At 72.8% G+C, this 48409-nt stretch carries 41 protein-coding genes and 1 pseudogene; 18 read left to right on the top strand and 24 right to left on the bottom strand.

All coding sequences use genetic code 11. The features are described from left to right. Window positions 1–673 (top strand): annotated as a pseudogene (locus QJS33_RS20900) (hypothetical protein); the annotation flags it as partial. Window positions 674–773: 100 nt separating this feature from the next. On the opposite strand, the gene QJS33_RS20895 reads toward QJS33_RS20900, so the two are convergent. Both QJS33_RS20895 and QJS33_RS20890 read right to left on the bottom strand, forming a co-directional pair. Beyond that, a complete protein-coding gene (locus QJS33_RS20895) occupies window positions 774–2252 on the bottom strand; it encodes a PQQ-binding-like beta-propeller repeat protein (protein WP_306369727.1) in 1479 nt (492 codons plus the stop codon). Between the two features lie 112 nt (window positions 2253–2364). Beyond that, the gene (locus tag QJS33_RS20890) at window positions 2365–2985 is read right to left on the bottom strand and encodes a YigZ family protein (RefSeq protein ID WP_306369726.1); all 621 of its coding nucleotides are present in this window, start codon (window positions 2983–2985) and stop codon (window positions 2365–2367) included. 172 nt (window positions 2986–3157) lie between these two features. Here QJS33_RS20890 and QJS33_RS20885 point away from each other — a divergent pair, with 172 nt between their 5' ends. The 3 genes from QJS33_RS20885 (at window position 3158) to QJS33_RS20875 (ending at window position 5020) form a co-directional block, all read left to right on the top strand. Continuing rightward, a complete protein-coding gene (locus QJS33_RS20885) occupies window positions 3158–3823 on the top strand; it encodes a metalloregulator ArsR/SmtB family transcription factor (protein WP_306369725.1) in 666 nt (221 codons plus the stop codon). A 33-nt stretch (window positions 3824–3856) separates the two neighbouring features. Further along, entirely contained in the window at window positions 3857–4324 is a 468-nt protein-coding gene (locus QJS33_RS20880; protein ID WP_306369724.1) for a DUF3291 domain-containing protein, read from the top strand. 78 nt (window positions 4325–4402) lie between these two features. Further along, on the top strand, window positions 4403–5020 hold the full coding sequence (locus QJS33_RS20875; RefSeq protein ID WP_306369723.1) for a superoxide dismutase family protein: 618 nt from the start codon (window positions 4403–4405) through the stop codon (window positions 5018–5020). Between the two features lie 229 nt (window positions 5021–5249). Here QJS33_RS20875 and QJS33_RS20870 read toward each other — a convergent pair whose 3' ends face one another. Both QJS33_RS20870 and QJS33_RS20865 read right to left on the bottom strand, forming a co-directional pair. Continuing rightward, window positions 5250–5969, bottom strand: a complete 720-nt coding sequence (locus QJS33_RS20870; RefSeq protein WP_306369722.1) for a YidC/Oxa1 family membrane protein insertase — start codon at window positions 5967–5969, stop codon at window positions 5250–5252. Window positions 5970–6089: 120 nt separating this feature from the next. Then, window positions 6090–6392: a DUF6412 domain-containing protein gene (locus tag QJS33_RS20865; protein ID WP_372339692.1), complete on the bottom strand. Its 303-nt coding sequence runs from the start codon at window positions 6390–6392 to the stop codon at window positions 6090–6092. A 207-nt stretch (window positions 6393–6599) separates the two neighbouring features. Here QJS33_RS20865 and QJS33_RS20860 point away from each other — a divergent pair, with 207 nt between their 5' ends. Then, the gene (locus QJS33_RS20860; RefSeq protein ID WP_306369721.1) at window positions 6600–6917 is read left to right on the top strand and encodes a hypothetical protein; all 318 of its coding nucleotides are present in this window, start codon (window positions 6600–6602) and stop codon (window positions 6915–6917) included. Here QJS33_RS20860 and QJS33_RS20855 read toward each other — a convergent pair. Continuing rightward, window positions 6907–7851 (bottom strand): sugar kinase, encoded by a 945-nt coding sequence (locus tag QJS33_RS20855; protein ID WP_306369720.1) that lies wholly within the window; start codon window positions 7849–7851, stop codon window positions 6907–6909. The two genes, QJS33_RS20860 and QJS33_RS20855, sit on opposite strands and share 11 nt — an antisense overlap. After that, on the bottom strand, window positions 7848–9470 hold the full coding sequence (locus QJS33_RS20850; RefSeq protein WP_306369719.1) for an amidohydrolase family protein: 1623 nt from the start codon (window positions 9468–9470) through the stop codon (window positions 7848–7850). The genes QJS33_RS20855 and QJS33_RS20850 overlap by 4 nt, the downstream gene beginning before the upstream one ends. Before the next feature lie 281 nt (window positions 9471–9751). Here QJS33_RS20850 and QJS33_RS20845 point away from each other — a divergent pair, with 281 nt between their 5' ends. Next, a complete protein-coding gene (locus QJS33_RS20845) occupies window positions 9752–10132 on the top strand; it encodes a RidA family protein (RefSeq protein ID WP_306369718.1) in 381 nt (126 codons plus the stop codon). A gap of 236 nt (window positions 10133–10368) precedes the next feature. Here the strand turns inward: QJS33_RS20845 and QJS33_RS20840 are convergent, their stop codons facing one another. Together QJS33_RS20840 and QJS33_RS20835 are read right to left on the bottom strand one after the other, a co-directional pair. Then, a complete protein-coding gene (locus tag QJS33_RS20840) occupies window positions 10369–11028 on the bottom strand; it encodes a bifunctional 2-polyprenyl-6-hydroxyphenol methylase/3-demethylubiquinol 3-O-methyltransferase UbiG (RefSeq protein WP_306369717.1) in 660 nt (219 codons plus the stop codon). 355 nt (window positions 11029–11383) lie between these two features. Next, on the bottom strand, window positions 11384–11980 hold the full coding sequence (locus tag QJS33_RS20835) for a TetR/AcrR family transcriptional regulator (protein ID WP_306369716.1): 597 nt from the start codon (window positions 11978–11980) through the stop codon (window positions 11384–11386). Window positions 11981–12188: 208 nt separating this feature from the next. On the opposite strand from QJS33_RS20835, the gene QJS33_RS20830 reads away from it, so the two are divergent. After that, window positions 12189–13814 (top strand): MDR family MFS transporter, encoded by a 1626-nt coding sequence (locus tag QJS33_RS20830; RefSeq protein ID WP_372339691.1) that lies wholly within the window; start codon window positions 12189–12191, stop codon window positions 13812–13814. A gap of 332 nt (window positions 13815–14146) precedes the next feature. Here the strand turns inward: QJS33_RS20830 and QJS33_RS20825 are convergent, their stop codons facing one another. After that, window positions 14147–14596 carry a GNAT family N-acetyltransferase gene (locus tag QJS33_RS20825; RefSeq protein ID WP_306369715.1) on the bottom strand — a complete coding sequence of 150 codons (450 nt, stop codon included), beginning with the start codon at window positions 14594–14596 and terminating at the stop codon, window positions 14147–14149. A 123-nt stretch (window positions 14597–14719) separates the two neighbouring features. Then, window positions 14720–15979: an ATP synthase F0 subunit B gene (locus QJS33_RS20820; protein WP_306369728.1), complete on the bottom strand. Its 1260-nt coding sequence runs from the start codon at window positions 15977–15979 to the stop codon at window positions 14720–14722. A gap of 392 nt (window positions 15980–16371) precedes the next feature. On the opposite strand from QJS33_RS20820, the gene QJS33_RS20815 reads away from it, so the two are divergent. After that, on the top strand, window positions 16372–16929 hold the full coding sequence (locus QJS33_RS20815) for a gamma carbonic anhydrase family protein (protein WP_306369714.1): 558 nt from the start codon (window positions 16372–16374) through the stop codon (window positions 16927–16929). 242 nt (window positions 16930–17171) lie between these two features. Next, window positions 17172–17351 (top strand): hypothetical protein, encoded by a 180-nt coding sequence (locus tag QJS33_RS20810; protein ID WP_306369713.1) that lies wholly within the window; start codon window positions 17172–17174, stop codon window positions 17349–17351. A 322-nt stretch (window positions 17352–17673) separates the two neighbouring features. Here QJS33_RS20810 and QJS33_RS20805 read toward each other — a convergent pair whose 3' ends face one another. From QJS33_RS20805 to QJS33_RS20790, 4 genes are all read right to left on the bottom strand, one after another. Then, complete coding sequence (locus tag QJS33_RS20805; protein ID WP_306369712.1) at window positions 17674–18864, bottom strand: sensor histidine kinase; 1191 nt, start codon at window positions 18862–18864, stop codon at window positions 17674–17676. A gap of 23 nt (window positions 18865–18887) precedes the next feature. After that, window positions 18888–20075: a sensor histidine kinase gene (locus QJS33_RS20800; protein ID WP_306369711.1), complete on the bottom strand. Its 1188-nt coding sequence runs from the start codon at window positions 20073–20075 to the stop codon at window positions 18888–18890. A gap of 186 nt (window positions 20076–20261) precedes the next feature. Beyond that, the gene (locus tag QJS33_RS20795) at window positions 20262–21059 is read right to left on the bottom strand and encodes an ABC transporter permease (protein ID WP_306369710.1); all 798 of its coding nucleotides are present in this window, start codon (window positions 21057–21059) and stop codon (window positions 20262–20264) included. 92 nt (window positions 21060–21151) lie between these two features. Further along, window positions 21152–22159 (bottom strand): ABC transporter ATP-binding protein, encoded by a 1008-nt coding sequence (locus QJS33_RS20790; RefSeq protein WP_306369709.1) that lies wholly within the window; start codon window positions 22157–22159, stop codon window positions 21152–21154. Between the two features lie 576 nt (window positions 22160–22735). On the opposite strand from QJS33_RS20790, the gene QJS33_RS20785 reads away from it, so the two are divergent. Beyond that, window positions 22736–23410 carry a DUF998 domain-containing protein gene (locus tag QJS33_RS20785; RefSeq protein ID WP_306369708.1) on the top strand — a complete coding sequence of 225 codons (675 nt, stop codon included), beginning with the start codon at window positions 22736–22738 and terminating at the stop codon, window positions 23408–23410. A 140-nt stretch (window positions 23411–23550) separates the two neighbouring features. On the opposite strand, the gene QJS33_RS20780 is transcribed toward QJS33_RS20785, so the two are convergent. Then, window positions 23551–25752 carry a (Fe-S)-binding protein gene (locus QJS33_RS20780; protein WP_306369707.1) on the bottom strand — a complete coding sequence of 734 codons (2202 nt, stop codon included), beginning with the start codon at window positions 25750–25752 and terminating at the stop codon, window positions 23551–23553. Window positions 25753–27987: 2235 nt separating this feature from the next. On the opposite strand from QJS33_RS20780, the gene dnaK reads away from it, so the two are divergent. From dnaK to clpB, 5 genes are all read left to right on the top strand, one after another. Then, a complete protein-coding gene (gene dnaK, locus QJS33_RS20775; RefSeq protein ID WP_306369706.1) occupies window positions 27988–29826 on the top strand; it encodes a molecular chaperone DnaK in 1839 nt (612 codons plus the stop codon). A 36-nt stretch (window positions 29827–29862) separates the two neighbouring features. Continuing rightward, window positions 29863–30561, top strand: coding sequence for a nucleotide exchange factor GrpE (grpE, locus tag QJS33_RS20770; RefSeq protein WP_306369705.1), 699 nt, complete (start codon window positions 29863–29865; stop codon window positions 30559–30561). A gap of 126 nt (window positions 30562–30687) precedes the next feature. Beyond that, window positions 30688–31854 (top strand): molecular chaperone DnaJ, encoded by a 1167-nt coding sequence (gene dnaJ / locus QJS33_RS20765; protein WP_306369704.1) that lies wholly within the window; start codon window positions 30688–30690, stop codon window positions 31852–31854. Between the two features lie 5 nt (window positions 31855–31859). Next, on the top strand, window positions 31860–32348 hold the full coding sequence (locus QJS33_RS20760; protein ID WP_306369703.1) for a heat shock protein transcriptional repressor HspR: 489 nt from the start codon (window positions 31860–31862) through the stop codon (window positions 32346–32348). Between the two features lie 88 nt (window positions 32349–32436). Beyond that, window positions 32437–35049, top strand: a complete 2613-nt coding sequence (gene clpB / locus QJS33_RS20755; protein WP_306369702.1) for an ATP-dependent chaperone ClpB — start codon at window positions 32437–32439, stop codon at window positions 35047–35049. 238 nt (window positions 35050–35287) lie between these two features. On the opposite strand, the gene QJS33_RS20750 is transcribed toward clpB, so the two are convergent. Continuing rightward, entirely contained in the window at window positions 35288–36277 is a 990-nt protein-coding gene (locus QJS33_RS20750) for an NAD-dependent epimerase/dehydratase family protein (RefSeq protein ID WP_306369701.1), read from the bottom strand. A 131-nt stretch (window positions 36278–36408) separates the two neighbouring features. On the opposite strand from QJS33_RS20750, the gene QJS33_RS20745 reads away from it, so the two are divergent. Both QJS33_RS20745 and QJS33_RS20740 read left to right on the top strand, forming a co-directional pair. Next, window positions 36409–36609 carry a type II toxin-antitoxin system VapB family antitoxin gene (locus QJS33_RS20745; protein ID WP_306369700.1) on the top strand — a complete coding sequence of 67 codons (201 nt, stop codon included), beginning with the start codon at window positions 36409–36411 and terminating at the stop codon, window positions 36607–36609. Next, a complete protein-coding gene (locus tag QJS33_RS20740; protein WP_306369699.1) occupies window positions 36600–37019 on the top strand; it encodes a PIN domain nuclease in 420 nt (139 codons plus the stop codon). Before QJS33_RS20745 ends, QJS33_RS20740 begins: the two co-directional genes overlap by 10 nt. Window positions 37020–37041: 22 nt before the next feature. On the opposite strand, the gene QJS33_RS20735 is transcribed toward QJS33_RS20740, so the two are convergent. Next, the gene (locus QJS33_RS20735; protein ID WP_306369698.1) at window positions 37042–38382 is read right to left on the bottom strand and encodes an RNA polymerase sigma factor; all 1341 of its coding nucleotides are present in this window, start codon (window positions 38380–38382) and stop codon (window positions 37042–37044) included. Window positions 38383–38553: 171 nt separating this feature from the next. Continuing rightward, entirely contained in the window at window positions 38554–39000 is a 447-nt protein-coding gene (locus QJS33_RS20730) for a YciI family protein (protein ID WP_306369697.1), read from the bottom strand. Window positions 39001–39193: 193 nt separating this feature from the next. Here QJS33_RS20730 and QJS33_RS20725 point away from each other — a divergent pair, with 193 nt between their 5' ends. Continuing rightward, window positions 39194–39580, top strand: a complete 387-nt coding sequence (locus QJS33_RS20725) for a nuclear transport factor 2 family protein (protein WP_306369696.1) — start codon at window positions 39194–39196, stop codon at window positions 39578–39580. 60 nt (window positions 39581–39640) lie between these two features. On the opposite strand, the gene QJS33_RS20720 is transcribed toward QJS33_RS20725, so the two are convergent. The 6 genes from QJS33_RS20720 to QJS33_RS20695 form a co-directional block, all read right to left on the bottom strand. Next, window positions 39641–40909: an MFS transporter gene (locus QJS33_RS20720; RefSeq protein WP_306369695.1), complete on the bottom strand. Its 1269-nt coding sequence runs from the start codon at window positions 40907–40909 to the stop codon at window positions 39641–39643. After that, window positions 40906–41394 (bottom strand): ribonuclease E activity regulator RraA, encoded by a 489-nt coding sequence (rraA, locus tag QJS33_RS20715; RefSeq protein ID WP_306369694.1) that lies wholly within the window; start codon window positions 41392–41394, stop codon window positions 40906–40908. Before rraA ends, QJS33_RS20720 begins: the two co-directional genes overlap by 4 nt. Before the next feature lie 49 nt (window positions 41395–41443). Next, a complete protein-coding gene (locus tag QJS33_RS20710; protein ID WP_306369693.1) occupies window positions 41444–42517 on the bottom strand; it encodes a PLP-dependent cysteine synthase family protein in 1074 nt (357 codons plus the stop codon). Window positions 42518–42529: 12 nt separating this feature from the next. Further along, window positions 42530–43486 (bottom strand): GHMP kinase, encoded by a 957-nt coding sequence (locus QJS33_RS20705; protein ID WP_306369692.1) that lies wholly within the window; start codon window positions 43484–43486, stop codon window positions 42530–42532. Between the two features lie 666 nt (window positions 43487–44152). Continuing rightward, window positions 44153–44353 (bottom strand): MbtH family protein, encoded by a 201-nt coding sequence (locus QJS33_RS20700; protein ID WP_306369691.1) that lies wholly within the window; start codon window positions 44351–44353, stop codon window positions 44153–44155. Then, the coding region (locus QJS33_RS20695; protein WP_306369690.1) for an amino acid adenylation domain-containing protein at window positions 44350–48409 on the bottom strand (4060 nt) is incomplete at its 5' end. The genes QJS33_RS20700 and QJS33_RS20695, both read right to left, overlap by 4 nt.

Here is a 48409-nt window from a genome sequence, read left to right as displayed (position 1 = left end):
CCCCGCGGACGTCCCGGCCCGGCCGGTGGCGCTGCTGACCTCGAACGCGGGGGTGAGCGCCGTGGTCCCGGCCGGGGCTACCCCGCCGATGTCGTCGTGGCGGGTGGTGGACACCACCACGTGGCGGTACGGGAGCGGGCGCTCGGCGGCGCCCGTCCACTTCGCGACGGCCGCGATGACGGTGGTGCGCGAACCGGTGCGCGGCGTTCTGGTGTGCCTGGGGACGCAGGACGGCGGGGACGCGCTGGTCCACCTGGACCTGACCCGGATGCGCGGGCTACTGGCGGTGGGCGGCGACACCGGTGTGGCCGCGGACGTGGTGCGGCTGATCGGCGACGGCCTGCGCGACGCCGGGGTGCGGGTGCGGGTGCTGCGCCCGGACCGGCCGCTGCACTCGCTGATCGCGGACACGATCCCGGTGGTGTCCGCCCCGGACCCGATCCAGGGGACGGTACCCGAACCCGGTGGGTTCGAGGCGGTCGTGGTGCCCCGGCCGCTGAGCGCCGCCGACGAGCACGTCCTGCTGGACCTGGCGCCGGACCTGCTGGTCGTGGCGATGGGCGAGTCCCGGGCGGCGCGGCGCCAGTGGCGGGCGCGCGACGACGGGACGGTGGACACCGGCGCGCTGGGCCTGGAGATCGTGGTGCGCCACCCGGACCGGCGGGAGTCCTAACGGCCGCAGCGGGCCCGGCGGTCGTGGGGACCCCCGGCGCTCTCGGTGGCCCCGGTGGTTCAGGGCGGTACGGCGGCTTCAGCGGTCCCGGCGATGCGGGTCAGCTGGCGTCGTCGTCAGGGGACTCCGAGGGGCTCTCGGACGGCTCCCCCGTCTCCTCCGGCTCCTCCTGCGGGGGCGGACCGTAGACGAAGCGCTGGCGGCCCTGGACGAGGATGGCGTGCCCGCCGTCGGTGACCGCCTCGACGTGGGCGTCCAGGTCGTCGGCGACCACGTCCATGTCGAGGGCGTCCAGCACCACCTGGGAGTCGGACTCCCCGCCGCGGTCGGTGCCGTAGACGAACCCGGCGTGGGTGAAGGCCGGGGAGAACGCGCCGTCCTCCTCCTCCAGGCCCCACCGCACCTCTCCGGCGGCCAGGTCGACGGCGACGGCGGTGGCCGTGCCGCTGGCCTGGGGCAGCAGGAAGGTTCCGGTGGTGGCGTCGTAGAGGCCGCCCGCGGGCCCGGCCGGGTCGTAGGCGCCGCCGACGGGGTTGGGGCCGGGCTCCTCCAGGGTCCACAGCACGTCGCCGTCGGCGGGGTCGTGGGCGGAGAGCACGGAGGGGGACTCGGCGCTGCTCCAGCGGACCAGCAGGACGTCGTCGCCGGGGTCGGCGGACTCCCGCGTGTCCTCGTCCGCGGCCTTGCCGTCCTCGGCGGCGGGCAGCGGGAACAGGCCCAGCACATGCGGGACGGGCAGCGGGGCGAGGTCGGTCAGGCCCAGGTCCCCGTCGGTGCCGACGTCCAGGGTCCACAGCTCCCCGCCGGGTTCCTCGGAGTCCAGGGAGCGGGCGTGCAGGGCGCCGTCACCGGAGGCGAGCAGGACCGCCCCGTCCCAGGCGGTGACGGGGACGCCGAGGCGCTGCGGCTCGTCCGCGGCCTCCTCCGCCTCCTCGGGTTCCTCGGCCTCCTCGTCCTCGGGGTCGGCGGGCTCTTCGGACGGTTCCCCGGGCGGGGCGGCGAACTCGTACCCCCACAGCTCCTCGCCGTCGGCGGCCAGGACCGTGTACTCGCCGTACGGCTCCTGTGCCGACCACTCGTCCGGGCGGCGCACCCCGACCCCGTCCAGGTAGCGGTCGCCCTCCTCGGCGGGCTCCCACAGGACGGCGCCCGCGGGGTCCAGGACGAAGGGCCGGTCCCCGTCGGACATCAGCAGCACGGGGGCCCCGGTCAGGTCGGTGCCGAAACCGCGGAAGCGCACCTCGCCCTCCCACAGGTCGGCGCCGGTGGCGGCGTCCTGGAGCAGGTGGCGGTCCTCTCCCCCGGAGCTGATCAGGAAGGCGTCGCCGACGGGGCTGATCCGCACCCCCAGCGGGTCGGCGAATATGTCGTGGGCGTCGACGTCGTCACCGTGCAGGACCCGCAGCACCTCGCCCTCGATCCCGGGCGGGGCCTGGCCCTCGAACTCGGTGGGGACCGGCGCGGGTTCGGCCTCCGGCTCGACCGGGGCGGGGGCGGGAGCGGGGTCGCCGCTGCACGCTGCGACCAGCAGCGCCGCGATGCCGCAGGTGAGGGCCTGGGGCACCCGTGAGCTGCGCATGAACGGTTTCTCCCCACGAACGATGACGTTTACGGCAAATCCTAAGCCGGGTGTCGGCGTCCCGATACACACGGCCATCGGTCGTTACGCCGCCGTGAACCGCGCGGTCGGTTCAGGGCTCCACGTCGACGACGGTGCTGCCGCGCACCTCCGACTCGGCCTTCCCGCCGGTGAGCTCGGCGAGGAGGACCTCGAACTCCGGCAGCTCCGCCTCCGGCAGGGCCACCTCGACGCGCACCCGGTCCCGGTAGTCGACGTCGCGGACGTGGAAGCGGGAGTCGCGCAGGTCGCTCTCCAACCGCCCGCCGATCACGTAGTCGGCGAACACGTCCACGACGAGCAGGCGGCGGCGCTCCAGCACCCCGACGGCGTCGATGGCGGCGGACACGGCGTTGCCGTAGGCGCGGATCAGGCCGCCCGCGCCGAGTTTGACGCCCCCGTAGTAGCGGGTGACGACGGCGACGGTGTCGGTCATCCCCCGGTGGCGCAGTACCTCCAGCATGGGCACCCCGGCGGTCCCGGCGGGCTCGCCGTCGTCGCTGGAGCGCTGGACGCCGCCGTCCTCGCCGAGGATGTACGCGGTGCAGTTGTGGGTCGCGTTCCAGTGCTCCCTGCGCCGCCGGGCGATGAACTCCCGGGCGGCCTCCTCGTCGGCCACCCGGGCCAGGGCGCAGAGGAAGCGGGAGCGCTTGATCTCCTGCTCGTGCTCGCCGTCGCGTCTGATCGTTCGCATGTCGCCTGTTCGGACGGGGTCGGGTGGGCGGGGACGTGTTCGACCGGACGTTCCGCTTCGCGGCCGCCCGTGTCGTCGGCGCAGGCACCGGACCGGCCGAAGGCATCCGCCGGGCACGTCCAGGTCCAGTCTCCCACCCGCCGCACCGCTCCCGAGCGCGGACAATGGGGGTATGGACGACTCCTCGATCGACGCCGCCGGGACCCTGGCCGATCCGCTGCGGCGCAGGCTGTACGACTTCGTGGTGGAGTCGGGCGGCGAGGTGGGCCGGGCCGAGGCCGCGCGGGCGCTCGGCATCCAGCGGACGCTGGCCGCGCACCACCTGGACCGGTTGGCCGAGGCGGGGCTGCTGGAGACCGCGCACCGGCGGCTGAACGGCCGGGAGGGGCCGGGGGCGGGCCGTCCGGCCAAGCTGTACCGGCGGGCCGACCGGGAGCTGTCGGTGCATCTGCCGCCGCGCGACTACGGGCTGGCGGCGCGGGTGCTGGCGGAGGCGGTGGAGCGGCACGGCGCGGAGGAGGCGCTGCACGCCGCCGCCCGCGAGGAGGGGCGGCGGATCGCCCGGGGGTCGGCCGCGGAGTCGCTGGAGGGGCTGCTGCGCGAGCGCGGCTACGAGCCGGAGGAGGTCCCGGGCGCGGAACCCGCGGCGGGCTGCCTGCGGCTGCGGAACTGCCCGTTCCACACGCTGGCGCGGGACTTCCCGCCGCTGGCCTGCGGCCTGAACCTGGAGCTGGTGCGGGGGATGCTGGAGGCGGCCGGGGAGGACGGCGGCCGGGCCCGGCTGGACCCGGCGGCGGGCCGGTGCTGCGTGGTCATCTCTAAAAACAAAAAAGATTGACATAGAAGCCGGGGTCGTGGTCCGATACCCCGTATGAGCGACCCCCGCCCCGGCCACCAACTGGCCCAGCTGAACATCGCCCTCCTGAAGGCACCCCTCTCCGACCCGTCCATGGAGGGGTTCACCTCACAGCTCGAACCGATCAACCGGATGGCCGAGAAGTCGCCCGGGTTCGTGTGGCGGCTGATCGACGACGAGGGCGAGAACGCGACCGACCTGCGCCCCTTCGGCGAGGAGTACCTGGTCAACTGCTCCGTGTGGGAGGACCTGGAGTCGCTGTGGGACTTCACCTACCGGACCGACCACCTGGAGCTGCTGCGCGGGCGGCGGCAGTGGTTCGACCGGATGGACGGCCCGCACCTGGCGCTGTGGTGGATTCCCAGCGGTACGATCCCGAGTGTCGAGGAGGCCGGGAGGCGTCTCGACCTGGTGCGCGAACACGGCCCCTCCCCCGAGGCCTTCACCCTCAGGACGCATTTCCCTCCCCCTTCGACACCCTGAGTCCGAACCCAGGGCGATGGATTCATCGCTTTGGGTAATCTTGCGGACGACCGTCGAGAAACCACCGGGAGTTCCGTCATGCGCACGCCACCGCTCACCGCAGGGGTCCTGGCTCTGACCGCGTTGCTCGCCACCGGCTGCTCCGGGGGCGCCGACGAGGAGGGGGCCGACTCCCCGCAGAGCCCGGCAGGCGTCCGGCCGACCGCCTCCCCCAGCGTTACCGCCGGGATCTTCATGGTCCCGGGGGAGAGCCGGGCCGCCATCACCTACGACGAGACCGCCGTGCCCGAGGGCGCCACCTCCGACGTCCAGGTGCGCGCCCAGGAGGGCACGACGTTCGTGCAGTTCACCGGGACCGGGCTGGAGGCCGACCGCGACTTCGGCGCGCACGTGCACACACAGCCCTGCGGGGAGGCGCCCGAGGACGCCGGGCCGCACTACCAGAACGAGCAGGACCCGGCCGCCGACGAGGACACCCCCTCCACCGACCCGGCCTACGCCAACCCCGAGAACGAGGTCTGGCTGGACTTCACCACCGACGCCACCGGCGCCGTCACCGTCAGCGCCACCGTGCCGTGGGAGTTCCGCGAGGGCGAGGCCAACTCCCTGGTCCTGCACGAGCAGCACACCGCGACGGAGCACGGCGAGGCGGGCACCGCGGGCGACCGCCTCGCCTGTGTCAGCGTCGCGTTCTGACACCGCGCCGCCCCCTCAGGGCCCGCCCGGACGCCCCGGACGCCCCACGGTTCCGACGGGACCCCACCGGGCACCCTCGGAGCACGGCGAGGCGGGCACCGCGGGCGACCGCCTCGCCCGTGTCAGCGTCGCGTTCTGACACCGCGCCGCCCCCTCAGGGCCCGCCCGGACGCCCCGGACGCCCCACGGTTCCGACGGGACCCCACCGGGCACCCTCACAGCGGCCCCGTCACTTCCCGGCGGGGACGGCGGGCTCGGGGAGCACACGGCGCAGCAGCAGCCGCTCCCCGAGCGCCCACGCGCCCGAGGCCAGCAGGTACAGGCCTGCGGCCAGCGGCACGAACGCCGCGATGGCCACCGTCATGAACGGCAGGTACGAGATCGGGCCGCGGGCCATGCGCTCGGCCTCGGGGGTGACGGCGGGCATCGGCAGGTAGCGCCGCGAGGCCCACGCCACCAGCGTCAGCAGGACCAGCAGCAGCCCGAACACGGGCACCCCGGGCGCCCCGGCGGACACCGGGGTGGCGCTCAGCGCCACCCCGGCCAGGGTGTGCTCCAGCAGCCCCCCGCCGCCGGGCCCCTGGCCGATGAACACCCCGTACAGGGCGATGACCACGGGCAGCTGCGCCAGCGAGGGCAGGCAGCCCGCCAACGGTGAGGTGCCCGCCTCGGCGTAGACCTTCTGCTGGGCGGCCACCATCTTCTGCGGGTCGTCGCGGTGCCGGGCCGTGATCTCGGCGATCCTGGGCGCGAGGCGCACCCGGACCTTCTCGGCCCGCACCTGCATCACCCCCAGGGGCAGGAGCAGCAGGCGGACGGCGACGGTCAGACCGACCACGGCCAGTGCCGCCGCGGGTTCGCCCGCCAGAGGTGTGAAGAACGCGGTGAGTGCGGTCAGGACCGCGGTGAGCAGGGACATGACGGCCGAGATCGGCCACACGGAGTACACGGTGGAAGGGACCCTTCGTCCAGGAGGAAAAGAACGGACGTCGGGCCGCCCGGGACGACCCCCGGGCCGCTGAAACGAAAGAGGCGTTCGGGAACGACGGGATCGGGTGTCGGGCGGCCGCTACCGGGCCGCGCCGGGCGCCCTGGGACGCGGCCTGCCCGCCGCGTCGGGGTCGCGCAGGGTCGGTACCGCCGACCGTTCCGAGCGGCGGCGCATCGCGCCCGTCCGCCCGGCCGTGGTGTCGCCCGCCGGGACCGCCGCGGGGCCGTACGCCAGGTACCAGGCGACGGCGGCGCCCACCGCGACGAACAGCAGCGCCATGGGGGCGGACGGCAGGGCATCGGGTCCGGGTCCGATGAGGAGGAGCTCGGCGAGGAACAGCAGCAGCGTGTTGACCACGTCGCCCCCCTCGCCTCGTGTCACCGGCCGTATCCCGGCAAATCCTATCCGGCCCCGACTTGTCCGTCGACGGATGCGGGCCCACCCGGAGAAATCCGCCGACACTCCGGCCGCGCTCCCCTCGTTCGCCGCGCGCGTGTAGCTAAATGACCCCTGTAGACACGTGACAGAGCGTGATCAGGACCTCGTCGGGCGGCACGCCGGGCGAGGCCGGCCGTGAAGGGGAACCCCGTGCCGATTCGCCCCGCGAACCTCGCCACCATGTCCGCCACCATTGCCGGAGCCATCGCAGGGCTGTCCAACCGGGAGGACCAGGCGCCCCCGGTGAAGATCACCTTCGAGTCCGGTTTCCAGCAGACCGTGGAACAGGGCGGCTGCCGCGCGCTCAAGACCGGCCAGGGCGGGGTCACCGCGATCGCCACCGAGGCCAAGGTCAAGTTCGCGCTGTTCGCCGGGACCAGCTGCCAGGGCAGCCGCGCGCTCGCCTCCGGCCACGGCAGCGTCAGCTTCGGCGACCCCGTCCTGGCGGGCGCCATCGTCATCGGCTGACGGGACCGCCCGCCCGGATATCCGCGACGTCCCGGGGCGGGTCCTGGAGGGTGTCGCCGCGCGAGCGCAGCACCTCCCCCGCCACCGCGTGTCCCAGGCGCAGCCGCCGCCGCACGGGCAGGCCGTCCAGCAGCCCGGACAGGAACCCGGCGGCGAACGCGTCGCCCGCGCCCACGGCCTCCACCACCTCCACCTCCGGGGACGGTTCGAACACCGCGTCGGTGCCGGAGAAACAGGTCGCGCCGTACTCGGCGTCCTTGACCACCAGGGCCGGGACCTCCGGCAGCACCGCGCGCACGTCCTCGGCGGTGGGCGTGCCCCACAGCCGCTCGGCCTCGTCCCGGCCGACGAACACGATGTCGGCGCGCCGGGCCAGGTCCAGCAGGATGTGGGCGGCGGCCCGGGCGGGCCACAGCGCGGGCCGGTGGTTGACGTCGAAGGAACGCAGGGCGCCGTCGTCGGCGTGCCCGGTCAGCAGGTGCTCGACCAGGGCCGCGGCCCGGGCGGACAGCGCCGGGGTGATCCCGGACAGGTGGACCAGCCGGGCCCCGCGCGACCACACCCGGTCGGCGTCGGCGGCGGACAGCGCCGAGGCGGCCGACCCGGAGCGGTAGTACAGGACCCCGGCGCCGCCGGGCGCGGTGTCCTTGACGTACAGGCCGGTGGGGCGGTCGGGGTCCACGGCCACACCGCTCACGTCCACGCCCCGGCCGGCGACGGCGTCGGTGACGATCCGGCCGAAGGGGTCGTCGCCCACCCGGCTCACCCAGGCGGCGGTGTGCCCCAGACCGGCCAGGGCGACGGCGACGTTGGACTCCGCGCCGCCGGTGCCCAGGGTCAGGCTCGCCCCGGCCGTGAGCGGCTCGGCGCTGTGCAGCACCGCCATGGTCTCGCCGACGCAGACCGCGTCGATCCGGGTTCCGGGGGGTGTCATCGCCGTTCCCTTCGGACGGAGCGGCCGGGCAGGCGGTCGGTCCGCCGCCCGTCGCGGACGGTGAACTCCCCGGCGACCAGGACGTGCTCGATGCCGACCGGGGGGAGCCGGGGCTCGTCGTAGGTGGCGCGGGCGTCCACGGTGTCGGGGTCGAACACCACCAGGTCCGCGATCGCGCCGAGGTGGACCTCGCCGCGGTCGGCCAGGCCCAGCCGGCGCGCGGGGCGCGAGGTGAGGTGGCGGACGCACTCCTCCAGGCTGAGCACCCCGAGTTCGCGCACGTAGTGGCCGAGGTACCGGGGGAAGGTGCCCCAGCCGCGCGGGTGGGGTTTGGCGCCGACGAGGATGCCGTCGCTCCCGGCGGTGTGGGAGCTGTGCCGCATGATGGTGCGGATGTTCTCCTCGTTGCCGACCTGGAGCAGGCAGCCGCTGCGCAGCCCGTCCCGGACGAGCAGCTCCATGTACAGGTCGCCCGACTCGCGGCCGCGGCGGGCGGCCAGCTCGGCGATGGACGCGCCGACCGCCCAGGACAGGTCGGGGTCGGCGGTGCCGGTGACGACGATCGCGGACCAGTCCATGGGGACGCCGTGGTTGCCGTCGGTGCCCTCCACCTCGATCTCGTGGAGGATGCGGGCGCGGGTGGCCGGGTCGCGCAGCCGCTCCAGGGTGGCGGCGGTGCCGCCGATCTGCGCCCAGCTGGGCAGCGGGGCGCCCAGGTAGGTGGCGCTGGCCCGGTAGGGGTAGGAGTCGAGGGTGACGTCGAGGCCGTGGCGGACGGTCGCCTCGTCGATGGCGTCCAGGACCTCGGGGGCCCGGCCCCGGTTCTGCGGGAAGTTGACGTGGCAGTGCGCCAGGTGCAGGGCGACCTGGGCGCGCCGGGCGACGTCCAGGCACTCCTGGTAGGACTCCACCACGCGGGAGCCGTAGTTGCGGTGGTGGGGGCAGTAGTAGCCGCCCGCCTCGCGGACGGGGGCCAGCAGCGCGACGATCTCGTCGTCGGTGGCGTACATGCCGGGGGTGTAGGTGAGCCCGGAGGAGAGCCCGTGTGCGCCGTCGGCCATGCCGCGGGCGACGATGGCGCGCATGCGGTCGAGTTCGTCGCCGGTGGGTGCGCGGTCCTCGCCGCCCAGGACGGCCATGCGGACGTTGCCCTGCGGGACCAGGTGGGCGACGTTGACGGGCGCTCCGGCGTCGACCCGGTCGAGGTAGCCGCCGATGCCGCGCCAGGAGTGGTCCAGGTCGGGGGTGCCGTTCCAGCCGGCGAGCTGGGCGCGCAGCTCCTCGACGGTGTCGTCGGTGACGGGGGCGTAGCCCAGGCCGTCCTGCCCGACGACCTCCAGGGTGACGCCCTGGAGGACCTTGGCCTCGTGCCCGGGGTCGGCCAGCACGGCGAGGTCGGAGTGGGAGTGCATGTCGATGAACCCGGGTGCCAGCACGCGCCCGGAGATGTCGACGACCTCGGCGGGTCCGCCGCCGCCGATGCCGGTCATCCGTCGGCCGGTGCCGGGCGGGACGATGTGGATGATGCGGTCGCCGCGCAGCACGACGTCGGCGGTTCTGGAGGGTCCGCCGGTGCCGTCGACCACCCGCCCCCCGGCCAATACGGTCTCGAACTGCACTGTTCCTCCACTCAGGGGGCCGAGTCCTGCGCCCGGGGGCCGGTCCTCCGTTCGGGGACCGCCCGGCCGGGTATCGTCGGCCGGATGTCGGTGGGGCCAAGATACGCTTCCGGGAACAAAATTGATAACTTTGTTGCCAATAAGCGTGGCCCGGACCGCCCCGCCGTTCGGCGTGTGCACCGGTGTGCGCATCCGCATGTGCATCCGCAAGCACGCCGGTACAGGCATTATCGACGAGGCGGGCCCGGCACGCGAGACCCGCGACCACAAGGAGACCACGGATGTCCAAGAAGGCGGTCCGCACGGACAACGCCCCCGCCCCCGCCGGCGCCTACAGCCAGGGGATCGTCGCGGGCGGGTTCCTCTTCACCGCGGGCTTCGGCCCGCAGGACCCGGCGACCGGCGCGGTCGCCCCGGGCGTCGGGGAGCAGACCGAGCAGGTGCTGGCCAACATCTCCGCCGTCCTGGCCGAGCACGGCCTGACCCTGGACGACGTCGTCAAGACCACCGTGCACCTGGAGCACCTCAAGCGGGACTTCGCCGAGTACAACGCGGTGTACGAGAAGCACTTCAGCGCGCCCTACCCGGTGCGCACCACCGTGGGCTCCGACCTCGCCGACATCCTGGTGGAGATCGACGTCGTCGCCAAGCTCCGCGACTAGCCCCACCTCTCCGGGCCTCCACTCCGCTTCGGGCCGTGCTCGGGCGCCCGGGGATCGGAGATCGGGGATCGGGGATCGGGGATCGGGTTCGAGTGGACCCGGCGGCCCGGAGCGAACGTCCGAGGAACGAGGACGTCCGCTCCGGGCCGCCAGCACCCCGTGGGCACCCTGCCCCGGACCGGACCGGGGCGGGGCAGGGCTGGGCAGGGCAGGGCTGGGCGGGCGGGCGCCCGTGGTCAGGCGCGGCGGCGGGCGCGCAGGATCACGTCGTGGATGGTGTACTCCGTGCCGCCGTAGACGGCCGGGCGCGGCCGTTCCTCCAGCGTCACCGTCTCCCAGTGGTCCTCGGGTACCAGGGCCGCCAGCTCCTCCAGGGTCGGGAACATCTCCGGCCACGGCGGGAGCGGCATCCCGTTCTCCAGGTCACGCAGCGCGTGGGAGACCAGCAGCAGGGTCCCTCCCGGTGCGACCGCGGCGGCCATCCCGGCGAACACCCCGGCCCGTTGCTCCGGGCGCAGCGGCAGGTAGTGCGAGGTCACCAGGTCGAAAGCGCCCGCCGGGGGCTCCCAACCCGAGACATCGGTCCGCCACCAGGTGATCCGCTCGGCGGCCGCGGGTGACTGCTCGGCGATCCGGGCGGACGCCTTCTCCAGGGCCACCGCGGAGATGTCCGTGGCGGTCACCTCCCAGCCCTGTTCGGCCAGCCACCGGGCGTCGTCGCCCTCGCCGCTGCCGACCTCCAGCGCCCGGCCGGGCGCCAGGTCCGCCGCCTCGGCCACCAGAGCGACGTTGGGGTTCCCGCTCCAGATCCGCTCCGGGGCGGAGAAGCGCTCGTCCCAGTACTCCGCGCGGAACATCTCCGGCGGGGGCGCGTCGGGGAACTGCTCATCGGTCATCGTCGACCACCTCCGCGACCAGCCTCACCGCCGACGGCCGCCGGGCGCCAATCCCGTTGCCGTTCCGGCAAAAAGGTGGAACCGCGCCACAGGCCGTCCGTACGAGGGGAACACCGCGGCCGCAGGCCGTCTTGTGAGGGCGGTGGCGGGTGGCGAGTGGCGGGCGGGGGTGGCGGGTGACGGGCAGGCGGCAGCGGATGACGGACGGGCCGCCCCGGAGACGGGCGGACGGTCGCTGGCGACGGGCTGGCGGTGGCGGATGGCGGGCGGACGGTCGCGGACGACGGGCCGGGCGGTGGCGGATGGCGGCCGGGCGGCCCCGGAGACGGGCGAGCGGTGGCGGGTGACGGGCGGGCTAGTCGTCGGTGAAGTCCTCCAGGCACAGGTCGAGCAGTGCCTCGACGCGCCGGGTGAGGTCCTCCCGTTCCTGGGCGCGCAGCGCCGTGGCGCCCTCCACCAGGCGGACCCGGGTGAGGCCGAGCATCAGCGCGGTCACCAGGGAGGCGTGCGCACGGGCGGCGGTGCCGCCGCCGAGGTAGGCCTCCAACGGGTCGATCAGGGCGCTGGTGATGCGCCCCTGGTAGACCGCCTGGAGGTCGGGGTCGCCCGCCGAGTGGTCCAGGGCCCGCTGGAGCGCGGAGCTCTCGCCGTGCAGGCGGCTCACCGCGTGCTCGGCCAGCCGCCGGGTGAGGGTGTCCCGGTCCCCCTCGATCAGGCCGGGGAACACGCCGTCCTCGCGGAGGATCTCGGTGAGCAGCCCGCGCTTGGCCCCGAAGTAGCGGTTGATCAGGGCGACGTTGACCCCGGCGTGCGCGGCGATCTTGCGCGAGGACACGGCGCCGTAGCCCTCCTCGGTGAAGAGCTCCCGAGCGCTGGCCAGGATGCGCGCCCTGGTCGCCTCGCGGCCGCGGGCGGGCCCGGCACCACTTCCGGTTCCGTCCGTACCGTCCATCTCCACACCCTCCGGCGGCGCTGCTCTGACTGTGCCGATTCCAGGTTGGCACCCCGGGCGCCCGTTCGCCTACCGAATCGTCCTCGGTGATATCGACTTGACAAGGTCAACACCGTTTACATATACCTGAAGACGGACATCCCGCCCCCGGCAGTGCGCCTCGGGGCCTTTCGTGTGTCCGGGATGAGGGATCTCGTTGGAACAGGCAGTGCGCAGTACACCCGTCACCCGTACCCCGGAACCGCCCGATCCCCACGCCCAGGCCCTGCCCTCCCGCAGGGTGGTCCGGCGCATCATGGTCGGCCTCGTCCTGGCGATGCTCACCTCGATGCTCACCAACTCCATCGTCGGCACCGCGCTGCCGACGATCATGGGCGAACTCGGCGGACAGGACCGGCTGGCCTGGGTGGCGACCGCCGCCCTGCTCACCATGACCGCCTCCACCCCCGTGTGGGGCAAGCTGTCCGACATCTGGGGCCGCAAGCTGCTGTTCCAGGTGGCTCTGGGCGTCTTCATCGTCGCGTCGGTCGCGGCCGGGCTGGCCCAGGACATCAACTGGCTCATCGCCGCCCGCGCCCTCCAGGGCCTGGGCGTGGGCGGGCTGGCCACACTCCCCAACATCATCCTGGGCGACGTGGTGTCCCCCCGCGAGCGCGGCCGCTACAGCGGCCTCATCGGCATGGTGTTCGGGGTGTCCACGGTGCTGGGACCGCTGGTCGGCGGGTTCCTGGTGGACAGTCCGCTGGGGTGGCGCTGGTGCTTCCTCATCACGGTGCCGCTGGCGGTCTTCGCGTTCGTGGTCATCCAGTTCATGTTCACCATGCCGTTCACGCCCCGGCGCGACGCCCCGGTCGACCACACCGGGGCCGCCCTGATCTTCGGGGCGGCCAGCACCGCGATCGTGCTGCTCAGCCTGGGCGGCACCCAGATCGCCTGGACCTCGCCCCTGGCGATCGGCCTGGGCGTCGCCGCGGTGCTGCTGACGGCGGGCGCCGTGGTCGTGGAGCGGCGGGCACGTGAGGCGATCATCCCGGCCCGGCTGTTCCGGAACCGGACGTTCGTGCTGGCCTCGGCGGCCTCGGTGTGCGTGGGCATGATGATGTTCGGCCTGATCATCTACATGCCGCAGTACCTTCAGATGGTCCACGGGATGAGCCCGACCGTGTCGGGGATGATGACGCTGCCGCTGGTGGCGGCGTTCCTGGTCACCTCGATCGGCTCCGGGTACGCGGTGAGCGGCAGCGGCCGGTGGAAGGCCTACCCGGTCGTCGGCATGGTCCTGTGCGTGGTCGGGTTCGTGCTGCTCTCCCTGGCGCACCTGGACCCGGGGCTGACCGCGGTGGTCGCCGGGCAGGCCCTGGTGGGGCTGGGCTTCGGACTGAACATGCAGCTCCTGCTGCTGGCCACGCAGAGCTCGCTGCCCACCGCCGACATGGCCGCGGGCACCGCCTCGGTGGTGTTCTTCCGCAACCTGGGCGGGGCCACGGGTGTGGCGGCGTTCGGCGCGGTGATGGTCGGGCGCCTCAACGGCGAGCTGGCGGCCGCGGTGGCGGCGGCCCGGGAGCGGGCGGCGGCCGATGCCGCGGCCGGGACCGACTCGGGCGCCGCGGGGCTGTCGGAGCAGTTGGCCGGGGCGGGCCGGGCCGCCCAGGGCTCACCGGAACTGGTGCACGCGCTGCCGGGTCCGGTGCGCGACGTGGTCGTGGGCGCGTTCGACCACGCGATGCAGGGGGTGTTCCTGGCGGGTGTGCCCATCGCCGTGCTGGGCCTGGCCGCGGTGGCGTTCATGCGGGGTGTGCCGCTGCGCGGCGGCCCCAAGGCCGGAGACCGGTGAAGCGCCTGCGGGGGAGGTGACGGGGCCGTCGGCGCACAGGATCGCGTCGCACGGCTCGAACAGGGCGTCGGCACGGCGGGGCGTCGGCACGGCAGGGCGTCGGCACGGCAGGGCGGGCAGGCGGGCAGGCCGGTCCGGAACCGGGACAGGGCGGACAACGGCTCGACGTGGGCGCGATCGTGCAGCGGACGCATCTCTGCGGCCTCGCGGTGGGTTCACCGGCGTCTCGACAGCGCACAGGATCTCCCCGGGGCCGCTTCGTCGTCCGCCGAACGCAAAAACCCCTCGGTCTGCTCAACGAGCCGACCGAGAGGGCGGGTTGAATCTCAAGCTCAGAGGTAGCGGCGGAAGCCCTCGGCGGAGTCGGCGAAGCCGAGGGCCTTGTAGAACGCGTGGGCGCCCTGCCCGCTCTCGTGGGACAGCAGCTCCACCTTGTAGCACCCGGCCCGGGAGGCGCGGTCCAGCGCGTCTTCCATCAGGGCCCGGCCGATGCCGCGGCGGCGCAGGTTCGGGTCGACGACGAGGTTGTCGGCCACCGCCCAGGGCTGGGCGTCGTGGGTGAGGTTGGCGATCACCAGCAGGTCGAGGGTGCCGATGATCTGGCCCCGCTGCTCGGCGACCAGGACGGTGCGGTCCGGGTCGTTCTCCATCCGGGTCCAGGCGCGCACGGCGGCGGAGGACATGCGGACGTGAGCGCTCTGCGTGTGGGTCGTATCGCCGAGTTCGCGGAGGAGACGCAGAATCGCACCGAGGTCGGACCGGATGGCCGCACGGATAATCATGGCTTCCGGAATCGTAGCCGACCCCCCGCGACAAGGCGGACGTCGCCCTACAACCGGACATAAAACACCAGGGGTGGGGACCTCGGTCCCCACCCCGGAATCGTCGTGCGCCCGGCGCCGACGCTACGGCTTGCGGATGACCCGCACGCCCTCTTCACCCGACGGCGGCCGGCCGCCCTCCGGGCGCCGGTAGATACCGGTGATGCCCGGGTCACCACCGGGCTCGGCGGTGTCCGGGGCCTGCGGGCCCGTGCCCTGCGGAGCCTGCGGACCGGTGCCCTGCGGGCCGCCCTCGGGGGCGGGGCCGGTGAACCTGGCGCCCTGCGGGGGACGCGGGGCATCGGCCTGCGGCCCCTTGGGCTGCTGGCCCTGGGCCGGGCCCTGCGGCCGGGGGTTGGGCTTGATCCGCACCGTGGACTCGTCCGGCACCTCGGGGATGGAGGTGATCCGGATGGTGGCCTCGTCCGGGGCCGGCTCCGCCGGCTTGGCGGGCTCCGACTTGGCGGGCTCGGGCTTGGCCGGCTCCGCGGCCTCGGGCTCGGCGGGCTCCGGCTTGGGCTTGGGCGTGAAGACCTCGGTCCTGGCCTCGACCTTGGCCGCGGACTCGGGCTTGACCGGGCCGGGCGCCTTGGCGGCCTCCGGCTTGACCGGCTCCGCCGGCTTGGCGGGCTCGGGCTTGGCCGGCTCCGGCTTGGCGGGCGCCGGCTTGGCCGGGGCCGCGGAGACGCTCTCCTCGCGGGTCAGGCCGGTCTCCAGCGCACCCGCCTTGTCCTCCGCCGTGACCAGGTCCGCCAGCGTGGCGTGCATGTCGCGCAGGCGGCGCAGCGCCTCGGAGTGCGTCGCGGTCAGCGTCGCGAGCCTGCGGTCGGCGGTGTCGTGGATCTTCTTGGCCCGTGCCTCGGCCTCGCCCAGGCGGCGCTCGCCCTCCTGCTTGGCCTGCTCGCGGAGCTGGTCCGACTCCTTCTTGGCACCGGTGACCATCTCGTTGGCCTCCGCACGCGCGGAGGAGATGATGCGCTCGGCGTGGTCCTCGGCGTCCTTGCGGAGCTTGGCGATCTCCTCCTGGGCCCGCTTCTTGGACTCCTGAACCTCGGAGTCCACCTTGGCCCGGCGCTCGTTGGCCTCCTCCTCCGCGATGCGGAGGATCTCGGCCATGCGCTCGCTGATCTGCTCGTGCTCCGGCTTGGTCTGGGCCTTCTCACGGGCGACCGCCAGGTCCCGCTTGTACTGCTCCAGCTCGTCGTCCATCTGGTTCAGACGCTGGCGCAGACTCTGGTTGTCGTTGTTCAGACGAATGAAGCGCTCGTCGACCGACGCCTTGTCATAGCCGCCCTTGCGCACCGTCGGGAACATGTCCTGTTGCAGTCCGCTACCCGGCAACATATCGCTCATGTGCCTTTCATGTCCTAGTACACCGTCATCGGCTGCACGTCGCAGCTGGTGAGAGTTGCCCCGTACCCAATTGTCCGGTGAACACCCGCAAGTCCGCGCAAAGCACGGGCTGTAGGCGAGTGTCCTTTTTCACCGCGGCCGCGATCGCACGAGGGGAAGATCGGGCGCGGAGCGTCACACTGTGGACGACCGAACGACCACGGTAGACACACGCCGCGATACCCCGTCAAGAGTCCCGAAGGGGACATCGGCGTGCGTCCTCCGATCACGTTCTTACTAAGGTATGCGCGATCATCCCCGCGCGGGGGCGGAGCGGTCAACTTCGCCACCTTCCGCACCGCCGTGAAGGCCGGTGCACACTCCACCGAAAGGGAGGACACGACATGGGCAGTGGGATCGAGGACCGCGAGGCGGGTCCCGGGCCGCGGATCGGCGAGGCCGGGTTCGGCACCCCGCAGATCCACCCCGACGCCTGGATCGCCCCGGGCGCCGTCGTGGTCGGCCGCGTCCGGCTGGGCGCCCAGAGCAGTGTCTGGTACGGATCGGTCCTGCGCGCCGACACCGAGGACATCGTGGTGGGCGAGCGCGTGAACATCCAGGACCAGTGCGGCCTGCACGCCGACCCCGGCCAGCCGGTGGAGCTGCACGACGGCGTCAGCCTGGGCCACAAGGCGATGGTGCACGGCGCGATCGTCGAGGAGGGCTCGCTCATCGGCATCGGCGCGACCGTCATGGGCGGGGCCCGGGTGGGCAGGGGCGCCTTCGTCGCCGCGGGCGCGCTGGTGCCGCCGGGCAAGACCGTGCCGCCCGGCACCCTGTGGGCGGGCGTTCCCGGCAAGGTCGTCCGGGAGCTCCGCGACGACGACCGGGCCGTCCTGGAGTACACCGCCGCCCACTACGCGCAGCTCGCCCGGGAGCACGCCGGGGTCACCTGGCGCTGAGCCCGGAACGGGGAGTGAGCGGGTGGTGGGAGAAGAGTGACGGGTGGACCGGGAGGTACCGTCGCCCTGGTCGGACCGGATGACCCCGGCACTGGTCCTCCCGGGTCATGCGGGTCCGGGAGGGGGCCGCGTACTCTGGGTCCGGGTCCTCCGGACGGGTCATCACACCCTCCACCGTCCGCTCCTCAGGGGGACCCGTTCCCGTCCAGGACACCTCTGTACTCCCCGGGGGGTGAACGCGTGTGGCATCCGAACCGGGCCGGCCCGCCCCGCTGCACGACCACGTCGCGCTCGACGAGATCGAGCTGTACGCGGAGGTGCTCATCGCCGCCGCCCACGCCGACCACCGCCTGGCCCAGGAGGAACTGGACCGGGCACTGGGACTGATCTCCACCCCCGAGGACCCGGCCCGAACCCACTGAAGTCAGAGCGGCAGCACGGCACGCAGCAGGAACCCGCCCTCACGGGTACGCGGAGGTGCTCATCGCCGCCGCCCACGCCGACCACCGCCTGGCCCAGGAGGAACTGGACCGGGCACTGGGACTCATCTCCACCCCCGAGGACCCGGCCCGAACCCACTGAGGTCAGAGCGGCAGCACGGCACGCAGCAGGAACCCGCCCTCACGGGTACGCGGAGGTGCTCATCGCCGCCGCCCACGCCGACCACCGCCTGGCCCAGGAGGAACTGGACCGGGCACTGGGACTGATCTCCACCCCCGAGGACCCGGCCCGAACCCGCTGAAGTCAGAGCGGCAGCACGGCACGCAGCAGGAACCCGCCCTCACGGGTACGCGCCGCCGTCAGTCCGCCGCCCACCGCCGACAGCCGCTCGGACAGCCCGTTCAGGCCGTTGCCCTTGTCGCCGTTCCCCTCACCGGCCCCGTCGTTGGACATCTCCACCACCAGTGCCCTGCCGCCCTCCCCGCGGACCAGGGAGAAGTCGATCCGGCAGTGGGTCGCCTCGCTGTGCCGCAGCACGTTGGTACCGCCCTCGCGCACCACCCACGCGATCGGTGCGGTGGCCTCCCCGGGGACCTCCAGGTCCGCCAGCAGGTCCGCCAGTCCGGTGACCTCCACCCGGGTCCCGGCGGTTTCCAGGACCCCGCGCACCGAGGCGACCTCTTCGGCCAGGTCCAGGTCCCGGTAGCCGCTGACCGCCGTGCGCACCTGGCCCAGCGCCTCCCGGGCCAGGTCGTGGACCTCGCGCAGTTCCTTCTCCGCGCGTTCGGGGGCCCGGTCGACGAGCCGCCCGGCCAGCTCGGCCTTGACCGCCAGCGCCGACAGGCTGTGCCCGAGCAGGTCGTGCATGTCGCGGGCGAACCGCAGCCGTTCCTCGGTGACCGCCAGCCGGGCCCGGGCCTCCTGTCCCTCCACCGCCTGTATGGCGATGTCCCACAGCCAGATGGTGGCCATCGAACCGGAGGCCATGAGCAGCGCCCACATGATGGCCCCGATCCAGAAGAGCAGGTGGACGATGAGCGGGAGACCCGTTTCCCCGACGAGGACGAACGCCCACGGGGCGGCCAGCAGCGCCAGGGTGACGGGGATCCCCCGGCGGCGCGGCGCGGCGAACACGCCCACGGACCACCAGGAGGCGTACAGGGCCATCGTCAGCATCACGTCCTGGATCAGGACGGAGGTGGCGGCGAGCAGGGCGAGCGAACCCCAGTAGAGGCGGGGGTCGGGGTTGCGGCGGCCGTCGATCCGGTCCCGCATCAGCAGTAGGACCAGCACCGCCAGGGGCACCGAGGTGCCCAGGGCCGCCAACGGGCGCCACGTGTCGTGCACCGGCCCGGCGAAGACGATCCCGAACAGGGGGATCCCCGCCAGCAGCATCGCGAGCGTGCCCAGCGTGAGCATGATGATCAGGCGGGCGAAGCGCATCGTGCGGTCGTGTCGGCCGTGTCGGCCGTCGGAGGGTGAGGGTACGGACACGTCTCCTCGGCGTCGGGGGAAGGTCAACGCACCTCCTCGGCGTCGGGGGAGTCAGGGAAGTCGGGGGAGTCGGGGGAGTCAGGGGAAGGGTGCGCACCGGCGGGCAGGTGCACGCGCAGGAGGTAGTCGCCCTCATCCGTGCGCACCGCCGACAGTGTGCCACCCTCCCGGCGCACCCGGTCGGCCAGCCCTCCCGTCACACCGCCGGGGCCGGTGTCCGCTCCCGGGCGGGCCCGGTCGTTGGACACCTCCACCACCGCCCGCCCGGTGCCGGGGTCCCGGGAGAAGGAGATCCGGCAGCGGGTGGCGTCGCTGTGCCGCAGCACGTTGCTGCCGCCCTCGCGCACCACCCGGGCCGCCAGGGACGCCTCCGCCGGAGAGGGGTCCAGGCCGTCCAGCCCCGTCACGGTGGCCCGGGTGCCGTCGGCCGCCAGGGTCGCCGCCACCGACCGCACCTCCTCGGCCAGGTCCAGTTCCCGGTAGCCGCTGACCGCGGCGCGGACCCGGCGCAGCGCGTCGCGGGCCAGTGCGTGCACCTCGGCGGCCTCGGTACGGGCCTCCTCCGGGTTCCGGGAGACGTTCCGCTCAGCCCGCGCGGCCCGGGTCGCCAGCACGGTCAGGTCCCGGCCCAGCAGGTCCTGGAGGTCCCGGGTGAACCGCAGCCGTTCCTCGGCCACCGCCAGCCGGGCCTTGGCCTCCTGGGCGGCGAAGGCATCGCGCACGATGTCCCACAGCCGGAAGGAGACCGTGCAGCCCAGGTAGAAGAGGATCCCCATGGCGACCCCGCCCGTCCAGGTGACCGCGAACGACCCGGCGGAAACGTACGGATAGAGGAACGGCCAGGCGATCCACGGGATCACGGCGGTCACCACCGCCAGCACCACCGGACGCCGCCTCCCGCCGCGGTGCAGGTGCAGCATCACCGACAGCCAGGCGGACAGGGCGGAGACCATGTACACCTCGACCCGCAGGAACAGCACCCCCGCCCAGGTCAGGAGCACGGACGCGACGTACAGTCGCGTGTCCGGGGCCGCCTCCCCGCGCATCCGGGCGGCCAGCAGCGGGCCCATGCACACGGTCGCGCCGACGAGCAGGACCAGGGACACGGCCTCCGACCATCCCGGATTCCCGTGCATGCGTGTCTGGACGAACTCGATCACGGGCCACAGGATCACGATCACGGGCGTCACCAGCACCGTGTATGCGGTCATCCTGCGGGCCGTCCGCAGGTGGCGCCGCTGCGCCGCGGTCGGGGTCGGGGAAGGGGTCGGGGAAGGGGTCGGGGACTCCTGGTTCACCGTTCGAGTCTCCCTCATGGGGAACGCCCGCCCCGATCGGGGCGGGCGGTACCGGGTGGGACGGGTGGGACGGGTGGTACCGGGTGGGGCGGGCGGGTGTCAGGGCTGGCGGGGGTCCCAGCGGAAGGTGCGGAAGGCCAGCACGGCGAACAGGACCGTCCACAGCAGCAACAGGCCGACGGCGGGCAGAGCGGCGACCCACAGCTCCGCGAACCCGGCCCGGGTGGCGGACTCATAGCCCGAGAAGACGTCGTAGCCGGTGTAGGAGGCCTGGGCGAGCTGGCCCGCCGCGGTGGAGGGCAGGAAGCTCAGCATCTCGACGAACGCGTCCGGGAACATGCTGGTCGGCATGATGCTGCCGCCTGTGAAGAGCAGGAACATCATCGGCACCATCGCGGCCATCTGGGCGGACTCGGCGGTACGCACCAGCGGGGTGATGCACAGGCCCAGGAAGCTCATGGAGACGGCGCTGAGCGTGATCGCGAGCACCAGCATGACCGGGTCCTGCGGCAGCGAGCCGGAGTTGGCGTAGATCAGGCCGACGCCCAGCACGGCGATGGCCAGCGACATGGCGGTCACCAGCAGCGTCATCGCGCCGAACAGCGCGCCCGGCGTGACCCCGTTGACCCGCAGCTGCTTGAGGACGAGGGACTCGCGGCGGGCGGTGAACACGTTCGAGGGGTGGCCGATGCCGATGATCAGGCCGATGCTGCCCATCGCGGCGATCATGGCGAGGTCGGCGCTGCCGATGTCGCCCAGGACGGGATCGTTGGGCAGGTTCATCGGGACGACGAACATGAACAGCGACAGGCCCAGGAACATCCAGGCGGTCTTGTAGCGGACGAAGAGGGTGAACTCGGTGCGGGCCAGGCGCAGCGTCTGGCGCACCGGGCCCATGGCGGCCGGGCGGGTGGTGGTGGCGGGCTGCTGCGAGGAACCGTGCCGCAGGCGTCAGCCGAGGCGGGCGGGGGGCGGGCGGGCTGCTGGCGTCAGCCGAGGCGGGCGGGGTGCGACTGGTCCGCGAGGTCGGCGGCACCGGCGACCTGGAGGAAGACGTCCTCCAGAGAGGCGCCGCGCACCTGGAGGTTGCGCAGGACCACGTCGCGTTCGGCGGACCAGGCGACGAGCCCGGAGACCACCCGGTGCGCCCGCGACTCGACGTCGGCGCCGGTGACGGTGTAGGTGGCCCACAGCCGCCCGTCGCGGGTCCCCACCGCGGCCTCGGCCCCGGCGAGCTCGGGCAGGTCGTCGGTGCCGACCTCCTCCGGCAGCCGGAAGGTGATCCGGTCGCCCCAGGAGGCGAGGACGCCGTCCAGGGTCCCCTCGACCCGGATCTCGCCGCGGTGCATGATGGCGAGCCGGTCCGCGAGGCGCTCGGCCTCCTCCAGGTAGTGGGTGGTGAGCAGGACCGCGACCCCCTGCCGCTTGAGCTCGGAGATGATCCGCCAGGTGGTGTGCCGGGCCTCGGGGTCCATGCCGGTGGTGGGCTCGTCGAGGTAGAGGACCTCGGGCCGGGCGACCAGGGCCTGGGCGAGGATGAGGCGGCGCTTCTGCCCGCCGGAGAGCTGGCGGACCGGGATCCGGGCCTTGTCGGTGAGGGCGACCAGCGCCAGCAGTTCGTCGACGTCGCGGGGGCCGGAGACCAGGTCGTGGGCGAGGGTGATGGACTCCCGAACCGTGAGGTCCTCCATCAGGCCGTTGCCCTGGAGGACGGCGCCGGTGCGGCCGCGCAGGGCGGCGGGCTGGCCGTAGGGGTCGGTGCCGAACACCCGCAGGGTCCCGGAGCTGGGACGGCGGAAACCCTCCAGCGTTTCGATGGTGGTGGTCTTGCCGGCGCCGTTGGTGCCCAGCAGGGCGAACAGCTCGCCGGGGCGGATCTCGAAGGAGATGCCCCTGACCGCCTCGAAGTTTCCGTAGTGCTGGTGCAGGTCGCGGACGACCACCGCCGGGCCGTCGGCGGCGGTGCGGTCGGGGAGGGGTTCGGTGCTCGTCGTCATGGCTCCAGATTCCCGGAACCGGAGCCGGGACCACAGACGCCGTTGTCACCGATCGCGTGTGGGAATCCACCGAGGCCGACGATGACAGATGTCATGTGCCATGGATTCCGGCCCCGGGCACAGGGGTGCCGCCCGCACGCGCCCCTTCCTCACCGCGTACGGGCGGCAACACCCCGGGTGGGCGCCGGGCGCCCGGTCGGGGGTGCTGGTAAGAGTTCTACACGAAGAACGGGGTGCGTGGGGTGCGAACTCCCTCCTTTTCCGGGCTCCGCGTGATCTTTTCTCAGGAAGTGATATCCGATGGGGGATTCCCCTGCTCGAAGCGCACGGGAGGAATAACCGCGGAACCCGCTCCCGGCCCGCCGGGCCCCGCCGCTCCGGGTGTCCGGACGGGATTTTCGGCCTTTCCACAGTTCCGGATATACGGACCTGCACCCGACCGTTCCGTAAACAGTCCGTTATTTGGAGTTCCCACCCGGGGCCCGGAAGGACCCGACCGACGACCGCGACCGGACTTTCCGGTCCGGCGGGGCCGAGCCTAAGGTGGTGCCCTGTCCACGACGACGAAGGATGTCCATGTCACCCAACCGCGGACTTCTGTGGTGCGGGGTCGCCGCAGGCCCCCTCTTCCTCGCGGTGTCCACCCTGGCGGGCCTGCTGCGCCCCGAATACTCCCTGGCCCGGCACCCGGTCAGCTCACTGGCGCTCACCGGGGCGGGCGGGGTCCAGGTGCTGAACTTCCTGCTCACCGGCGCGCTGCTCACGGCCTTCGCGGTCGGCGCCGGGCGGGAGCTGGGCCGTACCGGCCGCACCGGGCGCACCGGGCCCGTCCCGTGGCTGCTGGGTCTGTGCGGCATCGGCCTGATCGGCGCCGGGCTGTTCCGCAGCGACCCGGTCAGCGGCTATCCGCCGGGAACCCCCCACGAGCTGGTCTACACGCCGCTGGGCATCCTGCACGACGCGGCGTCCGCGCTGTTCTTCTTCGGGCTGCCGCTGGCCTGTGTGCTCTACGCCCTGCGGGCCCTGTCCGACCGGCGCTGGGTGGTGGCCGGGTACTCGGTGCTCACCGCGGTCGCCTTCTTCGGCTGCTTCATGTGGGCGAGCGCCGGTTTCCAGCAGAGTCCGGGCCTGGTCGCCGTGGGCGGCCTCTACCAGCGGGCGTCCCTTCTGGTCGGGTTCACCTGGATCGCCGTGCTGGCCCTGCTGCTGCTCCGCTCGGAGAAGACGGAAGGGGCGCCCACCTCGCGGTGAGCGCCCCCTGGGGGGTGCTCACCGCGAGGTGGGCGCCCCCGGAGACCGGGTCCGGCCGACGGACCGGGCCGACAGGCCGGGCCGACAGGCCAGGCCGACGAGCCGGTCCGACAGGCCAGGCCGACGAGCCGGTCCGACGGCTAGGCGTCGGCGGGCTCGGTCTCCTGCGGCTTGCCGCCCTTGATCGAGCGCAGCAGCAGCTGGGAGACGTCGACGACCTCCAGGGTCTCCTTCGCCTCGCCCTGCGACTTCTTCTCGTTGATCGCGTCACCCAGCATGACCTGGCAGAACGGGCACGCGGTGGACACGGTGTCGGGGTTGGTGGTCAGCGCCTCGTCCACCCGCTCGGTGTTGATGCGCTTGCCGATCCGCTCCTCCATCCACATGCGGGCACCGCCGGCGCCGCAGCAGAAGCCCCGCTCCTTGTGGCGGTGCATCTCCTGCGTCTTGACGCCGGGCACCTTGGCCATGATGTCGCGCGGCGGCGTGTACACCTTGTTGTGGCGGCCCAGGAAGCACGGGTCGTGGTAGGTGATGTTCTCGTCGATGGACTCGACCGGGGTCAGCCTGCCCTCGTCCACCAGCTTGGCCAGCAGCTGGCTGTGGTGCACGACCTCGTAGGTGCCGCCGAGCTGCGGGTACTCGTTGGCGAGGGTGTTGAAGCAGTGCGGGCAGCTGGCCACGATCTTGGTGACGCCGGCCTCGTTGAGGGTCTCGACGTTCTGCTGGGCCAGCATCTGGAAGACGTACTCCATGCCCAGGCGGCGGGCCGGGTCACCGGTGCACGCCTCCATGCCGCCCAGGACGGCGAACTTGACGCCCGCGATGTCCAGCAGTTCGGCGATGGCCTTGGTGGTCTTCTTGGCCCGGTCCTCCAGGGCGCCGGCGCAGCCGACCCAGAACAGGTACTCGGTGTCCGCGTCGAGCTTGTCGTCGACGACCTGCACCTCGACCGGGTTCTCCTGGGAGGCCAGCTCCTCGATCCAGTCCATGCGCTTGTCCTCGGACATGCCCCACGGGTTGGCCTTGTTCTCCAGGTTCTTCAGGAGCGTGTTGGCCTCGGACGGGAAGTTGGACTCGACCATGACCTGGTAGCGGCGCATGTCGAGGATGTGGTCGATGTGCTCGATGTCCACCGGGCACTGCTCGACGCAGGCGCCGCAGTTGGTGCAGGACCACAGCTCGTCGGGGTGGATGACGCCGCCCTCCTCCTCGGTGCCGACCAGCGGCTTCTCCAGGAGGGCGAGGACGTCGACGCCGGCGTGGGACTCGTCGGGCTGCTCGGCGAGGGTCTCGGCGGTGATGCCCTGGAGCAGGTACGGGGCCTTCTCGTAGGCGTGCCGCTGGAGGTCGAGGATGACCTTCTTCGGGGAGAGGGGCTTGCCGGTGTTCCAGGCGGGGCACTGGGACTGGCAGCGGCCGCACTCGGTGCAGGTGGTGAAGTCGAGGAGGCCCTTCCAGGTGAAGTCCTCGATCTTGCCCGCGCCGAACGGGTCCTCGTCGGGGTCGGCCTCCTCGAAGTCCAGGGGCGCGCTCCCGTCCTTGTTCATCATCTGCTTGGCGCCGCCCAGCGACGGGGAACCGTCGGCGTTGCGCTTGAAGTAGATGTTGACCGGGGCGAGGAACCGGTGCCAGCCCACGCCCATGGTGAGCTGCATGGCCAGGACCATGAAGAACGCGTAGCTGATGATCAGCTTGAACGCGGCGATCAGGGCGATCGCCGGGTCGGCGATCGCGGCGTCGCCCGGCAGGACCGCGCCGACCGCGTGCGAGATCGGGGTGGCCCACACCGGGAACGGGAAGGTGTCGGAGGCGACCTTGAACCCGCGGATCGCGAAGATCGCGATGAGCAGGCCGATGATGTACGCCTCGACGTAGTAGGCCGTCCACGTCTTGGAGTGCATGAACCGCGAGGCGCGGCCCTTGCGTCCGGGGCTGTTGAGCACCCGGTACGTGGTCAGGCCGAGGATGCCGACGAGGCTGGTCCCGGCGATGAACTCGATGGCCAGGCCGTAGATCGTCCAGTCGTAGATGAACGGCAGGTGGAAGTGCGGGTCGAAGACCTCGCCCTGGGCCTCGATGACCGTGAAGACCAGCAGGGGGAAGGAGACCATCACGAACCAGTGGGCCACACCCACCCAGGGCCGTTTGAGCATCCTGCCGTGGCCGACGATCTCGATGATCGCCATCGTGAGCCGTTGTCCGAACGGCCCCTTGCGTTCGGCCTCCACCGGTCGGCCCACGTTCACGGTCCGCACGATCTGGCGGATGGCCAGACCGAACATGGTGAAGGCGACCACGGCGAGGACCGAGGTGATGATGCCCAGTATCAGGTACAGCATCGCCCGTGGCCTCCCATCCTGCTGCGTCGGCCGGTGCGCCACACACCGGCGGTCGAAACTATGTTACTAGCGGGTAATCATGCGGCGGCCACCGGCTCTGCGGGGAGCCCCGACCGCGCAGGGGCAACGCTAGTGACTCCTGTCGCAACAAAACCACGCGGGTCCACCCTGTTCACCCCGTGACACGCGCCGCGGCAGTGGCCATGCAATGCCCCTGTTCGCACCGTATACACCCATTTCACCCCTCCCCCGCACCGCCCGGCATCGGTCATCCCACCGGCGGACACCGTCGTGCACGCCGGTGGGATGACCGGAGCCGACGGGTATGGGCAGGGGCAGGGGGCAGGGGCAGGGGGCACGGGCAGGGGCACGGGCACGGGCTAGGGCACCGGCTCGGGCACGCCCCCGAGGAGGTGTGTCCGCGGCGGTTAGGGCTGTGGCCACGGGTGGCGTCCCGGATGGTGTCCCGCCGGGTGGTGTACTTTTCCGGCCCTGTTCCTACGGATACGCGCGTCGGCGGTGCAGGCCGGATCGGTGCGTCGTCGCCTTCGGCGATGCTTCCACCCGGGTCATCGTGGCGACAGGGCGCGATGATCGTCCGGCATCAGCCGATTATCGCGATGACCTCCTGTGAGGACGCACCCGCGTGAAAGCCACACCGCTTCAGGGGACATGACCGCCCTGGCCGCACTGACCGCCCTGGCCGCCCGGGGTGTCGGGAGGCGTGCGCGCGACCTTCGCCGCTGGGCTTGAGGTCAGTGGAAACGTGCCGCCACACCCTTTGATGTGGAGGTAGTAGAGGTAGCGGACACGGTCGGGGTTCACCCCTCTGGATTGGGGAGGACGAGTACGGCCGGGGTTCACCCCTCTGGGCTGGGGAGGACGAGTACGGCCGGGGTTCACCCCTCTGGGCTGGGGAGGGCGAATACGGCCGGGGTTCACCCCTCTGGGCTGGGGAGGGCGGTCTTCATCCCGGTCACGTCCCCGGGAGTGGTGTGATTTTCGCGCGGGTGCGTCCTTGCGGGTCATCGCGATGGTCGGCCGAAGCCGGGCGGGCCGCCGCGTACCGGCGGCCCGCTGACCGGGATGAAGAAGCCGCCGGAGGCGGCGGTGCACCGATCCGCCCGGCACCGCTGACGCGCATCCGTGGGAACAGGGCCGGAAAAGTCACACCACTCGATGGGACACCATCTTCATCCCGGGTACCCGGGGCGAAGAGGCGCCGGGCTTCGATTCGTTGGGGCGGAGGCGGCGGACACGTCGGAGTCCATCTCTCTGGGGCGGGGGTCGCGGGGACGCCTCCCTCAACCCCCCTTCGGTGACGGAGGGCGGGCACCACCGGGGTCACCCCACCTGTGGTCGGGCTTTCAAACGAGCGTGGAGCATCCTGTCCTTTGCAGGCGGACCATTGCCTCCCACCCCGGGCGGTGCGGGTGTGCACGCTCCGCGTGCACCCGGCTCCGGCGATCACACCCCCACCACCCAGGGTGTGCGCCCAACGATGCTCTCCACAAGCTGCCGGGCGCCGACTGCGGCCGGGGCCGGGCCCACGCGTAGCGCCCCGTCCGTTTCCAAGCGGCTGAGCTTTTGGAAACCTTCACCTCTGTCGCGAAGACCCCCTATGGCCGGGCACCCCACTGGCGTGACACGGCTCGGGCTGAGCATTCCGGTCGGGTGGACAACCCCCCGGGGCCAGGGCCCCGGTTCGCCTTCCGGCTATGGCTGGGCGTCCCGGGCGGGTGGGAGACCCCCTGCGGCGGAGGAGGCGCGACGCCCTCCGGATATGGCCGGGGGTTCCCGCTCGGGTGGGTAACCCCCGGGTTCCGGGGCAGGCGCGACGCCCTCCGGGGCGCCCCGGGCGGGTGAACAACCCCTGGGGCGGGGGTGGCGCGATGCTCTGTCGGGGGTCCGGGCGGGGCCGGGCTTGTAACAGGTTCGGAGGAGAAGAATTCCAGGGAAGTACCGCCGGGATGGTGGCGGCGCGCGCCACCCCGGGGTCGTCCCTGGTTCTTCTCGGGGTCGCCCCCGGACCACGGTCAAGGATCCCCCCGGGTTCCCCCGGGGTTCCGCCATCTTCCTCGTGAAAACCCCTGGAGTCGGGAACAACCCCGCAGGGTCGCTCGTTGTCAGGTCGTAGAAAGTAAATTGAGTCGACCAGACTCAACTGACTTGACATCCCTCGCCGGACGAAGCAAACTTACGCCCGAACGACTCAACTTTGACGGAGGAAGCAACATGGCACGTGCGGTCGGAATCGACCTCGGTACGACGAACTCCTGTGTCGCGGTCCTGGAGGGCGGCGAGCCCACGGTCATCACCAACGCCGAGGGCTCCCGTACCACCCCGTCCGTCGTCGCCTTCGCCAAGAACGGTGAGGTCCTCGTCGGCGAGGTCGCCAAGCGCCAGGCGGTCACCAACGTCGACCGCACCATCCGGTCGGTCAAGCGCCACATCGGCACCGACTGGACGGTGAAGATCGACGACAAGACCTTCAACCCGCAGCAGATCAGCGCCTTCATTCTCCAGAAGCTCAAGCGCGACGCGGAGGCCTACCTGGGCGAGGACGTGACCGACGCGGTCATCACCGTCCCGGCGTACTTCAGCGACTCCCAGCGCCAGGCCACCAAGGAGGCCGGCACGATCGCGGGCCTCAACGTCCTGCGCATCATCAACGAGCCCACCTCGGCCGCGCTCGCCTACCACCTGGAGAAGGAGGACGAGGCCACGATCCTCGTCTACGACCTCGGCGGCGGCACCTTCGACGTCTCCCTGCTGGAGGTCGGCGACGGCGTGGTGGAGGTCAAGGCCACCAACGGCGACAACCACCTGGGCGGCGACGACTGGGACCAGGCGATCGTCGACTGGCTGGTCGAGAAGTTCAAGAACGCCAACGGCGTGGACCTGGCCAAGGACAAGATGGCGCTCCAGCGCCTGCGCGAGGCCGCGGAGAAGGCCAAGATCGAGCTGTCCAGCTCCAGCGAGACGCAGATCAACCTGCCCTACATCACCGCCTCGGCGGAGGGCCCGCTGCACCTGGACGAGAAGCTCACCCGCGCCGAGTTCCAGCGGCTGACCGCCGACCTGGTCGAGCGGACCAAGATCCCGTTCCAGCAGGTCATCAAGGACGCGGGCATCAACCTCAGCGAGATCGAGCACGTGGTGCTGGTCGGCGGTTCCACCCGCATGCCCGCCATCGTCGAGCTCGTCAAGGAGCTGACCGGCGGCAAGGAGCCCAACAAGGGCGTCAACCCGGACGAGGTCGTGGCGATCGGCGCCGCGCTCCAGGCCGGTGTGCTCAAGGGCGAGGTCAAGGACGTCCTGCTGCTGGACGTGACCCCGCTGTCGCTGGGCATCGAGACCAAGGGCGGCGTGTTCACCAAGCTCATCGAGCGCAACACGACCATCCCGACCAAGCGCTCCGAGATCTTCACGACGGCCGACGACAACCAGCCGTCCGTGCAGATCCAGGTCTACCAGGGCGAGCGCGAGATGGCCCGCGATAACAAGAAGCTGGGCGTCTTCGACCTGACCGGTCTGCCCCCGGCGCCGCGCGGCGTCCCGCAGATCGAGGTGGCCTTCGACATCGACGCCAACGGCATCGTCAACGTCACCGCCAAGGACCTGGGCACCGGCCGCGAGCAGTCCGTCACCATCTCCGGCGGTTCGGCGATGTCCAAGGAGGACATCGACAAGATGGTCCGCGACGCCGAGCAGTACGCCGAGGAGGACCGCAAGCGCCGCGAGAGCGCCGAGGTCCGCAACAACGCCGAGTCCCTCGTGTTCCAGACCGAGAAGGTCATCAAGGACAACGAGGACAAGATCCCGGCGGACGTGCGCTCGGAGACCGAGGCCGCGCTGGGCGAACTGAAGACCGCCTTGGAGGGGTCGGACGTCGACACCATCCGCACGGCGAGCGAGAAGGTCGCGCTGGCCAGCCAGAAGATCGGATCGGCGATCTACAGCCAGGGCCAGCAGCAGGGCGCCGACGAGTCCGCCTCGGACACCCCGGCCGACGACGCCGACGTCGTCGACGCCGAGATCGTCGACGAGGACACCAAGGGCGACCGGTCCTGACCCGCTTCGGCCGAGAGGAAGGAGGGCGCGTCCCAGATGGCGCAGTCTGACAGCACGAACGGCACCAACGGCGACGGTGAGGAGCGCCGGGGGCCGGTGATCCGCGACAACCGCCGCATCGACCCGGAGACCGGGGAGGTGCGCGAGACCGCCGCGGAGGAGGCCGAGGCCGACACCGAGGAGGTCGAGGGCATCGAGATCCCCGACACCCCCGAGCAGGTGGTGTCCGAGGCGATCAACGCCGACGAGCGGGTCGTGGAGCTCACCAACGACATCAAGCGCGTGCAGGCGGAGTACTCCAACTACCGCAAGCGCGTCGAGCGGGACCGGGTGGCCGTCCGAGAGGTCGCCACCGCCCAGGTCCTGGGTGAACTCCTGCCGATCCTGGACGACATCGGCCGGGCCCGCGACCACGACGAGCTCACCGGCGGGTTCAAGGCGGTGGGCGAGGCCCTGGAGGGCGCGGTCGCCAAGCTGGGCCTGGAGCGGTTCGCGGAGCAGGGCGACGACTTCGACCCGAAGATCCACGAGGCGCTGACCCTGATCCCGGTCCCGGACATCACGGTGCAGACGGTGGTGGAGGTCTTCCAGCCGGGGTACCGGATGGGTGAGCGGGTCCTGCGCCCGGCCCGTGTGGTCGTCGGGGACCCGGTGGAGGGCGCCGGGGCGCCCGACCCCGCCGAAGCGTCCGACGAGGGCGCGGAGGACTCCGGCGGCAGGGCCGACGACGAGTAGCGGGGCGACCCGCGGCTCTCCGGGCCACCCTCGGGTGGCCCGGAGGGCCGACCCCGGTCCCGGGCGGGCCGGGGCCACCTGGAAACATCGGACGCGATCAGATCAGCGGGAGAAGGCACTCAGTCGATGAGCACCAAGGACTACCTGGAGAAGGACTACTACAAGGTCCTCGGAGTCTCAAAGACCGCCTCCAAGGACGAGATCAAGTCGTCCTACCGCAAACTGGCACGTGAGAACCATCCCGACGCCAACACCGGCGACCCCGCGGCGGAGGGCCGCTTCAAGGAGATCTCCGAGGCGTACAACGTCCTGTCGGACGACAAGCGCCGCAAGGAGTACGACGACGCGCGGTCCCTGTTCGGCGGCTCGTACCGGCCCGGCGGGGGGACCGGTCCGGGCGGGTTCGACATGAGCGATCTGTTCGGCCAGGGCGGCACCGCCGGTAGCGGGGGCACCGGCGGCGAGCGGCTCAGCGACCTGTTCGGCGGCCTGTTCGGCGGCCGGGGCCGCGGCGGCACCGGCACGCGCAGCAGGCGCGGCTCCGACGTCGAGACCGAGGCCACCCTGACCTTCCGGGAGGCCGCGGACGGGGTGACCCGCTCCTTCCAGTTGGCCAGCGAAGCGCCCTGTCCCACCTGTAAGGGGACCGGGGCCAAGGCGGGCACCGCCCCGCGGATGTGCCCCAAGTGCTCGGGCACCGGGCACGAGAACACCAACCTCGGCGGCTTCTCGCTGTCGGAGCCGTGCAGCGAGTGCAAGGGGCGCGGCCTGGTCGTCGACGACCCCTGCGACACCTGCCACGGCAGCGGGCGCGGCAAGAGCACCCGCACCATCCAGACGCGCATCCCCGCCGGGGTGGCCGACGGCCAGCGCATCCGCATCAAGGGCAAGGGCGCGCCGGGCGAGAACGGCGGGCCCGCGGGCGACCTGTACGTCGTCGTCCACGTGAAGGAGCACCCGGTGTTCGGCAGGACCGGCGACAACGTCACGATCACCGTTCCGGTCACGTTCCCCGAGGCGGTGCTCGGCGCCGACGTGCGCATCCCGACCCTGGGCGGCTTCCCGGTGACGGTCAAGGTGCCGCCGGGTACGCAGAACGGCCACAAGCTGCGGGTGCGCGGCAAGGGCGCCACCCGCAAGGACGGCACCACCGGCGACATGATCGTCACCCTGGAGGTCTCCGTCCCCAAGAACCTCAACGGCGACGCCCGCGAGGCCCTGGAGAAGTTCCGCGCGGCGACGTCCGACCACGACCCGCGCGACGGGCTCGAAGCGCGGGCGAAGGGTGCGTGAGACCGATGAACGACTCCTTCGGCGTGGACGCGCCGGTCTACGTGATATCCGTGGCGGCCGAGTTGGCGGGCATGCACCCGCAGACGCTGCGGCAGTACGACCGGCTGGGGATCGTGTCCCCGGGCCGGGCCTCCGGACGCGGTAGACGCTACTCCATGCGCGACGTGCAGACACTGCGCGAGGTGCAGCGGCTGTCGCAGGAGGAGGGCATCAACCTGGCCGGGATCAAGCGGATCCTGGAACTCGAACACGAGGTGGAGCAGCTGCGCGAGCAGGTGTTCCACCTGGCCAACGAACTGGAGGCGGCGCGCCGGGCGGTGGCCCGGCGGGCCACCGCCCACCCGCCCCGCTCCGAGAGCGGGACCGCGGTGCGCGGCGAACTGGTCCGGCGCACCCGCGTGACGATCTTCAACACCGCCGAGGGCGACGGCCAGCGGGGGGACTCCGCGCCGGAGGGCCCCGGTCCCGACCGGATCGGCGGCGACGAGGCCTGACGGCCGCCCCGGCACGGCGGAACGGGGCCCGGTCGGCCGCGATACATCACTCCGCGTGACACGACTTGCGAAAGGAGTCACCGCGCGCATGAACTACAAGCTCACCCAGAAGAGCCAAGAGGCTCTGTCGGTGGCCATCCGGCTGGCCACCACCGACGGCAACCCGCAGACCGAACCGGTGCACCTGCTGTCCGCGCTGCTGGACCAGGCCGAGGGCGTCACCCGGCCGCTCCTCAAGGAGGTCGGGGCCGACCCCGACCGGCTCAAGGACAAGGTCGACGCGGCCATCGGCGCGCTGCCCAAGGTGTCCGGGTCCACGACCGCCTCGCCCAGCTCCTCCCGCCAGCTCATCGTCTCCATCAACACCGCCGCCCAGCGCGCGCAGCAGATGGAGGACGAGTACGTCTCCACCGAGCACCTGCTGGTGGGCCTGGCCGCCGACGGCGGCGAGGCGGCCCGGCTGCTCAAGGACGCCGGGGCCACACCGGAGGCGCTGCTCGACGCGTTCGAGCAGGTGCGCGGCAAGCGCCGGGTCACCACGGAGAACCCCGAGGAGACCTACCAGGCACTGGAGAAGTACGGCGTCGACCTGACCGAGCGGGCCCGCGAGGGCAAGGTGGACCCGGTGATCGGCCGCGACGGGGAGATCCGGCGGGTCATCCAGGTGCTCAGCCGCCGCACCAAGAACAACCCGGTGCTCATCGGCGAACCCGGTGTCGGCAAGACCGCCGTGGTGGAGGGCCTGGCCCAGCGCATCGTCGCGGGCGACGTGCCCCAGTCCCTGCTCGGCAAGCGGCTGATCAGCCTGGACCTGTCGGCGATGGTGGCGGGCGCCAAGTACCGGGGCGAGTTCGAGGAGCGCCTCAAGGCGGTGCTCCAGGAGATCAAGGACTCCGACGGCCAGGTCATCACGTTCATCGACGAGCTGCACACCATGGTCGGCGCCGGGGCCTCCGGCGACGGGTCCATGGACGCCGGGAACATGCTGAAGCCGATGCTGGCCCGCGGCGAGCTGCGCATGGTCGGCGCGACCACACTGGACGAGTACCGGGAGCGGATCGAGAAGGACCCCGCCCTGGAGCGCCGGTTCCAGCAGGTGTTCGTGGGCGAGCCGACGGCCACCGACACCATCGCGATCCTGCGCGGGCTCAAGGGCCGGTACGAGGCGCACCACAAGGTGCAGATCTCCGACTCGGCGCTGGTGGCCGCCGCGACCCTGTCCGACCGCTACATCACCGCGCGCTTCCTGCCGGACAAGGCCATCGACCTCATCGACGAGGCGGCCTCCCGGCTGCGCATGGAGATCGACTCCAGCCCGGTGGAGATCGACGAGCTGCGCCGCACCGTCGACCGCCTCAAGATGGAGGAGATGGCGCTCGACAAGGAGTCCGACCCGGCGTCCCGGCAGCGGCTGGAGCGGCTGCGCGCGGACCTGGCCGACAAGCAGGAGCGCCTCAACGGGCTGGTCGCCCGGTGGGAGCAGGAGAAGGCGGGCCTGAACCGGGTCGGTGAGCTCAAGGGCCAGCTGGACGAGCTGCGCACCCGGGCCGAGCTGGCCGAGCGCGAGGGCGACTTCACCACGGCGTCCCGGCTGATGTACGGGGAGATCCCGCAGCTGGAGAAGCAGTTGGAGGAGGCCTCCCAGGCGGAGGAGTCCACCGAGGCCGAGTCCGACACCATGGTCAAGGACGAGGTCGGTGCCGACGAGGTGGCCGAGGTGGTGTCGTCCTGGACCGGCATCCCCGTGGGGCGGATGATGGAGGGCGAGACCTCCAAGCTGCTGCGCATGGAGGACGAGCTGGGCCGACGGCTGATCGGCCAGCAGTCCGCGGTCGTGGCCGTGGCGGACGCGGTGCGCCGGGCGCGGGCGGGCATCTCCGACCCCGACCGGCCGACGGGTTCGTTCCTGTTCCTGGGCCCGACCGGTGTCGGCAAGACCGAGCTGGCCAAGGCGCTGGCGGAGTTCCTGTTCGACGACGAGCGGGCGATCGTCCGCATCGACATGAGCGAGTACTCCGAGAAGCACTCGGTGTCCCGCCTGGTCGGCGCGCCTCCCGGGTACGTCGGCTACGAGGAGGGCGGCCAGCTCACCGAGGCGGTGCGCCGCCGGCCGTACACGGTGGTGCTGCTGGACGAGGTGGAGAAGGCCCACATCGAGGTGTTCGACACCCTGCTCCAGGTCCTGGACGACGGCCGGCTGACCGACGGGCAGGGGCGGGTGGTGGACTTCCGCAACACCATCCTCATCCTCACCTCCAACCTGGGCTCGCAGTTCCTGGTGGACCAGACCCTGGACGAGGCGACGCGCGAGCAGCGGGTCATGGACGTGGTGCGGGCGACGTTCAAGCCAGAGTTCCTCAACCGGCTCGACGACGTGATCATGTTCGAGGCGCTGTCCATCGAGGACCTGACGCGGATCGTGGACCTCCAGGTGGAGAAGCTGGCCCGCCGCCTGGCGGACCGGCGCCTGAACCTGGACGTGACGCCGGGGGCGCGGGAGTGGCTGGCGATGACCGGCTACGACCCCAACTACGGGGCCCGGCCGCTGCGCCGCCTGGTGCAGTCCTCGATCGGCGACCCGCTCGCCCGCGAGCTGCTGTCGGGCGCGCTGGCCGAGGGGGACACGGTGGGGGTGGACGTCAACGACGCCGCCGACAGCCTGGTCGTGTCGCCCCGCCCGCTCGGCGTCCCGGCCGAGTAACACCGCGATGCACGGCAGGGGCCGCCCGGTCCGGGCGGCCCCTCCCGCATGTCCGGGGTTTCGGCCCGCGTCGCCACCGCCGTCGCTCCCGCCACCGTCGCCGGGGTCGCCCGGGGCGGCGGCCGACCCGCCGTCGGAGCGTCCGGAGGAACCCTTCCGGCCGGAGAAGACGACGGCGGGCTCCGTGGGCACGCTCCGTTCTCGCGGGGCCGGACACCGTCCACGGCGGCCGGGGCCGTCAGGCGCGTCCGGCCAGCAGCCGCTCCTCGGCGCCCGCGGGCAGGCCCACGGCCGGTCGGTCCGGGCGCTGCGGGGCGGTGCCGCCGATGGACACCAGCCACTCCCAGGTGTCGGCGACGGTCTCGGCGACCGGGCGGCAGCGCAGCCCGGCGGCCACCGCGCGGGAGACGTCGTTGTCGTGCAGGGACGCGTGCAGCTCGCCCGGCGGGATCCACACCGGCAGCTGCGACCAGGCCTCGACCCCGGCCGCGGCCACCTGCTCGGGGGTGAGCCACACGGGCTCGGCGTCGGAGCCGGTGGCGGCGGTGCAGGCGTCGATCAGCCCGCCCATGGTGGCGTGTCCGGGCGGGCTCACCAGGTTGAACGGGCCGGAGTGCCCGGCCGCGGTGGCGTCCAGGGTCCAGGCGGCCAGGTCGCGGGCGTCCACGTACTGGATGGGCAGTTCGGCCGGGCCGGGGGCCGGGAAGGGGCCGCCCCGGGCGATCCGGTTCAGCCACCAGGGCAGGCGGCCGATGTTCTCGTAGGGGCCCAGGATGAGCCCGGCCCGCACGGACAGGAAGCGGTCGCCGAAGACCGCCTCGCCGGCCAGTTCGCCGCCGCGCTTGTCGGCCGGGTAGTCGGTGCCGCCGGACCCGGGGTCGCCGTCCACCGTCGGCCAGGACTCGTCGGAGCCCGGCGCCGAGGGGAAGGTGTAGACGGAGCAGCTGGAGATGTAGGAGTAGCGGCCCACCCGGTCCGCCAGCAGGCGGGCGGACTCCGCCACCACCCGCGGCGCCGCCGACCAGGTGTCGACGACGGCGTCCCACTCGCCCTTCTCCAGCTCGGCCAGGCCGTCGGGGGCCAGCCGGTCGCCGTGCAGCACGGCCGCGCCCGGCGGGGCCTGCCGGGTCCCGCGGTGCAGGACGGTGACGTCCCACCCCCGCTCCAAAGCGTCCTCGACGACGGCGCGCCCGACGAACTCCGTGCCACCCAGTACCAGAAGTCTCATGGCGGGCAGTCTGTCTGGTTCAGGGCGATACGCGCCACCGTTTACTGCCACCGGCAGAACCCACATCAAAAATCCTCCGGAAGAGATATCATGAGAGAGACCAAGGGGATATCAAACAAGGGGTGGTCGCTATGTCCAGAACCGTCATCGACCTCGACGAGGATGCGCTGGCCGCAGCCGCCGAGGAACTCGGCACCACCACCAAGGTCGAGACCGTCAACCGCGCGCTCCGGGAGATCGCCGCCCGCCGCAGGTCGCACCGGTTCATCGACCTCATCGGTGACCTGGACCTGGACCTGGACGAACAGACGATGGGGGAAGCATGGCGCTGACCCTGTACCTGGTCGACAAGTCCGCCTACGAGATGGTGCGGCGCAGCCCCGAGGCCCGGGATCGCCTGCACGGCCTCGTCTCGTCCGGCGGGTCGATCGCCATGTGCGAGATGATCGCCCTGGAGTTGCTCTACTCCGCCCGCAACACGAGGGACTACGAGCGCCTCAAGGAGCAGTACGGCCTCCTGCCATGGTTGGAGACCGGCAACGAGGCGATGCGGCGCGCTCTGGAGGTCCAGCACGAGCTGGCCCGCAAGGGGCACCATCGGCGAGCCCTGCCCGACCTGATCATCGCGGCCACGGCCGAGGTCCACGGAGCGACCGTGGTCCACTACGACAAGGACTACGACCTGATCGCCGACGTCACCGGGCAACCCGTCTCATGGATCGTCCCCGCGGGCACGCTCTGACCCCCTCCGGGGCCGCCCGCTGTCAGTCCTCGTCCTCCAATTCCCGTACGTCCTCCGTGGTGATGACGCCCCCGAGCGAGACGGTGGGAAGCCCGGTGACGCGGGAGACGGAGGCGAGGCGGGCGGCGCGGTCCAGGAGCAGGGAGCGTTCGCGTTCGTTGCGGGTGAGTGCGGCGGCGCGGCGGTACTCCCCCTCGGCCTCCTTCGCGCGGCCCAGGCGTTCGAGCAGGTCGCCGCGGACGGACGGGAGCAGGTGGTAGCCGTCCAGGTGTCCGTTGAGGGAGTCGACGATCTCCAGGGCGGCCGCCGGGCCGTGGGCCATCGACACCGCCACCGCCCGGTTGAGCTCTACCACCGGCGACCCGGTCTGCCGGGCCAGCGCCAGGTAGAGGGCGGAGATGACGGTCCAGTCGGTGTCCTCCGGGTCCGGGACCCGGGCGTGCTCGGCGGCGATCGCCGCCTGGAGGGCGTAGGGGCCGCGCGGCTGCGCGGGGTCGGGCGGCAGCGAGCGCAGCAGCGACGCCATGCCGCGGGTGATGAGCATCCGGTCCCAGCGGGAGCGGTCCTGCTCGGCGAGCGGCACCGGGGACCCGTCCGGGGCGACCCGGGCACGGAACCGGGAGGCGTGCAGCTCCATCAGCGCGAGCAGGCCGTGCACCTCGCGCTCCTGCGGGAGCAGTCCGGCGAGCACCCGGCCCAGCCGCATGGCCTCCTCGCACAGCTCGGGGCGCAGCAGGCTGTCGCCCGAGGTCGCCGCGTACCCCTCGTTGAACACGAGGTAGACGACCTCCAGCACGGAGGCCACCCGGGCGTCGCGGTCCCCGCCGACGGGCACCTCGAAGGGCACCTTCTTCTCGGCCAGGGTGCGCTTGGCCCGGACGATGCGCTGGGCGACGGTCGGTTCGGGCACCAGGAAGGCGCGGGCGATCTCCTCGGTGGTCAGGCCGCCCAGCATCCGCAGGGTCAGGGCGACCCGCGCCTGCGTGGACAGCACCGGGTGGCAGCACACGAACATCAGCCGGAGCAGGTCGTCGCCGTAGTCCTCCTCCAGGACGGCGTCGAACCCGCCCTGCCCGTCGTTCTCGACGACCTGGCGCCCCAGTTCGACCATGCGGTCCTGGAAGCGCTCGTCGCGCCGCCAGCGGTCGACGACGCGGCGCTTGGCGACGGTGGTCAGCCAGGCGCCGGGCCGGTCCGGCACACCCTCCTGCGGCCACTTCTCCAAAGCGCTGACCAGCGCGTCCTGGGCGAACTCCTCGGCGAGGCCGACGTCGCCGACCATGCGGGTGAGCGCTGCGACGAGGCGGGCCGACTCGATACGCCAGACCGCCTCCACCGCGCGCCGGGCATCGGTGTGGCTCACGGGCCCATCAGAGCACCGTGAGCCGCCTCACCGCAACCCGGTGCCGGGAGTCACGGGCGCCCGTCCGGTCGCGTGCGGCGGCTTCTCCGGGCGGGCCGACAGCTCCCGTGGAAGACAGCCGGTCGGCCCGTGAGTCGGACCCGCCGGAGAAGCCGCCGCACATCGTCGCGGTCAGCCCTCGTGGGCCTCGTGGGCGTTCTGCCGACGCAGTTCGCGCTCGCGCTCCTTGAGCTCCCCGGGCATCAGCTCGTCGCTGAAGTCGTCGGTGTCCATGATCCGGCGCAGGACCAGGCTCATCTCGGTGGAGTCGCCCGCCGGGGGGTGGGGGCAGCGCTTGGCCCACTCCACGGCCTCCTCGGGCGAGGACACCTGGAGGATCCAGTACCCGGCGATGAACTCCTTGGCCTCGGCGAAGGGGCCGTCGGTCACCCGCGCCTTCCCGTCGGAGAAGGTGACCCGGGTGGCCTCGGCGGAGGGCGCCAGGCCGTCCCCGGCGAGCAGCACGCCGGCCTTGACCAGCTCCTCGTTGTAGGCGGCCATCGCCTCGAAGACCTCCGGGGTCATCTCGGTGTTCGCCTCGGCCTGCGGGTCGGACATGATCGACATCATGTAGCGCATGGTGTTCGCCTTCCGTGCGGTGTGGGGGTCCCTCCCCCGCTCTCACCTGTTCGTCGAACGGGCCCGGACCGGATCGACATCCCGCCGAGGATTTTTTCGGCGGGCGGGTTAGGCGGGTGATAGGGGCGCGATGACGGCCGGTCCCAGAGTGGGGGCCAGAGACCGGATACCAGCGCAGCCGAGGAGGGCGACCATGCCCCGGGACACGGAGGGAGCGATGGCCACGGGTGCTCCGCTCCCGAGCACGGACGCCGGGGTGGACCACGTCCGCCTCGCCTACCACTACCTGAACACGGGGGACGCCGACGGGTACGCGTCCCTGGTGGACGAGGGGGCCGTCTTCACCCATCCCGCGCACGGGCCCGCGCACGGGCCGGACGGGGCCGCCGCCCTGGTCTTCGCCTGCCTGGCCGGACAGGGGCCGCACCGGGCGGACCGCATCATCGCCCGGGACTCGACGGTCGTGGTGACCGGGCGGGCCGAGGGGGCCCCGGCCGGGCGCCGCGGGTTCGTCGACGTCTTCACGCTGGGCGCGTACGGGCTGCTGCTCACGTGGAGCAGGCTGGCCGTCGACGGGTGACGCCGCACGACGCGCAGGGGCGCGGGGGGATCGCCCCCGCGCCCCTGCGCGTGTCCGGTGTCATCCGGCGGACGGGGCGGATTCCGCCGCCGCCGCGGCCGCGGCCTCGTCGGCGCGGGCCACCAGGCGCCGCAGGCCGGGGGCCGTGCAGAGCAGGGCGAGCAGGATCAGGCCGCCCGCCGCCACCGGAACGTAGAACAGCTCGACCCGGCCCAGCAGGCCGCCGAGCAGGGCGCCGACCGGGGCCAGGCCGAACCCGAGCACCTGGACGCAGGACATCACCCGGCCCAGGTGGGTGCCCGGGACGACCGTCTGGACGCACCCCAGCATCACGATGTTGGAGACGGACATGGCCGCCCCCAGGACACCCCAGGCCAGCGCGGCGAGGTAGGCGCCGGGGGCCAGGCCGAAGGCCGCGCAGGCCAGCCCCATCACCGCGAACGCCAGCACCGACGTCCGGAACCGGCCCAGGGCGGCGGCGATCCGGGCCGTGAGGAGTGCGCCCGCGAGCGCGCCGACCGCGGAGGAGGCGAGGAACACGCCGTACAGCGCCTCGGGCACCCCGAAGTGCTCCTGCACGATGAGGACCAGGACGCCGGCCTGTGCCATGAAGGCCATGTTGGCCAGGACGTTGAGGACGATCGGGGAGCGCATGGCCCTGTCCCCGAACACCAGGGACAGCCCGGCGCGCAGCTCGGCCCGGACGGAGGGGCGCGCCGGGGCGTCCTCCGCCGCCTCCGGTGCGGTGCGCCGCACGGCCAGGGGCAGGCCCAGCAGCACGAGCGCGCCCAGCAGGTAGGCCCCGGCGTTCACGGCCAGCGGCAGGAAGGCCGCGACCGCGAAGAGCAGACCGGCCAGCGGTGCCCCGGCGAAGTCCTCCAGGACGGTCTTGCCGCCCACGATCCGCCCGTTGGCGCGGTCCAGCCCCTCGACGGGGACCAGGCGGGGCAGCATCGCCCGGCCCGCCAGGTCGTAGAACACCTCGCACGTCATCACCGTGAACATCACGGCGTACAGGACCGGGATCGAGGCGTGGCCGGTGGCGACCAGGGCCGCCAGTGCCACCAGGGCGGCGGCCCGGACCAGGTTGGCGGACACCATGAGGACGCCGCGGTCGAGCCGGTCCACCAGCACCCCGACGACCAGGCCGAAGAGCAGCCAGGGCAGGAACCGGGCCACGATCAGCCCCGACACCAGCAGGGGGTCGTTGGTGAGCGCCGCCGCGACCAGCGGCAGCGCGGTGAACATGATGCCGTCGGCGAGGTTGCCGGACAGGCTCCCGGCGAGGAAGCGCGGGAAGTGGCCGCCGGCCTTCTCCCCGGCGCTCACCGGTCCCCGCCCGTTCCGAGGAGGACGATCCCGTCCTCGTCCGCGGCGATCTCCGCGCCCGGGGCGATCACGGCGCCGCCGAACGCGACGGGGACGTCGGCCTCGCCCAGGCCGACGCGCCCGGGTCGGCGGGGACTGGTGGCGACGGCCAGGACGCACAGGTCCACGAGCCGCAGTTCGGCGACGTCGCGGACGGCTCCGTGGACCACGATGCCGGACCAGCCGTTGGCGGCCGCGGTGCGGGCGACCTCGCCGCCGACCAGCGCCGCCCGCGTGGAGCCGCCGCCGTCGACGACCAGGACCCGGCCGTGGCCGGGCTCGGCGGCCACGGCGCGGACCAGGCCGTTGTCCTCGTGGCAGCGGATCGTGCGCACCGTGCCGTGCAGGCCGGTCCGTCCTCCGTAGTGGCGCAGGGGTGCGTGCACGCTGACCGCGGTGGGGTCGGCGTCCATCAGGTCCGCGGTGGCGGGGGCGACGGTTCGCATCTCCCAGCCCTCCTTCTCTCTGTGTCTGCGGGGGTTTCCCGGGGGTCTCTCAGGCGCTGAGCGCGGCGGCGGCCGGGCTGGGGCGGCGGCCCCAGGAGGCGACCGACCAGTGCGGGTGCAGTCCGTGCGGGGGTTCCACGGGCCGGGGGTCGGCGGGCACCTCGGGCGCCCACATCCCCTGTTCCTCCAGCCAGGGGCGCGAGTAGACGGTGTCGCGGTAGCGGAACCCGTCGTCGGGGAAGACCACCACGGTGGTGCCGTGCGGGTCGCGCTCGGCGTGCCAGCGCGCGGCGAGGTGGGCCGCGCCGCTGGTGGGTCCGGCGAAGACGCCGTGTTCGGAGAACAGGCGGCGGGTGGTGTCGAAGGCCGCGGCGGCGCTCACCCAGTGGACGGTGTCGTAGGCCTCGTGGGCCACGTTGCCGGGCAGGATGCTGCTGCCCAGGCCGCGCAGGGGGCGGGGGCCGTTCTCCAGGCCGAAGATGACGCTGCCGGGCGTGTCCACCGCGACCAGTTCCACCCGGTGGCCGAAGAGCCGCAGAGCGCTGGCGATCCCGCCGGTGGAGCCGCCCGAGCCGACCGGGCCGACGACGCGGTCGACCCGGCCCAGCGCCCCGGCCAGGAGTTCGGCCACGGGGAGGTAGGCGGCGGGGTTGCCCGGGTTGTCGTACTGGCCGGGCACGAACGCCTCGGGCCGCTCCCGGTGCAACTGCTCCAGCCGGGCCAGGCGGGCGCCCTGGATGCCGCCGGGCGCGTCGAAGTCGTCGACGATCTCCACCCGGGTGCCCAGCATCTCCAGGCGGGTGCGCAGGTCGGTGTCGATGGCGGGGTCCCCGACGATGGTCAGCGGGTGGCCCAGCCGCCGGCAGACCAGGGCCAGGCCGAGCGCGAACGTTCCGGAGGAGGTCTCCAGGACGGGCGCGCCCGGGGCGAGGACGCCCTCCTGGCGGGCCCGCTCGATGATGTGCTTGGCGGGCAGCAGCTTCATCAGGTTGAACACGGCGGCGTAGAGGTTGTCGCCGATCCGCACCAGGCGGGGCAGCGCCATGGCCTCCGTCATGTCGTCGAAGGCGGCGGGCGAAGCGGAGAAGGGGCGGGAGGCGGGGGGAACAGGGGGATTGCTCATGGGGTGTCGTCCTCACTCGTGCTCTCCGGCGGAGAACCGCCAGAAGTCCGTGATGCCCAGGTCGGAGAGGGCCCGCTGGGCCAGGTCCAGGCGCCGTTCGGTCTCGGGGTCGCGGCCGTCGAAGACCAGGCCGGCGATGTCGCCGCTGTGCGCCACCTGGAGTCCGGCCGCACCGCAGCGGGGCACCAGTGCATCCAGGGCGTCGAAGCCGGGGACCGGCAGGTGGCGCTGGTTGATCCGTGCGCTGGCCGAGGCGACGCGTCCGACCAGGCCGGGGTCCGCGGCGGCGACGCCCTCGCGGAGCATCAGCCGCAGTTCGGCGAACTCGGCGACCTCCCCGGGCCCGTAGACCGCCGCCCCCATGGCCAGGGTCTCCACGCCCGCGCCGTCCCGGCTGGTGCCGAAGCCGAGCACCCGCAGGGGCGGCAGCGACCCGGGGAGCGTCTCGATGACCTGCCCCTCGCGCTGGGCGAAGAGCACCGCGTCGCCGTCGTACATCAGGGAGTCGGAGGCCTGCTCGGCCCGGACCGCGATGCGCGCGGTCCGTCCGCTGTCGAGCCGCTGTCCGCAGGCGTCGTGGACGGCCAGGATCGAGGCGATGACGTCGCTGGTCGAGGAGCCGAAGCCGCGGGACAGCGGCACCTGGGAGACGAGGTACAGCCGCCCCCCGATATGGGACCTGCCCAGCGCGGACAGGGTGGCGGAGGCGGCCCGGAACGCCTTGGCCTTGCCCGCCGGTTCGACGGTGAGCACCGGGATCGCCGAGGGCTCGAAGACGGCGTAGGCGTGGTAGAGGTCGCAGGGCATGGTCGTGAGGCCGCGCACCAGGCGCCCCTCGTGCTCGAACACGCCCTGGAGGATCTCCCCGTGGTGGACACGGGACGATCCGAACCCGAGGGCGGCCGCACCTCCGGTGTCCGTGAGGAGCGGTGCGCCCTGGGGGGTGCCGCCGGCTTCCGCCATCTGCATCTCACTGCCCGTCTCTTCCAGAGGCCCGGTGGGCGGGTCCTCGCGGATGTGAACGGAAACGAGCCTAGGGACCGCGGGCGCCGCCCCCCCGGCGGTCGGCACCGGCGTTCCACCGGCTGTCCCCGCGGCACTCCCGGCGGCGGCCGGGCGGCAGCGGACCGGCGGTTCCCCGGCGGTTTCCGGCGGGCGCACGCGCGGGAGCCCCGGCGCGGAGGTTCTCTCCTGTGCCGGGGCTCCCGTGGGGCGCCGCCGCTCGTGGCGGGTGCGTCGTGCGTCGGACCCGGTCGTGTCGGGTCCTGCCCCGGACCGGCTGGTGGCCGGCCCGGGGCGGTCGGTGCTCAGCGTCCGGGTGTCAGGGTGGTGTCCCACCGAGTGGTGTAATTTCGTTCGACCCTAAAATCCCAAGGGCAACAACGTGCTGGTCAGTGATCTGCTCCTGTTCGAACAGTCGGCGTTTTCGCACCACTCGACGGGACATGACCGGTGTCAGCGCCGGGGCGTGTTCGGCGGACGCTTTCGTGTGGCTCGGCGCTTGCGCCGAGTGCTGGGAGCGGCCGCGAGGCGATCTCTCGCAAGACGACCAGCGAGGGTCAGCCCGGGGTCGGCCGACCGAGCGCAGGCGGCGCAGCGGGAGGCGGTCTCGCGGCCGCGACGCGGAATGATCCGTCAGACACGCCCCAGGCTCAGCGGGCGGATGTCGGTCCAGTTCCGCTCGACGTACTCCAGGCAGGCCTGCCGGGAGTCCTCCTCCTTGGCCACCGTCCAGCCCGCCGGAACGGGGGCGAAGACGGGCCACAGGGAGTGCTGTCCCTCGGCGTTGACCAGGACCTGGAAACGGGCGCTGTCGTCTTCGAAGGGGTTGGTCATCGTTCGCTCCTCATCGCGCCGCGTGCGGCGTCTCTTGTCGTGTCGAACTTCTCTGCCAGGACCCGGCCGATCAGCGCGATCGGCCCGGGCTCGGTCATCTGGGCGTGGGTCGCCTCGATCCGGTGGACGTCGATGTCACCTCCCACGTGCGTGCTCCACGCACCCGGTTCGGGCGCTCCCTCGGGACGTCCGAGCGTCGCCTGGAAGAAGGTGACGTCACCTTCGTGGCGGCGCGGGACGAAGCGTTGTGCGATGTCCACGTGGCCGACGGCCGCGGACACCAGGGCGGCGACCTCCTCCTCGGCGAACCCGGCCATGACCGGGTCGGCGGCGCGCAGCTCGCGGACGGCCGCGGCGGGGTCGAAGGGCCGGCCGGTCCCCGGCGTATCGGGGTCGGGCACCCGGCCGAGCAGCATCGCCATGAACTGGTCGTGGTCGGGCGCGGTGACCGGTCCGAGCGCCTGGGCGGGGTAGGAGTCGACCAGTGCCAGGAACTCGACCTCCTCGCCGTTCTCCCGGAGCAGGCTCGCGACGGCGTGCGCGACCATGCCGCCGAAGGAGTAGCCCAGCAGCCGGTAGGGCCCGCGGGGCCGCACGGACCTGATCCGCTCCAGGTAGTCGGCGGCCAGCGCCTCGACGTCGGCGGCGGGTGCGGCACCGGTCAGGACGGGGCTCTGGAGCCCGTAGACGGGCTGGTCGGGTCCGAGCAGGCGGGGCAGTCCGGAGAAGGACCAGGCCATGCCGCTGGCCGGGTGGACGCAGAACAGGGGCGGCGCGTCCCCGTCCGGCTGGATCGGCAGCAGCGCGTCCCAGGCCCCGACCCGGCTCTGGCCGCCGAGCAGACCCGCCACGGTCGGCACCCGGAACAGGTCCTTGACCTGCAACTCCATCCCGGTGGCGTCGTTGATCCGCCCGATCAGGCGGGTGGCGAGCAGCGAGTGGCCGCCCAGGTCGAAGAAGGAGTCGTCGACCCCGACCCGTTCCAGCCCCAGGACCTCGGCGAACACCCTGCACACGAGTTCCTCGCGCGGGGTGGCCGCGTCCCGGCCCCGGGCCAGTGCCCCGTAGTCGGGGACCGGCAGGGCCCGGCGGTCGAGCTTGCCGTTGCCGGTCAGGGGCAGGCCGTCCATGGTGACGAACAGGGAGGGGATCATGTAGTCGGGCAGGGACTCCGCCAGGGACTCGCGCAGGGCGGCCGGGTCGGGCGTGTGCCCGGGTTCGGGGACGACGTAGGCGACCAGGCGCTTGTCGCCGGGTCGGTCCTCGCGGACGACCACCGCGGACCGGCCGATGCCCGGCCGGCCGGCCAGGGCCGCCTCGACCTCGGCGGGCTCGATGCGAAAGCCCCGGATCTTCAGTTGTCCGTCGACCCTGCCGAGGAAGCGGACCTCCTTGTGGGGGGTCCACCTCACCAGGTCGCCGGTGCGGTACATCCGGCTCCCCTCGGCTCCGTAGGGGTCGGCGACGAACCGCTCGGAGGTCAGGTCCGCGCGGCCCACATATCCGCGGGCGACGTGGGATCCGCCCACGTACAGCTCGCCGGTGGCGCCCGGGGGCACCGGCCGCAGCCGGTCGTCCAGGACGTACATGGTGGTGTCGTCCATGGGGTCGCCCAGGGTCAGGTCGCCCAGGGTGCGGGCGCCTCCCCGGTCCCCCGGGACCACGGGGAAGGTCTGGTAGCTGGACCAGACGGTCGTCTCGGTCGGCCCGTAGCCGTGGACGACCGCGGTGTCGGGGCAGTGGCGCAGCACCCGGTCCACCGCGGCCGGGGAGGCGACGTCGCCGCTGGTCCACACCTCCTTGAGCAGGGCCAGGGCCTCGACGCACTCGTCCGCCATGACGTTGAACAGGCCGGTGGTGAAGTAGGCCGCCGTCACGCCGTGGTCGCGGATGGTGTCGGCGAGCACCCGGGCGTCGCCGTTCGTGGTCGGGGCCAGGACCAGGGTGCGGCCGCGCAGCAGCGGCACCCATATCTCGTAGGTGGAGGCGTCGAACCCGTAGGCGGAGTGGACCATGACCCGGTCGTGGCGGTCGCCGTCCCAGCAGTGGTCGGCGGCGAGGTGGACCACGTTGCGGTGGTCCACGGCCACGCCCTTGGGGCGGCCGGTCGATCCCGACGTGAACATGACGTACAGCAGGGCCAGGTCGCCGACCTCCCCGCCGCGGGGGCGGACCTGGGCGGGCGGGTCGGCGGGCAGGGCGTCGGCGACCACGACCGCGGTGCCGTGCGCCGCCTCCGCGGCGGCCACCTCGCCGGTGCTCCAACCGGTGTCGGTGACCAGGACGGCGGCCCCGGTCTCGGCCATGATGGTCCGCACCCGGGCGGGCGGGAACGACCCGGCCAAGGGCACGTAGGCGGCGCCGCACTTGACCACGGCGAGGGTGGCGACCAGCTGGTGCACGGAGCGGTCCACCAGGACCGCCACGGCGGACTCCGGTAGGGCCCCGGCGGCGACCAGGTGGCGGGCCAGCCGGTCGGCCCGGGCGTCCAGTTCGGCGTAGGTGAGCCGTTCGTCCCCGCTGACCAGGGCGATCGCGGCGGGGGTCGCCCGGGCGCGCGCCTCGAACAGTTCGTGGACCAGTGCCCCGGGCCGGTGCGGTGAGGCGGTGTCGTTGTAGGTGCGGATGTCCTCCCGTTCGTCCTCCGACAGCAGCGGGATGTCCCGCACCCGTGCGCCGGGGTCGGCCGCGGCTGCGGCCAGGATCCGGCCGAGCCGGTCCACCAGGGCGGACGCGGTCCCGGCGTCGAAGAGGTCGGTGGCGTACTCCAGGCCGCCGCCCAGACCCGCGGGTTCACCGTCGGGTCCGTACTCCTCCGCCAGGACGAAGGTGAGGTCGAACTTGGCCGTTCCGGTCGAGAACGGCACCTCGGAGGCGGTCAGCCCCGGCAGCGCCAGGTCGGCGCGCGCGTTGTTCTGGAGGGCCACCATGACCTGGAACAGGGGCTGGTGCGCGGTCGACCGGACCGGATTCAGCACCTCCACCAGGCGGTCGAAGGGCAGGTCCTGGTGCGCGAACGCGGCCAGGTCGGCCTCCCGGACCCGGGCCAGCAGCTCGGCGAAGCTCGGGTCGCCGGAGGTGTCGGTGCGCAGGACGAGGGTGTTCACGAAGAACCCGACCAGGTCGTCCAGCGCCTCGTCGCCGCGGCCGGCCACCGGGGTGCCCAGGGGCACGTCGTCCCCGGCGCCCATCCGGTCCAGGAGGACGGCGAGCGCCGCCTGGACCACCATGAACAGGGTGACGTGGTGTCCGCGGGCCAGGGCCAGCAGGTCGCGGTGCAGGTCGGCGGGCAGCGCCACCGGGGCGACCCCGCCGCGGTGGGAGGCCCGGGCCGGGCGGGCCCGGTCCACCGGGAGTTCGAGGACGTCGGGGATCCCGGCCAGGGAGGTGCGCCAGTGGTCGGCCTGGACCGCGACCGGGCCGTCCGAGTCCTCCAGGAGGTCGCGCTGCCAGAGCGCGTAGTCGGCGTACTGGACGGCCAGGGGTGCCCAGCCGGGGACCTCCCCGTTCAGCCGGGCGGTGTAGGCCTCGGACAGGTCGCGCAGCAGCGGGGCCATGGACCAGCCGTCGCCCGCGATGTGGTGGACCACCAGCACCAGGACGTGCTCGGCCGGCCCCAGCTTCAGCAGGGTCGTGTGCAGCGGCGGCTCCGACTCCAGGTCGAAGGTGCGGGTGACGACCCGGTCCAGGGCCGCCGGGTACCCGGCCGGGTCCACCTCGACCGTCTCCAGGACCGCCCCGGACTCCCGGGGGGAGAGGATCCGCTGGTGGGGTTCGCCGTCGACCTGCTCGAAGACGGTGCGCAGGGACTCGTGGCGTTCCACCACGTCGTCCAGCGCGGCCTTCAGCGCGGCCGGGTCGAGGTCGCCCTCCAGGCGCAGCGCGACCGGGATGTTGTAGGTGGCGCCGGGGCCCTCCAGGCGGTCCAGGAACCACAGGCGGCGCTGGGCGTAGGACAGCGGGATACGCTCGGGACGCTCCGCGACCGCCACGACCGGGCGGACCACGGCGGCGTTCGTGCCCTCGGCGGCGGCCAGGCGGGCGGCCGCCTCGGCG

The organism is Nocardiopsis sp. CC223A (assembly GCF_030766825.1).
Taxonomy (GTDB): Bacteria; Actinomycetota; Actinomycetes; order Streptosporangiales; family Streptosporangiaceae; genus Nocardiopsis.
The sequence above is the reverse complement of the archived record's forward strand: the minus strand, read 5'-3'. Positions and strand labels throughout refer to the sequence as shown.

What these genes read in the sequence shown, in the direction of transcription:
- QJS33_RS20800 (WP_306369711.1), bottom strand. Translation starts at nt 20,075, where the DNA reads ATGACCGCATACACGGTGCTGGTGACGCCCGTGATCGTGATCCTGTGG.
- clpB (WP_306369702.1), top strand. Translation starts at nt 32,437, where the DNA reads ATGAACTACAAGCTCACCCAGAAGAGCCAAGAGGCTCTGTCGGTGGCC.
- QJS33_RS20785 (WP_306369708.1), top strand. Translation starts at nt 22,736, where the DNA reads ATGTCACCCAACCGCGGACTTCTGTGGTGCGGGGTCGCCGCAGGCCCC.
- QJS33_RS20895 (WP_306369727.1), bottom strand. Translation starts at nt 2,252, where the DNA reads ATGCGCAGCTCACGGGTGCCCCAGGCCCTCACCTGCGGCATCGCGGCG.
- QJS33_RS20880 (WP_306369724.1), top strand. Translation starts at nt 3,857, where the DNA reads ATGAGCGACCCCCGCCCCGGCCACCAACTGGCCCAGCTGAACATCGCC.
- QJS33_RS20875 (WP_306369723.1), top strand. Translation starts at nt 4,403, where the DNA reads ATGCGCACGCCACCGCTCACCGCAGGGGTCCTGGCTCTGACCGCGTTG.
- QJS33_RS20795 (WP_306369710.1), bottom strand. Translation starts at nt 21,059, where the DNA reads ATGGGCCCGGTGCGCCAGACGCTGCGCCTGGCCCGCACCGAGTTCACC.
- QJS33_RS20710 (WP_306369693.1), bottom strand. Translation starts at nt 42,517, where the DNA reads ATGAGCAATCCCCCTGTTCCCCCCGCCTCCCGCCCCTTCTCCGCTTCG.
- QJS33_RS20725 (WP_306369696.1), top strand. Translation starts at nt 39,194, where the DNA reads ATGCCCCGGGACACGGAGGGAGCGATGGCCACGGGTGCTCCGCTCCCG.
- QJS33_RS20815 (WP_306369714.1), top strand. Translation starts at nt 16,372, where the DNA reads ATGGGCAGTGGGATCGAGGACCGCGAGGCGGGTCCCGGGCCGCGGATC.
- dnaK (WP_306369706.1), top strand. Translation starts at nt 27,988, where the DNA reads ATGGCACGTGCGGTCGGAATCGACCTCGGTACGACGAACTCCTGTGTC.
- dnaJ (WP_306369704.1), top strand. Translation starts at nt 30,688, where the DNA reads ATGAGCACCAAGGACTACCTGGAGAAGGACTACTACAAGGTCCTCGGA.
- QJS33_RS20740 (WP_306369699.1), top strand. Translation starts at nt 36,600, where the DNA reads ATGGCGCTGACCCTGTACCTGGTCGACAAGTCCGCCTACGAGATGGTG.
- QJS33_RS20750 (WP_306369701.1), bottom strand. Translation starts at nt 36,277, where the DNA reads ATGAGACTTCTGGTACTGGGTGGCACGGAGTTCGTCGGGCGCGCCGTC.
- QJS33_RS20700 (WP_306369691.1), bottom strand. Translation starts at nt 44,353, where the DNA reads ATGACCAACCCCTTCGAAGACGACAGCGCCCGTTTCCAGGTCCTGGTC.
- QJS33_RS20855 (WP_306369720.1), bottom strand. Translation starts at nt 7,851, where the DNA reads ATGACACCCCCCGGAACCCGGATCGACGCGGTCTGCGTCGGCGAGACC.
- QJS33_RS20890 (WP_306369726.1), bottom strand. Translation starts at nt 2,985, where the DNA reads ATGCGAACGATCAGACGCGACGGCGAGCACGAGCAGGAGATCAAGCGC.
- QJS33_RS20820 (WP_306369728.1), bottom strand. Translation starts at nt 15,979, where the DNA reads ATGTTGCCGGGTAGCGGACTGCAACAGGACATGTTCCCGACGGTGCGC.
- QJS33_RS20760 (WP_306369703.1), top strand. Translation starts at nt 31,860, where the DNA reads ATGAACGACTCCTTCGGCGTGGACGCGCCGGTCTACGTGATATCCGTG.
- QJS33_RS20730 (WP_306369697.1), bottom strand. Translation starts at nt 39,000, where the DNA reads ATGCGCTACATGATGTCGATCATGTCCGACCCGCAGGCCGAGGCGAAC.
- QJS33_RS20745 (WP_306369700.1), top strand. Translation starts at nt 36,409, where the DNA reads ATGTCCAGAACCGTCATCGACCTCGACGAGGATGCGCTGGCCGCAGCC.
- QJS33_RS20825 (WP_306369715.1), bottom strand. Translation starts at nt 14,596, where the DNA reads ATGATTATCCGTGCGGCCATCCGGTCCGACCTCGGTGCGATTCTGCGT.
- QJS33_RS20885 (WP_306369725.1), top strand. Translation starts at nt 3,158, where the DNA reads ATGGACGACTCCTCGATCGACGCCGCCGGGACCCTGGCCGATCCGCTG.
- QJS33_RS20835 (WP_306369716.1), bottom strand. Translation starts at nt 11,980, where the DNA reads ATGGACGGTACGGACGGAACCGGAAGTGGTGCCGGGCCCGCCCGCGGC.
- QJS33_RS20840 (WP_306369717.1), bottom strand. Translation starts at nt 11,028, where the DNA reads ATGACCGATGAGCAGTTCCCCGACGCGCCCCCGCCGGAGATGTTCCGC.
- QJS33_RS20705 (WP_306369692.1), bottom strand. Translation starts at nt 43,486, where the DNA reads ATGCAGATGGCGGAAGCCGGCGGCACCCCCCAGGGCGCACCGCTCCTC.
- QJS33_RS20845 (WP_306369718.1), top strand. Translation starts at nt 9,752, where the DNA reads ATGTCCAAGAAGGCGGTCCGCACGGACAACGCCCCCGCCCCCGCCGGC.
- QJS33_RS20780 (WP_306369707.1), bottom strand. Translation starts at nt 25,752, where the DNA reads ATGCTGTACCTGATACTGGGCATCATCACCTCGGTCCTCGCCGTGGTC.
- QJS33_RS20790 (WP_306369709.1), bottom strand. Translation starts at nt 22,159, where the DNA reads ATGACGACGAGCACCGAACCCCTCCCCGACCGCACCGCCGCCGACGGC.
- rraA (WP_306369694.1), bottom strand. Translation starts at nt 41,394, where the DNA reads ATGCGAACCGTCGCCCCCGCCACCGCGGACCTGATGGACGCCGACCCC.
- grpE (WP_306369705.1), top strand. Translation starts at nt 29,863, where the DNA reads ATGGCGCAGTCTGACAGCACGAACGGCACCAACGGCGACGGTGAGGAG.